The 57,671-nt window shown below is 60.1% G+C and carries 42 protein-coding genes and 2 tRNA genes (1 of these 44 running past the window's edge); 12 read left to right on the top strand and 32 right to left on the bottom strand.

Annotated elements, in window-relative coordinates; genetic code table 11:
• Together rlmB and rnr are read right to left on the bottom strand one after the other, a co-directional pair.
• Positions 1 to 139, bottom strand: the 5' portion of a protein-coding gene (gene rlmB, locus KGA82_RS15875) for a 23S rRNA (guanosine(2251)-2'-O)-methyltransferase RlmB (RefSeq protein ID WP_192226930.1). Its footprint begins 626 nt before the window's first position; 139 of the gene's 765 nt are visible here — the first part of the coding sequence; it begins with the start codon at positions 137 to 139; its stop codon lies beyond the left edge, outside the window.
• A complete protein-coding gene (gene rnr, locus KGA82_RS15870) occupies positions 136 to 2,754 on the bottom strand; it encodes a ribonuclease R (protein ID WP_223451150.1) in 2,619 nt (872 codons plus the stop codon). Before rnr ends, rlmB begins: the two co-directional genes overlap by 4 nt.
• A gap of 224 nt (positions 2,755 to 2,978) precedes the next feature.
• Here rnr and KGA82_RS15865 point away from each other — a divergent pair.
• The 4 genes from KGA82_RS15865 (at position 2,979) to KGA82_RS15850 (ending at position 6,178) form a co-directional block, all read left to right on the top strand.
• A tRNA-Leu gene (locus KGA82_RS15865) sits at positions 2,979 to 3,065 on the top strand.
• Between the two features lie 166 nt (positions 3,066 to 3,231).
• Positions 3,232 to 3,318, top strand: a tRNA-Leu gene (locus KGA82_RS15860).
• 284 nt (positions 3,319 to 3,602) lie between these two features.
• Positions 3,603 to 4,613 (top strand): extracellular solute-binding protein, encoded by a 1,011-nt coding sequence (locus tag KGA82_RS15855; RefSeq protein WP_223451149.1) that lies wholly within the window; start codon positions 3,603 to 3,605, stop codon positions 4,611 to 4,613.
• On the top strand, positions 4,613 to 6,178 hold the full coding sequence (locus KGA82_RS15850) for an ABC transporter permease (protein ID WP_223451148.1): 1,566 nt from the start codon (positions 4,613 to 4,615) through the stop codon (positions 6,176 to 6,178). The genes KGA82_RS15855 and KGA82_RS15850 overlap by 1 nt, the downstream gene beginning before the upstream one ends.
• A gap of 112 nt (positions 6,179 to 6,290) precedes the next feature.
• Here KGA82_RS15850 and KGA82_RS15845 read toward each other — a convergent pair whose 3' ends face one another.
• From KGA82_RS15845 to KGA82_RS15790, 12 genes are all read right to left on the bottom strand, one after another.
• Positions 6,291 to 8,225: a methyl-accepting chemotaxis protein gene (locus tag KGA82_RS15845; protein WP_192226926.1), complete on the bottom strand. Its 1,935-nt coding sequence runs from the start codon at positions 8,223 to 8,225 to the stop codon at positions 6,291 to 6,293.
• A 150-nt stretch (positions 8,226 to 8,375) separates the two neighbouring features.
• Complete coding sequence (locus KGA82_RS15840; RefSeq protein ID WP_008035326.1) at positions 8,376 to 9,665, bottom strand: adenylosuccinate synthase; 1,290 nt, start codon at positions 9,663 to 9,665, stop codon at positions 8,376 to 8,378.
• A 55-nt stretch (positions 9,666 to 9,720) separates the two neighbouring features.
• Positions 9,721 to 10,908, bottom strand: a complete 1,188-nt coding sequence (locus tag KGA82_RS15835; protein ID WP_008035324.1) for an ATP phosphoribosyltransferase regulatory subunit — start codon at positions 10,906 to 10,908, stop codon at positions 9,721 to 9,723.
• Between the two features lie 316 nt (positions 10,909 to 11,224).
• Complete coding sequence (gene hflC, locus KGA82_RS15830) at positions 11,225 to 12,094, bottom strand: protease modulator HflC (RefSeq protein ID WP_008035323.1); 870 nt, start codon at positions 12,092 to 12,094, stop codon at positions 11,225 to 11,227.
• On the bottom strand, positions 12,094 to 13,266 hold the full coding sequence (gene hflK / locus KGA82_RS15825) for an FtsH protease activity modulator HflK (protein WP_008035322.1): 1,173 nt from the start codon (positions 13,264 to 13,266) through the stop codon (positions 12,094 to 12,096). Before hflK ends, hflC begins: the two co-directional genes overlap by 1 nt.
• 96 nt (positions 13,267 to 13,362) lie before the next feature.
• Positions 13,363 to 14,664 carry a ribosome rescue GTPase HflX gene (hflX, locus tag KGA82_RS15820; RefSeq protein WP_008035321.1) on the bottom strand — a complete coding sequence of 434 codons (1,302 nt, stop codon included), beginning with the start codon at positions 14,662 to 14,664 and terminating at the stop codon, positions 13,363 to 13,365.
• Between the two features lie 12 nt (positions 14,665 to 14,676).
• Positions 14,677 to 14,937 carry an RNA chaperone Hfq gene (gene hfq / locus KGA82_RS15815; protein ID WP_007902656.1) on the bottom strand — a complete coding sequence of 87 codons (261 nt, stop codon included), beginning with the start codon at positions 14,935 to 14,937 and terminating at the stop codon, positions 14,677 to 14,679.
• Between the two features lie 94 nt (positions 14,938 to 15,031).
• A complete protein-coding gene (gene miaA, locus KGA82_RS15810) occupies positions 15,032 to 16,003 on the bottom strand; it encodes a tRNA (adenosine(37)-N6)-dimethylallyltransferase MiaA (protein WP_223451147.1) in 972 nt (323 codons plus the stop codon).
• Positions 16,003 to 17,913, bottom strand: coding sequence for a DNA mismatch repair endonuclease MutL (gene mutL, locus KGA82_RS15805; RefSeq protein WP_263290708.1), 1,911 nt, complete (start codon positions 17,911 to 17,913; stop codon positions 16,003 to 16,005). Before mutL ends, miaA begins: the two co-directional genes overlap by 1 nt.
• Positions 17,910 to 19,289, bottom strand: coding sequence for an N-acetylmuramoyl-L-alanine amidase (locus KGA82_RS15800; RefSeq protein WP_404943243.1), 1,380 nt, complete (start codon positions 19,287 to 19,289; stop codon positions 17,910 to 17,912). The genes mutL and KGA82_RS15800 overlap by 4 nt, the downstream gene beginning before the upstream one ends.
• 48 nt (positions 19,290 to 19,337) lie before the next feature.
• On the bottom strand, positions 19,338 to 19,808 hold the full coding sequence (gene tsaE / locus KGA82_RS15795; protein ID WP_008035315.1) for a tRNA (adenosine(37)-N6)-threonylcarbamoyltransferase complex ATPase subunit type 1 TsaE: 471 nt from the start codon (positions 19,806 to 19,808) through the stop codon (positions 19,338 to 19,340).
• The gene (locus KGA82_RS15790; protein WP_223451145.1) at positions 19,796 to 21,295 is read right to left on the bottom strand and encodes an NAD(P)H-hydrate dehydratase; all 1,500 of its coding nucleotides are present in this window, start codon (positions 21,293 to 21,295) and stop codon (positions 19,796 to 19,798) included. The genes tsaE and KGA82_RS15790 overlap by 13 nt, the downstream gene beginning before the upstream one ends.
• 63 nt (positions 21,296 to 21,358) lie before the next feature.
• Here KGA82_RS15790 and queG point away from each other — a divergent pair, with 63 nt between their 5' ends.
• Complete coding sequence (queG, locus tag KGA82_RS15785) at positions 21,359 to 22,429, top strand: tRNA epoxyqueuosine(34) reductase QueG (RefSeq protein ID WP_008043118.1); 1,071 nt, start codon at positions 21,359 to 21,361, stop codon at positions 22,427 to 22,429.
• Positions 22,430 to 22,448: 19 nt separating this feature from the next.
• Here queG and KGA82_RS15780 read toward each other — a convergent pair whose 3' ends face one another.
• From KGA82_RS15780 to orn, 5 genes are all read right to left on the bottom strand, one after another.
• Complete coding sequence (locus KGA82_RS15780; protein WP_223451144.1) at positions 22,449 to 27,218, bottom strand: RHS repeat domain-containing protein; 4,770 nt, start codon at positions 27,216 to 27,218, stop codon at positions 22,449 to 22,451.
• Positions 27,219 to 27,313: 95 nt separating this feature from the next.
• Positions 27,314 to 28,309, bottom strand: coding sequence for a hypothetical protein (locus KGA82_RS15775; protein WP_223451143.1), 996 nt, complete (start codon positions 28,307 to 28,309; stop codon positions 27,314 to 27,316).
• Between the two features lie 150 nt (positions 28,310 to 28,459).
• Positions 28,460 to 32,419 (bottom strand): dermonecrotic toxin domain-containing protein, encoded by a 3,960-nt coding sequence (locus tag KGA82_RS15770; RefSeq protein WP_223451142.1) that lies wholly within the window; start codon positions 32,417 to 32,419, stop codon positions 28,460 to 28,462.
• A 125-nt stretch (positions 32,420 to 32,544) separates the two neighbouring features.
• Positions 32,545 to 33,156: a trimeric intracellular cation channel family protein gene (locus KGA82_RS15765; RefSeq protein WP_008035291.1), complete on the bottom strand. Its 612-nt coding sequence runs from the start codon at positions 33,154 to 33,156 to the stop codon at positions 32,545 to 32,547.
• A gap of 179 nt (positions 33,157 to 33,335) precedes the next feature.
• Positions 33,336 to 33,878 (bottom strand): oligoribonuclease, encoded by a 543-nt coding sequence (orn, locus tag KGA82_RS15760; RefSeq protein ID WP_008035288.1) that lies wholly within the window; start codon positions 33,876 to 33,878, stop codon positions 33,336 to 33,338.
• A 107-nt stretch (positions 33,879 to 33,985) separates the two neighbouring features.
• On the opposite strand from orn, the gene rsgA reads away from it, so the two are divergent.
• A complete protein-coding gene (rsgA, locus tag KGA82_RS15755; protein WP_008035286.1) occupies positions 33,986 to 35,017 on the top strand; it encodes a small ribosomal subunit biogenesis GTPase RsgA in 1,032 nt (343 codons plus the stop codon).
• A gap of 358 nt (positions 35,018 to 35,375) precedes the next feature.
• Here rsgA and motB read toward each other — a convergent pair whose 3' ends face one another.
• Positions 35,376 to 36,395, bottom strand: coding sequence for a flagellar motor protein MotB (motB, locus tag KGA82_RS15750; RefSeq protein WP_223451140.1), 1,020 nt, complete (start codon positions 36,393 to 36,395; stop codon positions 35,376 to 35,378).
• 3 nt (positions 36,396 to 36,398) lie between these two features.
• Positions 36,399 to 37,250 carry a flagellar motor stator protein MotA gene (gene motA / locus KGA82_RS15745; protein ID WP_008027935.1) on the bottom strand — a complete coding sequence of 284 codons (852 nt, stop codon included), beginning with the start codon at positions 37,248 to 37,250 and terminating at the stop codon, positions 36,399 to 36,401.
• A 166-nt stretch (positions 37,251 to 37,416) separates the two neighbouring features.
• Here motA and KGA82_RS15740 point away from each other — a divergent pair, with 166 nt between their 5' ends.
• From KGA82_RS15740 to KGA82_RS15725, 4 genes are all read left to right on the top strand, one after another.
• Positions 37,417 to 38,955 carry an HDOD domain-containing protein gene (locus tag KGA82_RS15740; RefSeq protein WP_008040419.1) on the top strand — a complete coding sequence of 513 codons (1,539 nt, stop codon included), beginning with the start codon at positions 37,417 to 37,419 and terminating at the stop codon, positions 38,953 to 38,955.
• Between the two features lie 39 nt (positions 38,956 to 38,994).
• On the top strand, positions 38,995 to 39,810 hold the full coding sequence (locus tag KGA82_RS15735; protein WP_008027926.1) for a rhodanese-like domain-containing protein: 816 nt from the start codon (positions 38,995 to 38,997) through the stop codon (positions 39,808 to 39,810).
• A gap of 18 nt (positions 39,811 to 39,828) precedes the next feature.
• Positions 39,829 to 40,689: an archaetidylserine decarboxylase gene (gene asd / locus KGA82_RS15730; RefSeq protein ID WP_008040415.1), complete on the top strand. Its 861-nt coding sequence runs from the start codon at positions 39,829 to 39,831 to the stop codon at positions 40,687 to 40,689.
• Positions 40,690 to 40,911: 222 nt separating this feature from the next.
• Positions 40,912 to 42,693, top strand: a complete 1,782-nt coding sequence (locus tag KGA82_RS15725; protein ID WP_223451138.1) for a molecular chaperone — start codon at positions 40,912 to 40,914, stop codon at positions 42,691 to 42,693.
• 121 nt (positions 42,694 to 42,814) lie between these two features.
• On the opposite strand, the gene serB is transcribed toward KGA82_RS15725, so the two are convergent.
• On the bottom strand, positions 42,815 to 44,029 hold the full coding sequence (gene serB / locus KGA82_RS15720; protein ID WP_008027919.1) for a phosphoserine phosphatase SerB: 1,215 nt from the start codon (positions 44,027 to 44,029) through the stop codon (positions 42,815 to 42,817).
• A 135-nt stretch (positions 44,030 to 44,164) separates the two neighbouring features.
• Here serB and KGA82_RS15715 point away from each other — a divergent pair, with 135 nt between their 5' ends.
• Positions 44,165 to 45,685: an AhpA/YtjB family protein gene (locus tag KGA82_RS15715; RefSeq protein WP_223451136.1), complete on the top strand. Its 1,521-nt coding sequence runs from the start codon at positions 44,165 to 44,167 to the stop codon at positions 45,683 to 45,685.
• Between the two features lie 257 nt (positions 45,686 to 45,942).
• On the opposite strand, the gene KGA82_RS15710 is transcribed toward KGA82_RS15715, so the two are convergent.
• The 9 genes from KGA82_RS15710 to KGA82_RS15670 all read right to left on the bottom strand — a co-directional run bounded on the left by KGA82_RS15710 (position 45,943) and on the right by KGA82_RS15670 (position 55,345).
• Positions 45,943 to 46,656 carry a membrane integrity-associated transporter subunit PqiC gene (locus KGA82_RS15710; protein ID WP_008027916.1) on the bottom strand — a complete coding sequence of 238 codons (714 nt, stop codon included), beginning with the start codon at positions 46,654 to 46,656 and terminating at the stop codon, positions 45,943 to 45,945.
• A gap of 177 nt (positions 46,657 to 46,833) precedes the next feature.
• Entirely contained in the window at positions 46,834 to 49,101 is a 2,268-nt protein-coding gene (gene parC, locus KGA82_RS15705; protein ID WP_008027914.1) for a DNA topoisomerase IV subunit A, read from the bottom strand.
• Between the two features lie 7 nt (positions 49,102 to 49,108).
• The gene (locus KGA82_RS15700; protein WP_008027912.1) at positions 49,109 to 49,633 is read right to left on the bottom strand and encodes a TIGR02281 family clan AA aspartic protease; all 525 of its coding nucleotides are present in this window, start codon (positions 49,631 to 49,633) and stop codon (positions 49,109 to 49,111) included.
• On the bottom strand, positions 49,630 to 50,619 hold the full coding sequence (locus KGA82_RS15695) for an esterase-like activity of phytase family protein (RefSeq protein ID WP_008027910.1): 990 nt from the start codon (positions 50,617 to 50,619) through the stop codon (positions 49,630 to 49,632). Before KGA82_RS15695 ends, KGA82_RS15700 begins: the two co-directional genes overlap by 4 nt.
• A complete protein-coding gene (parE, locus tag KGA82_RS15690) occupies positions 50,619 to 52,523 on the bottom strand; it encodes a DNA topoisomerase IV subunit B (protein WP_008027908.1) in 1,905 nt (634 codons plus the stop codon). The genes KGA82_RS15695 and parE overlap by 1 nt, the downstream gene beginning before the upstream one ends.
• 42 nt (positions 52,524 to 52,565) lie before the next feature.
• Positions 52,566 to 53,174, bottom strand: a complete 609-nt coding sequence (locus tag KGA82_RS15685; RefSeq protein ID WP_223451134.1) for a YqiA/YcfP family alpha/beta fold hydrolase — start codon at positions 53,172 to 53,174, stop codon at positions 52,566 to 52,568.
• Positions 53,175 to 53,361: 187 nt separating this feature from the next.
• Complete coding sequence (gene cpdA, locus KGA82_RS15680; protein WP_008040409.1) at positions 53,362 to 54,177, bottom strand: 3',5'-cyclic-AMP phosphodiesterase; 816 nt, start codon at positions 54,175 to 54,177, stop codon at positions 53,362 to 53,364.
• Positions 54,178 to 54,284: 107 nt separating this feature from the next.
• Entirely contained in the window at positions 54,285 to 54,737 is a 453-nt protein-coding gene (locus KGA82_RS15675; protein ID WP_008027902.1) for a DUF1249 domain-containing protein, read from the bottom strand.
• The gene (locus KGA82_RS15670; RefSeq protein ID WP_223451131.1) at positions 54,728 to 55,345 is read right to left on the bottom strand and encodes an NUDIX domain-containing protein; all 618 of its coding nucleotides are present in this window, start codon (positions 55,343 to 55,345) and stop codon (positions 54,728 to 54,730) included. Before KGA82_RS15670 ends, KGA82_RS15675 begins: the two co-directional genes overlap by 10 nt.
• Before the next feature lie 229 nt (positions 55,346 to 55,574).
• Here KGA82_RS15670 and KGA82_RS15665 point away from each other — a divergent pair, with 229 nt between their 5' ends.
• Positions 55,575 to 56,321 (top strand): RsiV family protein, encoded by a 747-nt coding sequence (locus KGA82_RS15665; protein WP_008040407.1) that lies wholly within the window; start codon positions 55,575 to 55,577, stop codon positions 56,319 to 56,321.
• Here the strand turns inward: KGA82_RS15665 and cytX are convergent.
• Positions 56,290 to 57,582 carry a putative hydroxymethylpyrimidine transporter CytX gene (gene cytX / locus KGA82_RS15660; RefSeq protein ID WP_008027897.1) on the bottom strand — a complete coding sequence of 431 codons (1,293 nt, stop codon included), beginning with the start codon at positions 57,580 to 57,582 and terminating at the stop codon, positions 56,290 to 56,292. The two genes, KGA82_RS15665 and cytX, sit on opposite strands and share 32 nt — an antisense overlap.
• Between the last annotated feature and the right edge of the window lie 89 nt (positions 57,583 to 57,671).

Here is a 57,671-nt window from a genome sequence, read left to right as displayed (position 1 = left end):
CGGCCGCGAGCGCGATCAGCGTCTGAACCCGCGGATCACTGCGGCCTTCCGCCAGCCAGATCTGCTTGACGCGTTTCGGGTGGTGACGCAGCAATGCTTCTACCGCATGCACGCCGTAGATTTTTTCCAACTGACTCATGACTTGGCCTTAGGTTTACGCGCCCCGCCGCTTTTGGCTGGGGCCGAGCCCGCTTTTGGCGGGCCTTTACGGTGTTTGCTTGGCTTGCTGCCGGTGGCCTTGTCAGGCGCCGACCGTCCGGTCTTTCCCCCAGACGCCGCTTTACCACCGCTTTTCGCTTCAGACAGCAACGCCTGCTTCAGTTCACGGCTTTTGCGCAGCTCGGCGTTTTTCGCCGCGGCATCGCTCGGGCGATAGGCCTCGACAGCCTTTTCCTTAGCAGGACGACGGCCGGTTTTCGCCGGCGCCGGTTCTGCGGCGGTTTTGGCCGCAGGAGCAGCCGTTTCATGCCCGCGCTTCTTGCGGCCGATCGGCGCGCTGATGGTTTTTTCAGCCATCTCGAAGTCGATCTTGCGCTCGTCGAGGTCGACGCGCATCACGCGCACTTCAACGGTGTCGCCAAGGCGGAAGCTACGACCGGTGCGCTCACCGGCGAGGCGGTGATGCACAGGATCGAAGTGGTAGTAATCGCCCGGCAGCGCGGTGACGTGCACCAGGCCTTCGACGTAGATATCGGTCAGCTCGACGAACAGGCCAAAACCGGTCACGGCGGTGATCACACCCGGGAACGACTCGCCCACGCGGTCTTTCATGAACTCGCACTTGAGCCAGTTCACCACGTCGCGGGTCGCTTCGTCGGCACGGCGCTCGCTCATCGAGCACTGCTCGCCGAGCTGCTCCAGCGCGGCTTCGTCGTACGGATAGATGCGCGCCTTCGGAATGGTCATCGCGCCAGCACGGCGAACGTGCGGGGTGTCCATTTTCGAATGAATGACGCTGCGGATCGCCCGATGCGTGAGCAAGTCCGGGTAGCGGCGGATCGGCGAAGTGAAGTGGGTATAGGCTTCGTAATTCAGGCCGAAGTGGCCCTGGTTATCAGCGCTGTACACCGCCTGACTCAGCGAACGCAGCATGACGGTCTGGATCAGGTGGAAATCCGGACGATCCTTGATGCTTGCCAGCAAGGCCTGGTAATCCTTCGGCGACGGGCCGTCCTTGCCTTTGTGCAGGGACAGGCCGAGTTCACCAAGGAAGGCGCGCAGTTTTTCCAGACGCTCCGGTGGCGGACCATCGTGGACGCGATACAGCGCAGGAATTTCGTGCTTCTTCAGGAATTCGGCAGTGGCCACGTTGGCCGCCAGCATGCATTCCTCGATCAGCTTGTGTGCATCGTTACGCACGGTCGGACGGATTTCGGCAATCTTGCGCTCGGAACCGAAGATGATCCGGGTTTCCTGCGTTTCGAAATCGATCGCGCCACGCACATGACGGGCCGCCAACAGCACCTTGTACAGCGAATACAGCTGCTTGAGGTGTGGCAGAACGTCGGTGTATTCGCCGCGAAGCTGGCGAGCCTCGGTAACTTTCGGCGTTTCCAGCATGGTGCTGACCTTGTTATAGGTCAGACGGGCATGGGAGTGAATCACTGCTTCGTAGAAGCAGTAGTCGGTCATCTCGCCGGATTTGGAGATGGTCATCTCGCAGACCATGGCCAGACGATCGACATGTGGATTCAGCGAGCACAGGCCGTTGGACAGCTGCTCAGGCAGCATCGGCACTACGCGCTCCGGGAAGTAAACGGAGTTGCCGCGAACCTGGGATTCGTTGTCCAGCGCGGAACCGATTTTCACGTAGCTGGAAACGTCGGCAATCGCCACGTACAACTTCCAGCCACCGGAGAACAGGCGCAGCTTGCCCGGTTTGGCTTCGCAGTAGACCGCGTCATCGAAGTCGCGCGCATCTTCACCGTCGATGGTCACGAACGGCAGATGGCGCAGGTCGATGCGCTTCTCTTTGTCTTTTTCTTCAACTTCCGGCTTGAGCTTGGCGGCTTCTTTCAAGACCGCTTCAGGCCAGACGTGCGGAATATCGTAAGTGCGCAGGGCGACATCGATTTCCATGCCCGGCGCCATGTAGTTGCCCACGACTTCGACCACGTCGCCTTGCGGCTGGAAGCGTGGCGTCGGCCAGTGAGTGATCTTCACTTCGACGAACTGACCGACTTTGGCGTTGGCATTGCGGCCCGGCGTAACCAGCACTTCTTGCTGGATCTTCGGATTGTCCGCCACCACGAAGCCGATACCGCCCTCTTCGAAGTAACGACCGACGATGGTTTCGTGAGCGCGGGAGACCACTTCGACGATCATGCCTTCGCGACGACCGCGACGGTCCAGACCGGAAACACGGGCCAGCGCACGGTCGCCATCGAACACCAGACGCATTTGCGCCGGGCTCATGAACAGGTCGTCACTGCCGTCGTCCGGGACCAGGAAGCCGAAGCCGTCACGGTGACCGCTGATGCGGCCCAGGATCAGGTCGAGCTTGTCCACCGGCGCATACGTGCCACGACGGGTATAGATGAGTTGAGCGTCGCGCTCCATGGCGCGCAGGCGGCGGCGCAGGGCTTCGATCTGGTCTTCTGTGATCAGACCAAACTCTTCGACCAGTTGCTCGCGGTTAGCAGGCGAACCCCGATCAGCAAGGTGCTGAAGGATCAGTTCGCGGCTAGGAATAGGGTTTTCATATTTTTCCGCTTCACGAGCGGCCTCGGGATCGAGGGACTGCCAATCGGCCATTAGAGAGTTTTCACCTTGTCTATATGCGGGTTAGTTTGGCATAGGCGTAATGAAACGGGAAATTTCAGGCTACGAGAGCCCATCTAAAGCCCTTTATCGACAGCGCAAAGCTGATTTAAATGCCGCTGGTAAAATTTTCCAGGTTTTTTTGACGCTGGGGGTTTACAGTTAAAAAGACGCTCCGTATAGTGCGCGCCATCGACGACGGAGACGTTGCCGATACTGCCCAGATGGTGAAATTGGTAGACACGCCAGCTTCAGGTGCTGGTGACCGCAAGGTCGTGGAAGTTCGAGTCTTCTTCTGGGCACCAATTCAGAGCTTGAGATTAGATCAATTTCAAGGCTCGCACAAAAACCCGCGAAAGCGGGTTTTTTGCATTCTACGGTTCTGATTTATTAAAACCAAATCAGGGGTTTACAGATCAAACTGCTCTCCGTATAGTGCGCCACATCAACAGCGGCAACGCTGAAGATTATGCCCAGATGGTGAAATTGGTAGACACGCCAGCTTCAGGTGCTGGTGACCTTACGGTCGTGGAAGTTCGAGTCTTCTTCTGGGCACCAATTCAAATTTCAGAGCTTGCTCTGGAATTTCACAAAAACCCGCGAAAGCGGGTTTTTGCGTTTCTGGCATTCGAAAAACCACACAACCCCTGTAGGAGCGAGCCTGCTCGCGATGAACTCACAGGCGCCCCGTTTAGCCAGACAGCACGCGTCATCGTTCACGTCCATCGCGAGCAGGCTCGCTCCTACAGGAGTCAGGCCACACTCCGCAAGGCGCACTTGAGAAACAATATCGTTTATCATTGTTTCAAGTTTTTGCAATGCGACAGTGAGGAACCCTGCGAATGACGTTTCGAAATACCCTGCGCCGCGGCCTGACCATCACCCTGCTCGGCCTGGCACTCGCTACCCCCCTCACCCAGGCTGCTGATCCAGTTTCCCTGACACTCTATAACGGTCAACACAAGGAAGTCGGCGACGCCGTCGCCAAAGCTTTCGAAGCCAAGACCGGCATCCACGTCAACGTGCGCAAAGGCAGCAGCAACCAGCTTGCCAGCCAGGTCGTCGAAGAAGGCGATCGTTCCCCGGCCGACGTGATCTACACCGAAGAATCGCCACCGCTGAACAAACTCGGCGAGCAAGGCTTGCTGGCACAAACCGACGCAGCCACCCTCGCCGTGCTGCCAAAAGACTACGTCGCCGGCAATGGCACCTGGATCGGCATCACCGCACGAGTCCGCGTGGTTGCGTTCAACCCCAAACTGATCGATGAAAAAGACCTGCCCAAATCGGTGATGGAATTCTCCGACCCGAAATGGCAAGGCAAGGTTGGCTTCGTGCCCACCAGCGGCGCGTTCCAGGAACAGGCCGTGGCAATCATCAAAGTGCACGGCATGGATGCAGCTGAAGAATGGCTGACCGGCTTGCGCGCATTCGGCAAGACCTACAGCAACAACATGGTCGCCCTGAAAGCCGTGGAGAACGGCGAAGTCGCGACCGTGCTGGTGAACAACTACTACTGGTTCGCCCTGCAACGCGAAAAAGGCCAGCTCGACTCGAAACTGCATTACTTCACTGGCGGCGACGTCGGCGGGTTGATCACCGTTTCCAGTGCAGCCGTGCTGAAGTCCAGCAAACATCCAAAAGAAGCTCAGCAATTCCTCGCCTACATGGCCAGCGAAGAAGGTCAGCGCGTGATCACCCAGACCACCGCCGAATACCCGCTGCACAAAGGCATGGAATCGGATCGCGGCCTCAAGCCGTTCAGCGAGCTTGAAGCACCGAAAGTCACGCCAGCCGACCTCGGCAACGCCGAAGAAGCCCTGGACCTGGAACGCGACGTTGGCTTGAACTGATGAGCGCACCGCTATCTGCCCCAGCCGTGCGCGGAAGCTACGTGCCACGGCGCAAGCGGCCGTCGATCTGGCTGCTGCTGCCGGTTTTGCTGTTGGTACTGCTCAGCGTATTGCCGCTGGTGTATGTCGGGCTCAAGACCTGGCAGGCCGGTTGGGCCCAGGCACTGCATTTGCTGTGGCGGCCCTACGTGTTTGGCTTGCTGCGCAACACCCTGGAGCTGATGGTCGGCGTAACGGTCGCCTGTGGCGTGATCGGTTTGTCGCTGGCCTGGCTGCTGGAACGCAGCAATCTGCCAGGCCGTCGATTGTGGGGCGTGATCCTGTGCTTGCCGTTTGCGGTGCCGGCGTTTGTCAGCAGCTTTACCTGGGTCTCGCTGAGCGCGCACTTCGAGGGTTTGGGCGGGGCGATTCTGGTGATGACCCTGTCCAAGTACCCACTGATTTTTCTGCCGGTGGCAGCGACCCTGCGCAATCTCGATCCCTCGCTTGAAGAGTCCGCGCGCACGCTCGGGCAGAATCGCTGGGGCGTGTTTTTCAGGATCACCCTGCCTCTGCTGTGGCCGTCGCTGCTCGCCGGTTCGCTGCTGATCGCATTGCACATGCTCGTTGAGTTCGGCGCGCTGTCGATTATTGGCTTGCAGACGTTCACCACGGCGATCTATCAGCAATTCGAACTGGAATTCAGCAATGCCAATGCAGCGATGCTTTCCGCTGTTTTGCTCGCGCTGTGCCTGATGCTGTTGTGGCTTGAGCTGCGAGCCCGCGGCAAGGGGCGGCACGTGCGCACCGGCCAGGGCGCGGCGCGACAGGCGGAACAGGTGCAGCTGGGACCTTGGGCGACCCTTGGGCAGATTTACTGTCTGGCACTGGCGATCATCGGCAGCGGCATTCCACTGGGGATGCTGGTGTACTGGCTGGCGGTAGGTTCGTCGGCAGCGTTTCCGGTGGCGGCGATCAGCGAGGCGCTGCTGTCGTCCCTTGCGCTTTCGCTGGGTGGCGCCGCGCTGTGCCTGGTGCTGGCGGTGCCTGTGGGACTGCTGGTGGTGCGCTACAAAGGCCAACTGGCGATCTGGGCCGAGCGCTTGCCGTACTTGTTGCATGCACTGCCAGGGCTGGTGATTGCGCTGACGCTGGTGTATTTCGCCCTGCACTATGTGCCGGCGCTGTACCAAACGTCGGCGTTGCTGCTGATCGCTTATGCGCTGCTGTTTCTACCGTTGGCGCAGGCACCGATTCGCACGGCACTGAACAAGGCCGCTCCGCAGCTGGAAGAGGCGGCTCGAACGCTGGGCGCCTCGTCGTTCAGCGCGTTTTGCCGGGTGACGCTGCCGATCATCTTCCCGGCGCTGGGCGCGGCGTTTGCGCTGGTGTTTCTGGATGCGATGAAGGAGCTGACGGCGACGCTGCTACTGAGTCCGACCGGGCTCAATACGCTGGCGACAGAGGTTTGGGCGCATACCGCGAATGTGGAGTTTGCGGCGGCGGCGCCTTATGCGGCGTTGTTGATATTGGTGTCGGGGTTGCCCGTGTACCTGTTAACAACCCGGATGTATTTGAGCCGTTGAAAAGCTTCGCGGGCAAGTCGGATCGCCGCACCGCTCGCTCCTACAATGGATCGCGTAATCCAAGTAGGAGCGAGGCTTGCCCGCGAAGGCGTCAGACCCGCCAATACAAATCTTAAGCCCTGAACTGCCCCAGGCTCGCCTTCAACTGCGCCGCCAGGCCATCCAGCACTTTGCCGCTGGCCGTGGTTTCCACCACCGCCTGAGCCGCCTTCTCAGCCTGCGCATGAATGGTTTCAACCCGACCCCGCACCGCTTGCGCACCTTGCGCTTGATGAGCCGCTGCTTGCGTCGCCAGACCTATCGCAGCATGCACCTGCTCGACCGACACCTGCACCGATTGCTGCAACTGCGCACTGTCACGCAACACCAGCAAACCCTCGCTGGCCTGACGCCCGGCCTGGCCGATCACTTCCACCGCCTCACGCGCACCTTGCTGCAACGCCACGATGTGCGCCTGAATGTCGCCCGTGGAACTCTGGGTCTTGCTCGCCAGTGCCCGCACTTCGTCCGCCACTACGGCAAAGCCGCGACCTGTCTCACCGGCACGCGCCGCTTCGATGGCAGCGTTCAGTGCCAGCAGGTTGGTTTGCTCGGCGATCCCGTGAATCACGGTCAGCACCACTTCAATCTGCTCACTTTGCTGCGCCAGTCGCTCGATGACTTTCGCGCCGGTATCGACTTGCCCGGCCAACGCTTCGATCAGGCTGCCGACCTTCGCCGAGGTCCGGGTGTTTTCATCGGTGGCCGAACGGATATCCACCACTTGCTTCAAGGCTGCCTGCATGGCGTGGCTTTCAGATTGGGCCTCATCAGCCATTTGCGACAAGGCGCGCAAACTTTCGGCCACTTCGTCACGCTGCATGCCCGCCGCCGCATCGGCACCGGCGTTACGCAGGGTCATGGCGCCGATTTCCACGCCAGTACGCTGGGCCACATCGCCCGCTTCGCGCACGATCGGCTGCAACTTATCCACAAAGCGATTGACCGCCGAGGCCATGTCGCCGATTTCGTCCTTGCTGTTGATCTGCACGCGCTTGGTCAGGTCGCCCTCGCCCGCCGCCAGGTCGTCCATCGCGGCAATCAGCAGCTTCAAGCGATTGACTACACGCCGACCCAAAACGACCGCCAGCAACAGCAGCACACCGCAACCGACCAGTGCCAGGCCCATACCGATGCGCCAGCGCAAGGTCGCCGCGGCTTCCTGCACGGTGCTGGTGGTGTTGGCTTTCATTTCCGAAGCGGTGGACTGAGCAGACGTCAGACGCGCCCGCATCGCCGTGGCGCTATCAGCCGCCGCGCCCTTGAGACTGTCGCCGACCAGTTGATCACTACTGGAGATCAGTGCCGAGAAACGCTTGTCCAGCGCCACCAGATCGGTTTCAACCGAGGCGGTGGAGACACCCATCAACACTTTGCCGATTTCCACGCCATTAGGGTTGATCGAAGCTTCGACGTAGTAGACCGATGGATCGTTTTTCGCCGCATCCAGCACTTTATCCAGCGCACGCTCGCCCTGACCTTTCTCCAGAAGGGCCTTGTTGATCGGGTTTTCGCGGTTGAGGTAGCGCGTCAGGTGCTGCCCCGTTGCGTCGTCATAGATCACGAACAACACGTTGGGATTGCGCTGGGCCCGGCGGGCGAATTCGGACAGGGTGGGAACGTCACTGTCCCACATGGCGCGGGGCGCGACGGAAGCAAGAAGCTGCGCCATATCATTGGCGGAGTCCTTCAGGTCCTTTTCCAGGGTCGCACGCAGCTGCACCTGCTCGTCCTTCAGCCGCGAGGACAAACCGGCCGTGAGGCGCTGACGCGTGCTGGTGGAGAGGTTGTCGAGGCTCGACGTGACTTCGCGTCCCGCCTGCTCCAGCTCGCCGGAAAGTTTTTGACTGTCGGCACCCAGGCGCACACCTAAATCAGCTTCCAGCGCAGTCACTGTGCTCCGCGTCAGAGCAACAGCCACCAGCACCTGCACCAAAAGGGCGATACCAAGGGTAACGAACACAGGCCGCAATAGACGGCTTTGTAACAATGAGAGAACCGCCGACACTTGATATCCCTCTGCATTGACGCCATTAAATTGATGGCACGCCAGAAGACGCGCTCTTAATGAAGATCACAGCAAAGGTCATGCCGTCCAACAGGCATAAACGACAAAGGGCCCGATTAAGGGCCCTTTGTTTTTTACATCAACGACTTATTAAGCGAACGGGTGACGCAGAACGATGGTTTCGTTGCGGTCCGGGCCCGTCGAAATAATGTCGATCGGCGCACCGATCAGCTCTTCGACGCGTTTGATGTAGGCGCGTGCGTTAGCTGGCAGCTCTTCCAGGGCTTTGGCACCCACGGTCGACTCGGTCCAGCCCGGCACTTCTTCGTACACAGGCTGCAGACCCACGTAGCTATCAGCGTCAGTCGGGGCAACAGCGTTACCTTCGGCATCTTTGTAGCCGACGCAGATGTTGATGGTTTCCAGACCGTCGAGTACGTCCAGCTTGGTCAGGCAGATGCCCGAGATGCTGTTCACATCGATAGCGCGACGCAGGATAACAGCGTCAAACCAGCCACAACGACGGGCACGGCCGGTAGTCGCACCGAACTCGTGACCTTGTTTGGCCAGGTGTGCACCGACTTCGTCGAACAGTTCAGTCGGGAACGGACCCGAACCTACACGCGTGGTGTAAGCCTTGGTGATGCCCAGGATGTAGTCGAGGAACATCGGGCCAACACCCGAACCGGTAGCAACGCCGCCAGCGGTGGTGTTAGAGCTGGTCACGTACGGGTAGGTACCGTGGTCGATGTCCAGCAACGAACCTTGGGCGCCTTCAAACATGATGTCTTTGCCGGCGCGACGCAGGTCGTGCAGCTCGGCCGTCACGTCCAGCATCAGCGGCTTGAGCAGCTCAGCGTATTCTTTGCATTCGGCCAGGGTCTTTTCGAACTCGATGGCCGGCTCTTTGTAGTAACCCACCAGCATGAAGTTGTGGTAATCCACCAGTTCACGCAGCTTGTCTTCAAAGCGCGGCATGTTGAGCAGGTCGCCGACACGCAGGCCACGACGCGCAACCTTGTCTTCGTAGGCTGGGCCGATGCCGCGACCGGTCGTACCGATCTTCAGCTCGCCACGGGCCTTTTCACGGGCCTGGTCCAGCGCAACGTGGAAGGACAGGATCAGCGGGCAGGACGGGCTGATACGCAGACGCTCACGCACCGGTACGCCTTTCTCTTCCAGCTTGATGATTTCCCGCAGCAGAGCGTCAGGTGCAACCACCACGCCGTTACCGATCAGGCACTGCACGCCTTCGCGCAGCACGCCCGACGGGATCAGGTGCAAGACGGTTTTTTCGCCATCGATCACCAGGGTGTGACCAGCGTTGTGGCCACCCTGATAGCGCACTACGGCGGCAGCATGTTCGGTCAGCAGATCAACGATCTTGCCTTTGCCCTCATCACCCCATTGGGTGCCCAGGACTACGACATTCTTACCCATAACACTTGTCCTCATTCGCGCAAACTTGGTGCCGGCCAAGGGCCGGCAGGAAAACTCAAGAAGCCAGTGGCGATACTTGCCAAAGCCCGTTCTGCTGAATCAATTGCCGGTCGCAGTCCGCTTCACGGGCGGCGGCCAAAGGTTGCCCAGGCAATGCCTGAACGACACGCTGACCCTCACTGCGCAACTGGCAAACCTGCTGCCAGAGTGCTGCATCCGTACTGTCAGGCATCCAGATACCGCCAGACGGTAGCTCGATTTCAGCACGCCCCAGGGTCACCAGGGTTTTCAAATCGGTAGAGAAGCCGGTTGCCGGACGAGCGCGACCGAAGTCAGCGCCGATGTCGTCGTAACGACCGCCCTGAGCGATGGACTGACCAACGCCCGGCACGAACACCGCGAACACCACACCGGTGTGGTAGTGGTAGCCGCGCAACTCGCCCAGGTCGAAATACAGCGGCAGTTCCGGGAAACGCACGGACAAACGCTCGGCAATCGCCAGCAAATCGTCCAGTGCCGCCAAAACCGGCGCCGGCGCATTCGCCAGACGCTCGCGAGCAGCGCTCAACACTTCACGGCCGCCACACAAATCGACCAACGCACGCAGCATGCCCGACAGATCGGCAGGCAAACCTTCGGTCAAGGTAATGACCTCGTCGATGGCCTTGCGTTGCAACGCATCGAACAACTGTTGTTCAACTTCACCGGACAAACCGGCCGCGCGGGCCAGGCCACGGTAGATGCCGACATGACCGAGGTCCATGTGCACTTCCGGCACGTCGGCCAGTTGCAGCATGGCCAGCATCAGGCTGATGACTTCCACGTCGCTGCTCGGGCTGGCATCGCCGTACAACTCGGCGCCCAGTTGAATCGGGCTGCGCGAGGACGACAAGGCGCGTGGCTGAGCGTGCAGTACGCTGCCGGCATAGCACAGACGGCTCGGACCTTCGCGACGCAGGGTATGCGCATCGATGCGCGCCACTTGCGGCGTGATGTCGGCACGGAAACCCATCTGCCGGCCCGATTGCGGGTCGATGACCTTGAAGGTACGCAGATCGAGGTCCTGGCCCGCGCCGGTCAGCAAGGATTCCAGGTACTCGATATGGGGAGTCACGACAAACTCGTAACCCCAGCTCTGGAACAGATCCAACACCTGACGACGCGCGACTTCAATGCGCGCCGCTTCCGGTGGCAGTACTTCTTCGATGCCATCTGGCAGCAGCCAGCGGTCTACCGTTGCCATTACGCCATTCCCCTATGGTCCGGGCGGCAAGCCTATGGGCGAGCCTTGAGTGAAGCAGAAAATGATCGGCTTTGTTTACAAGCCACCCATAAACAACGCGGCGAAAAGCCTGAAAATAAGCTTCGCCAATCACTTTCCTCGAAAAACCTGTCGAGTCATTCAACTCGGGCGCCTGCATAAACAACAGCAATCAAACGTGCAGACGCAAAAAAGCCGGGAATTTCCCGGCTGCCGCATCATACACACGTTTTCCCAAAGGATCACCCCGCCCGAGGCTTTAGCCGCCAGGCGGGGGATGATTCAGGTCAACGTCGTATCAAGGCTTGGCTTTTTCCAGGTAACGGAAGAAGTCGCTGCTTGGGTCCAGGACCATGACGTCGGATTTGTTCGCGAAGCTTTCACGGTAGGCACGCAGGCTACGGTAGAAACCGTAGAACTCCTGATCCTGGCCGTAGGCCTTGGAGTAGATCGCAGCGGCCTGGGCATCACCATCACCGCGAACCTCTTCGGATTCACGATAGGCTTCAGCCAGCAGCACGCGGCGTTGACGATCGGCGTCGGCACGAATGCCTTCTGCCAGCTCGTTACCCTTGGCGCGGTGCTCGCGAGCTTCACGTTCACGCTCGGAGCTCATACGCTCGAACACACTGCGGTTTACTTCTTTCGGCAGATCGATGGCCTTGACGCGAACATCGACCACTTCGATGCCCAGCTCTTTTTCCGCCATCTTGTTCAGCGAAGCGGTGATATCGGTCATCAGCGCATCGCGCTCACCAGACACCACTTCGTGCAGCGTGCGCTTACCAAACTGGTCACGCAGGCCCGATTCCAGACGACGGGAAAGACGCTCGTCAGCAATCTGCTTGAGGCCGGAAGTCGCGGTGTAGTAACGCTCAGCGTCCTTCACGCGCCACTTGGCGTAGGCATCGACCATGACTGCTTTCTTTTCCAGCGTCAGGAAGCGTTGTGTCGGCGCATCCAGCGTCATCAGGCGCGAGTCGAACTTGCGCACCTGGTTAACGTAAGGCACTTTCACATGCAGGCCCGGCTGAACATCGGTCTGAACCACGCGACCGAACTGCAGCAACACCGCACGCTCGGTCTGAGCCACGATGTAGAAGCAGTTCCAGGCTGCGATCGCCACGACGACGCCGACAATAAGGGCGATCAGCGATTTATTGCTCATCAGCGACTCTCCCTGGTACGTGCAGGCTGTTGCTGCAGATCAGCTGCCGCACGTGCATTCGCTTCATTGCTGGTGGCTGCCGCACCGGTCACCGAAGTGCTGGTGTTGCGACCACTTTCGACCATCTTGTCCAGCGGCAAGTACAGCAGATTGCTCTGGCCATTCTTGTTGCCGGTCACGAGAACCTTGCTGGTGCTGCTGAAGACTTCCTGCATGGTGTCCAGGTACAGACGCTGGCGGGTGACTTCAGGTGCCTTGCGGTACTCGGCGACCAGTTTGGTGAAGCGATCGGCCTCACCCTTGGCGCGCGAGACAGTTTCGTCACGGTAGCCGTTGGCATCTTCGATGATGCGCTGGGCCTGACCACGGGCTTCCGGCACGACGCCGTTGGCATAGGTTTCAGCCTGGTTGCGCGAACGCTGCTCGTCTTCACGGGCGCGGATCACGTCATCGAAGGCTTCCTGTACTTCACGCGGTGCCGCTGCGCTCTGTACGTTGACCTGGGTGACGGTGATGCCGGTGCGATAGGTGTCCATGAAGCGTTGCAGACGCTCCTTGATCTCGCTGGCCATCAATTCACGACCTTCGGTCAGCACCTGGTCCATCGCGGTGGAACCCACCACATGGCGCAAGGCACTTTCGGTCGCGTGCTGCAGGCTGATTTCCGGCTGATCGACGCTCAGCACGAAGTCCTGCAGGTTGCTGATCTTGTACTGCACGGTCAGCGGTACTTCGACGATGTTTTCGTCTTCAGTCAGCATTTGACCCTGCTTGGTGTACGCACGCTCACGCGTGACGTTTTCCAGGTACTTGCGATCGATCGGCGGGAAATAGATGTTCAGACCCGGGCCGACGGTTTCGTAGTACTTGCCGAAGCGCAGCACCACGGCTTGCTCCTGCTCGTCGACTACATAGACCGCGCTGTACAGCCACACTGCCGCCAACACGACCAGGCCGATGCCGAGCAGGCCGCCAAAGCCGCCACTCTTGCCCGGACCACCGCCGTCATCACCGCGTTTCTTACCACCACCGAACAACCCATTCAGGCTTTCCTGCAGCTTTCGGAAGGCCTCGTCGAGATCCGGTGGTCCCTTGCGGTCGCCGTTATTGCGACGCTTGCCACCCCAAGGATCCTGATTATTCGAGTTGCCACCCGGCTCATTCCAAGCCATAGCGCTCTCCATCTGATAAAGCAAAGACGCACCCACGGCGCGCCGACCAATGCTACAGAATGCCTGTCACCGCGGCACAACCGCTTTCTCAGGCTTTTATTGCAAAGTGTGTTGTTCGATGAACTCTGTCGGCACAACGCCTTCACGGCTGACCAGCCGATTGAGCTCCGAGCGCGGCAATCGAACGGCCAGCAAGCTGACACCTTCTTCGTCGTGTTCTTCTTTCTGTACCGCCCCGAGTTCGAAGAACTGCGCACGCAGTCGAGCGAATCGTTGCGGCAAGCGCAAGGTACCGATAAACATCTCACTGCCCAGCAACTCGGCAATGGCTTGTTCGAGCAATTCCAGACCACTGCCATCACGCGCCGACAACCAGACCCGTTGAGGCTTGCCGCTTTCGTCGCGCTGGATCTGTGGCTCAACGCCTTCAAGCAAATCGAGTTTGTTATAGACCTCGAGGATCGGCAAGTCCTGGGCACCAATCTCGCCCAGCACCACCATCACCTGCTCGATCTGCAACATGCGATCCGGTTCGGCCGCATCGATCACGTGCAACAGCAGGTCGGAGTTGCTCGACTCTTCGAGCGTAGACCGAAATGCCTCGACCAGCTTGTGGGGCAAGTGACGAATGAAACCCACGGTGTCGGCCAGGACAATCGGCCCCAGGTCGGCCAGCTCCAGACGGCGCAAGGTCGGGTCCAGCGTGGCAAACAACTGGTCAGCCGCGTACACGTCGGATTTCGTCACGTTATTGAAGAGCGTGGATTTGCCGGCGTTGGTATACCCCACCAAAGACACGGTAGGGATATCCGCACGCGTACGGCCACGTCGCGACTGTTCGCGCTGGCTGCGCACTTTTTCCAGTCGGCCCTTGATCTGTCGCAGGCGAACCCGCAGCAAGCGACGGTCGGTCTCCAGCTGGGTTTCACCCGGGCCACGCATGCCGATACCGCCACCTTGACGCTCAAGGTGAGTCCAGCCACGAACCAGCCGGGTGCTCATGTGGTCAAGCTGGGCCAGTTCTACCTGGAGCTTGCCTTCATGGGTACGGGCGCGCTGGGCGAAAATATCGAGAATCAGACCGGTACGGTCGATCACGCGACACTCGAAAACACGTTCGAGGTTACGTTCCTGACTGGGCGTAAGCGTGTGATTGAAGATCACCAGATCGGCTTCTTCGGCATGGACCAGGTCGCGCAGTTCCTCGACCTTGCCGCTACCGATCAGGAATTTGGCGGTTGGCCGATGACGCGGCACGTTAAAAAACGCAACGGTCTCGGCGCCGGCCGAATTAGCCAATTCCTGAAACTCCTGCGGATCTTCGCGCGCCTCAGGGTCCTGTCCATCCAAGTGAACGAGGATCACTCGCTCACCACCACCGTGGCGCTCAAAGAACAAAGGAGACTCCTATCAGGCGTTACCTGGCTCAGCGTCGCCTGCTTCGGATTCGGTTGCGCTAGGCAGACGAATTGGACGAACCGGCACCACTGTAGAGATAGCGTGTTTGTAAACCATCTGGCTGACGGTGTTCTTCAGCAGGATAACGAACTGGTCGAAAGACTCGATCGTGCCTTGCAGTTTGATCCCGTTGACCAGGTAGATGGACACCCCAACTTTCTCTTTACGTAAAGTATTCAAGTAAGGGTCTTGTAGCGAATGCCCTTTTGACATGTGCCGCACTCCTTTAAGGATTCAATATAAAAAATAGGTAAACAGATGGCTTGTGGCCGTCACACCCCCAAGGATAGACGGCAATTGCAAGGACTCAGCTCAATATGGAGATGGTCCCCAGGTATTTCAAGGCGCGCGGCAGATTGTCGCAATTCAGGCTGTCCAACCAGTGTAAATCAGCCCAACTGCGCAGCCAGGTGAACTGACGTTTTGCCAATTGGCGCGTGGCAATGATTCCACGCTCCTGCATCTCGGCTTGCGTCAGCTTGCCATCCAGGTAGTCCCAGACTTGTCGGTAGCCTACTGCACGTATAGACGGCAACCCGGAATGCAGGTCACTTCGCTTACGCAGGGCTACGACCTCGTCGATGAATCCCTGTTCCAACATTAAAGTGAATCTTTGTTTAATTCGCTCGTGCAGTACCTGACGATTTGCCGGAGCAATGGCCAAGTTCGCGACAGTATAGGGCAATTGTTGCAGTCCCGAAGCGGCTGCTTCAGTACTTTGCGCAGATTGTCTCAGTCTAAGCTCGGTCATGCTCTGACCGCTGACACGATAAACTTCCAGCGCTCGACTGAGTCGCTGCGGATCGTTCGGGTGAATACGCGCTGCCGATTCCGGGTCGATGATCGCCAATTGGTCGTGCAGGGCTTGCCAGCCAAGGCGTGCAGCTTCTTCTTCGATCTGCGCGCGCACTTCAGGATCGGCCGCTGGCATGTCCGCCAGGCCTTCGACCAAAGCCTTGTAATAGAGCATTGTGCCGCCCACCAGCAGCGGAATTTTGCCCCGCGCGGTGATGTCGGCCATCGCTTCGAGGGCGTCACGGCGGAAATCTGCGGCGGAATAGCTCTCTGCCGGGTCAAGAATATCGATCAGACGATGGGGAAATTCGGCCAGAATCTCTTTCGAGGGCTTGGCGGTGCCGATGTCCATGCCGCGATAGACCAGCGCCGAATCAACACTGATCAGCTCGCAAGGCAGGACTTTGGTCAGCTCGATGGCCAGGTCGGTCTTGCCCGCTGCGGTCGGGCCCATCAGGAAAATCGCAGGAGGGAGCTGGCTCATCAACGACCGCGCAGGAACAGTTTGTCCAGATCGTCCAGGCCCAATTGGGTCCAGGTCGGTCGGCCATGGTTGCATTGACCGCTGCGCTCGGTGTTTTCCATGTCACGCAGCAGACCGTTCATTTCCGGCAGGGCCAGACGCCGATTCGCCCGAATCGCGCCGTGGCAGGCCATGGTGCCAAGCAATTCGTTCAGGTGCGCCTGAATCCGGTCACTGGTGCCATATTCCATCAGATCCGCCAGCACGTCGCTAACCAATCGATTGGCTTCCGCCTGCTTGAGCAAAGCCGGAATCTGTCGAATGGCCAGTGTTTCCGGGCCGAGACGCTGCAACTCAAAGCCCAGACGCTGGAACCACGCGACGTTTTCTTCGGCGCAATCGCCTTCGCGCTCGCTCACCGCCAACGATTCCGGAACCAACAGCGGTTGACCGCTCAGGCCTTCGCTGGCCATGGCGACTTTCAGGCGTTCGTACATGATCCGCTCATGAGCGGCGTGCATGTCCACCAATACCAGGCCTTGGGCGTTTTCCGAAAGGATGTAGATGCCCTTGAGTTGCGCCAATGCGTAACCCAACGGTGGAATATCGTCCTGACCGGCCGGCAGCGCGACAGCATTGGCTTCCGGCAGCGGCGCAAAAAACTCACGGTAAGCCGCCTGGGCTTCAGCCACAGGCACGCCGGACTGAGGACGCGGCGTGTATTGATACTGATAACCGGCACCAGCGCCCGAGCCCGCCGGCGTGTTGAACGACGGTTGCGCTTGAGGCTGCTCCAGCAGCGCATTGGCCGCCAGGCGCATTTCGCCTTGCGGACCGAATTCACCGGCCTCGAGGCCGCTCGGACGAACGATGGCGGTCGCCACCGGTGCCGCCAGATGATCATCCGGTCGCACATCGCCCAAGGCACGGTGCAAGGTGCCGTAGAGGAAATCGTGGACCATGCGCCCGTCACGGAAGCGCACTTCGTGTTTGGTCGGGTGCACGTTGACGTCGACACCGGCCGGATCGACTTCGAAAAACAGCACGAAAGTCGGGTGCCGACCATTGAACAGCACGTCGCGATAGGCCTGGCGCACCGCGTGGGCCACCAGTTTGTCGCGAACGGCGCGGCCGTTGACGAAGAAATACTGCAAGTCCGCCTGGCTGCGGTTGAAGGTCGGCAAGCCCACCCAGCCCCACAAATGCAGGCCGTTGCGCTCGATTTCGATCGGCAGCGCCTGCTCCAGGAACCCCGAACCGCAGATCGCCGCCACACGCCGGGCGCGGGCCGCGTCGTCATGGGCTTCATGCAGGCTGAGGATGGTTTTGCCGTTGTGGCGCAAATGGAACGCCACGTCGAAGCGCGCCAGGGCCAGACGCTTGATCACTTCTTGCAGGTGATCGAATTCGGTTTTTTCGGTTTTGAGAAACTTGCGCCGCGCCGGGGTGTTGAAGAACAGATCCCGCACTTCTACGGAGGTGCCCACCGGATGAGCGGCTGGCTGCACGCGGGGCGCCATGTCCCGGCCTTCGGTTTCGACCTGCCAGGCCTGATCGGCATCACGGGTGCGGGACGTCAGGGTCAAGCGTGCCACGGAGCTGATCGAGGCGAGTGCCTCACCACGGAACCCGAGGCTCATCACCCGCTCAAGGTCTTCCAGGTTGCGGATCTTGCTGGTGGCGTGACGGGCCAGGGCCAGCGGCAGGTCATCGGCAGAAATGCCGCTGCCATCGTCGCGCACCCGCAGCAGCTTGACGCCGCCCTGCTCGACATCGACATCAATGCGTTTGGCGCCGGAATCGAGGCTGTTTTCCAGCAACTCCTTGATCACCGAAGCCGGGCGCTCGACCACCTCGCCGGCGGCAATCTGGTTCGCCAGTCGCGGGCTGAGCAGCTCGATGCGAGCGCTGTTGATCACGGCCTGATTCATTCTTTGGATGCCAGTTCGGTGCCGGGAATGGTCAGGGTCTGACCGATTTTCAGCTCGTCGGTTTTCAGGTTGTTGGCGCTGCGCAAGGTGGCCGGGGACACCTGATAACGCACGGCGATCATCGCCAGGGTTTCACCCGGGTTCACCCGGTGATCACGCGGCCCCTGGGCGATTTTCCCGGAATCGCGCAGCCAGGCGATGTACGTGCCCGGTGGCGGATTCTGCTGGAAGAACTGACGCACGCCGCTGCTGATCGAGCGAGCCAGCGCTTGCTGGTGGCTGGACGCCGCGAGTTTCGAGGCTTCGTTGGCGTTGGAGATGAACCCGGTTTCCACCAGGATCGACGGGATGTCCGGCGACTTCAACACCATGAACCCGGCTTGTTCCACGCGCTGTTTGTGCAGCGGCGTGACGCGGCCGATGTTGCTCAGAACCTTCTGGCCGACGTTCAGGCTGGACGTCAGCGAGGCGGTCATCGACAAGTCGAGCAGCACGCCTGCGAGCATGCGGTCCTTGTCGTCGAGGCTGACGTTGCCGGCACCACCGATCAAGTCGGAGCGGTTTTCACTGTCGGCCAGCCAACGGGCAGTTTCCGACGTGGCGCCGCGATCAGACAGGGCGAACACCGAGGCACCGAACGCGGCGGCCGAAGGCGCGGCATCGGCGTGGATCGAAACGAACAGGTCAGCGCCTTTCTTGCGGGCGATTTCGGTACGGCCACGCAACGGAATGAAGTAGTCGCCGGTACGGGTCAGTTCGGCGCGGAAGCCTTTCATGCCATTGACCTGGCGCTGCAATTCGCGAGCGATGGCCAGCACCACGTCTTTTTCACGCTGGCCGCGAGAGCCAGAGGCGCCCGGGTCTTCGCCGCCGTGACCTGCGTCGATCACGACAATGATGTCGCGCTTGCCGGCCGGCGCGGGCGGCAGCTTGACCGGGGGATCGACCGGAGTGACCGGTACCGGCGCGACGGTCGCGACGTTGGTCGGCGCAGGAATCGGCGCGGCGTCGGCGGCGTTATCGAACAGATCGACCACCAGGCGGTTGCCGTACTGGGCGTTCGGCGCCAGGGTGAAGCTCTTCGGCGTGACGGCTTTTTTCAGGTCGATGACCACCCGCAGGTCGGTCGGCGTGCGTTGGGCCGAGCGCATGGCGGTGATCGGGGTGTTGGCGGTGGAGACGTTCAACGGCGCACCGAGGGTCGCGCCATTGATGTCGATCACCAGTCGGTCCGGAGCTGTCAGGGTAAAAACGCTGTGTTGCACCGGCCCGGTCAGGTCGAACACCAACCGTGTGTTGTCCGGCGCCCGCCACAGACGGACGCTGTTGACCTTCGTTTCGGCCACAGCGTCGACGGTCACCGCCAAAAACAACATCCCTACGGCAGCTACCATCGCGCGAAAGCGCATACCTGACCCCATCATTTAATTGATTTCCAATGCCAAAGCGGCACACCACGACTCGCCACGCGAGCCCTGGGACAAAATTTTCAGCGAACGCCCGCTGTCTTGCGGGCTAATGGTAATGGTCAGGTCGGGCTTTGGCAAAAAGCCTGCACCTTTATCGGGCCACTCGATCAGGCACAAGGCATCGTCTTCGAAATAGTCGCGGATGCCGAGGTACTCCAGTTCTTCAGGGTCGACCAAACGATAGAGATCGAAATGGAAGGCGCGGATGTCGCCAATCTCGTAGGGCTCGACCAGGGTGAACGTCGGACTTTTTACCGCGCCCTCATGCCCCAACCCCCGGATGATGCCGCGGGACAACGTGGTTTTCCCCGCCCCCAGATCCCCTTCCAGAAAAATCAGACCGTGCCCTTCGGTGGTTTTCGCGATGCGGGCGCCAAACGCGGTCATCGCTTCTTCATCAGCCAGGTACAGGGTTACTTCAGACACGGTGCTTGCTCCTCCAACAACTGACGAATGGCTGGAATCAGATCACTGGCCGCCAGCCCACGGCCCGATTTACCTTGTTGCGCACCGGCATTGGCGTGCAGCCAGACTCCGAGGCAGGCCGCATCGAACGCGTCCATGCCCTGGGCCAGCAACGCGCCGACCAGACCGGCCAGCACATCGCCCAGACCGGCAGCGGCCATGGCCGGATGGCCTTGATGACACACCGCCAAGCGACCGTCGGGACTGGCGATAAGACTGCCGGCGCCTTTCAGAATCACTACAGCTGTATATTTTTTGCTCAATGCGTGAGCAGCGGACGGACGGTCGGCCTGAACCTCAGCGGTACTGATCCCGAGCAACCGTGCCGCTTCCCCCGGATGCGGCGTGATCACGCAGTCCTTGGGCAGGTTCACCAGTTCGTCAGCCAGCATATTCAACGCATCGGCGTCCCAGACTTGTGGAAGCGGCGCATTGGCCGCCGCCGACAGCAGACTGCGTCCCCACGAAGCCTGCCCCAAGCCCGGACCGACCACCAGCACGGAAACCTTTTGCAGCAAACCCATCAGCTGATTCGCCGAGGAAGTGCCCAGCACCATCGCCTCGGGAATTCTGGCCAGTGCGGCCGGCACGTGCTCGCTGCGAGTGGCCACCGACACCATGCCGGCGCCACTGCGCAGCGCACTTTGTGCACTCAGCAAAATGGCACCGCCGAAACCGCGATCACCGCCGATCAGCAAGACATGGCCGAATTTGCCTTTATGGGCGGTCGGCGCACGCCCCGCCAGACGCGGCAAGTTACCGGCCGTCAGACGATGAGCACTGATGGCGATCCCGCTCAAAGACTCAGGCGAAGCTTGCAGATCATTAAAGACCCACTCGCCCACCACGTCCGCCGCCTCGCCCGTGAACAGGCCCAGTTTCAAACCAATGAAGGTCACGGTCAGGTCCGCCCGGACAGCCGCACCGAGCACGCTTCCCGTATCCGCACAAAGGCCCGACGGAATATCCACCGCCGCAACCGCCAGGCCGCTGGCATTGATCACCGCGATGACACTGGCGTAAGGCTCGCGCACCTTGCCTGTCAGGCCGGTGCCGAGCAAGGCGTCCAATACAACGCCACGCAACTCCGACTGTGCACTCCAGGCTTGAACGGCGACGCCTTCGGACAGGGCCTCGGCGTGGGCCAAGGCAGCATCGCCTTGCAAACGCTGGGGATCACCGACCGCCAGCACGCGCACATGCCAGCCGGCACGCTTGGCCAACACCGCGACCAGATAACCGTCACCGGCGTTGTTGCCGTGGCCGGCGGCCACCGTCAGTTCGTTGGCCGTCGGCCAGTGCCGGACCAACGCACGCCAGGTTGCCCGCGCCGCCCGCTGCATCAATTCGAAGCCCGGCGTACCGGCCGCAATCAGGCTCGCATCGAGCGCTCGCACTTGCGCGGCGCTGTACAGCACGTCGGGTAAATCATCTTTAGTGTGCGGCATGCGTCTTCGGGCTCCGATGTCTGGCAGAATTATACGCACCTCAGCTCCGGTTTCTCTCGCCTCATGCCCGCTATTACCACAGACCTGCCCGCCCTCGCCCAATCCATCAAGGACTGGGGCCGCGAGCTGGGCTTTCAGCAAGTCGGCATCAGCGGCCTGGATCTGGCCGAGCATGAGCAGCACCTGGCGCGCTGGCTCGAAGCCGGCTACCACGGCGAAATGGACTACATGGGCGCCCATGGCAGCAAACGCTCACACCCGGAAGAGCTGGTGCCCGGCACGCTTCGGGTGGTGTCCCTGCGCATGGATTACCTGCCGGGCGACACCCAAATGGCGCAATTGCTGGCTCAACCGGAAAAAGCCTACGTGTCGCGTTATGCCTTGGGCCGCGATTACCACAAGTTGATCCGTAAACGCGTGCAACAACTGGCAGAAAAGATTCAGGCGGTCATCGGCCCGTTCGGCTACCGCGCATTTGTCGACAGCGCACCGGTGCTGGAAAAAGCCATCGCCGAAAAGGCCGGCCTTGGATGGATCGGCAAAAACACGCTGGTCTTGAATCGCAAGGCCGGCAGTTACTTCTTTCTCAGTGAGCTCTTTGTCGATCTGCCGCTGCCGGAAGACCCTCCGCACGCCACCGAACATTGCGGCCGCTGCACCGCGTGCCTCGACATCTGCCCGACCAACGCTTTCGTCGGTCCTTATGTTCTGGACGCCCGACGCTGCATTTCCTACCTGACCATCGAACTGAAAAGCGCGATCCCGGAGGATTTGCGGCCATTGATCGGCAATCGGGTGTTCGGCTGCGATGACTGCCAGATCGTCTGCCCGTGGAACCGTTTTGCCCGTCCGTCCGGCGAAAGCGACTTCAAGCCACGGCACAACCTGGACAACGCTGAACTGGCTGAGCTGTTCATGTGGGATGAAGACCGGTTTCTGAGCAGCACCGAAGGCTCGCCGCTGCGTCGGGCGGGTTATGAGCGCTGGTTGCGGAATCTGGCGGTGGGTTTGGGGAATGCGCCTTCAACGATTCCGGTGCTGGAAGCATTGAAGGCGCGAAGGGAATACCCCTCGGAGTTGGTGAGAGAGCATGTGGAGTGGGCATTGCGTCAGCATGAACTGCGCAACGCCTGATTTTGCACCCCACCCGGCGTCAACCTCCTTTTTGCGTATGACCAAACTTGAACATGGTCGCTGTCCGAGTGTCTTTGTTCACATAGAAAAACAGACGCATTCCCTGGTTGAGCCTGATCTCGGTGTAACCGCTGTCATTGAAGTATCCGGGCTCAAGGAGTTGCTTGGGGTTGGGGGATTTGAACGGCACCATTTCGTTGTAGTAGGTTTTTCCGCCTAGCAGTTCGGCTGCCTGGCCCGGTGTCATCCCCTCATCCTTGATCGCGTCCTTGAACCGGAAAAACTTTGCCCTGCTCGCATCATCCAGTGACTCAAAACCCGGAATGTTGCGCTGCGCGTTGTAAGTCTTGTAAACCCACTTTGCGGAGGATGCCTCTGCGGACTGAGTAGATGATCCAGCCCTTGCGCTTCTTCCGCTCATCCCGCTGGTCATTGCCTTGGCCGCCCCTCGCGCATCACCGCTCAAACCCGACCGAAACGCTCCCGCGACCTTGCTGGCGCCTTGAGCGGCCGCCCCTGCCCCCGCCGCGAAAGACGCCAGCCCCAACCCCAGGCTCACGTAGCCGAGGACATCACCCAGCTCCGATTGCGGCATCACTTCGTGGGCAATCTCGCTCGCAATGCCGGCGATCCCGGAAGCCAGCGCCAACGTCAGGCTCGCGACCGCCAGCGGCGTGGTTGTGCCGAAGGTCAGGATGCTGGTCGCGATACTGAACAACGAAAGGCCAACGCCCAAGGCAGATTGCCAGGAAACATGCCCGGTCGGATCAACCCGATTGATCGGATCGCCCAGGCAGTAAGCGTATGGGTTCAATCCACCCGCGCCAAACGGGCTCAAGCTGTCCGGGCTGAGGAAACGCATCAACGTCGGGCTGTAGGCCCGGTAACCATTGCCCGGCAAATAGAGCCCGGTCAACGGATCAAGCTGCTCACCGCTGAATCCTGCCTGGCTGAATATCCCGCCTTCGGCAGGACGATATCCGTAGGGGCTGTAGGCAACTTCGTCGCGCTGTGTGCCGGACTCGGCGATCAAAACGCTTTGCTGCAGGTCTGTGCCAAACAGCGTCAATCCGGTGGCCGTGCCCTGCTGCTGTTCCCCCAGCAATAAACCGGACTGGCGCCCACAGGTACGACGGTCAGCACCGCTGATCTCGTTGATCACCCGCCCGTCATGGTAGAAGCGCTGGGCACCCGGCCCGCCGGGTTGTGACAGCTCGACCAGGCGATCGCGCGCATCGTAGTGATAGCCGCGCATCACCGCCCCGGATGCCGTAGCGATTTGCGTCAATCGCCCCAGTGCGTCGTAGCTCAGCGCACGAGCCTGATCGTCCTGGATCATCTGGCCGTTGGCGTCATATTGCAGCGTAACCGGCGCCGGATAATCCGCGTGAGAGTGCTGAACCTCGATCAGTTGCGTGGGATCGACAGCGCTGTAGGTGAAGGTCGTGGTGTTGCTGCCACCGGGAAAATCGTTTTGCAGGCTGACGATGTTATCCAGCGCATCGTAAACGTAGGTCTGCTTGATAATGTCCTTGCCGAAAGGATCGCGTGGCCGCAGCGTTCCGCTACAGGTGTAGTGGCCCAGTCGACCTCGGGCGTCGTAGTCGAAGCGTTCGTCGCGCAGCACGTCTTCACCGATGCCCAGTACCTTCTGCGTCAGCTTGCCAGCGAGGTCGTAACTCGATTTCAGGGTCTGAGTAGCAGCGCCCTTGACCTCAAAGCTGCGCGAAATTTCTCGCCCCTGATCGTCGTAGACCAGGCGGGTCGTCATGGAACGCTTGGCCTGCGTATCCTGCGAGTCGACCCGCTCCAGCAGGCCCACAGCGTTGTAGATGAAATCGGCCTTGAGCGAATTCTGCTCAAACGACTTTGCCCGCCCCCATTCGTCGTACTCCGTCTTGTGTGACTGACCGAGCACATCGACGCAAGTCAGTGGCCGGCCACCGAACGTGTACGTGTACGACGCCGTCCGGTCCACGCCAGCGTGCGCAGTGGTTTCACTTTTCAGGCGTCCGGAGGGGTGATACTCGAAACGCGTTTCCCACTCTTGCTCGACACAACTGGCTAACTGACCGTGCAGCGGATTGTAGGTAAATTCGGCGTCCAGTCCGGTCGCCTTGCGTTGCGTCACGCGCCCGCCGAAATCACGCGCATAAACGAACTCGACTTTTTCACCGCTGGCGCTTTTCTGCCAGATCGGTTGCGTGAATCCTGCCGCGTAGCCCGCAGTGACCGCGCGTCCACCCACGGTACTTTCGCTCAAGCGGCCCAAGCCATCGAAGGTCTGCCGCCCAAGGCTTTGGCCCGCCACTTTCACTTCAGTGGCAAGCGACGCCTGGCTGTGCAGCGCGTAGTCGGTCTGCACGGTGTTCCCGTCGGGCAAGACGCTGCGCCGCAACCGATTGAACACGTCGTACTCATAGGTGGTGGTGTTGCCGACAGGATCGGTCTGGCTGATGGCTCGGCCGATGCCGTCATAGCCATGAACGATTGCGCCTTGGGTTTCACCCGCAATATTGAACGACTCGATACGATCAGGCTTGCCGAAAACATTGAGGCCGATGACAGACTTGCCCATGCCCTCAAGCCAGCGAGTTTCAGTGCGGGCCACAGGGTCGATTGTGCAATGCTCCTTGCGCCCGTCAGCGTGAAGCGTGGTCTTGACCTGTCCCCAGCCATCGTAGACAAACCCGGTCTTGACCGGCCGGGCAACCCCGTCCCACCAGTCAGAGTGCGTTTGCTCCACTAACTGCCCCTGCGCATCGTGGCGCGCTGTATAGATAACGAGCAACTGGGTCCTGGCCACTTCGTCCGGGTTATCGCAATCCTGCTCTTCGACGGCGACGACGCGCCCGAGGCCGTCGTACACAACTTTTTGCTGAACGCCGAGCAGATCTGTCGTGAGCATCGTCGCCGGAGCTTTATTGCTGGCCGCCTGATAAACCATGCGGCGGGTGGCGGCGTTGGCCGTGCCCGGCGAAAACGTTTCACTCAGGGGCCGGCCAATGGCGTCGAACGTGTAGGCGACCGCTCCCTGGTCTTCGCCGCGCTCGCCCAGCTTCATGCCGTTGAGCGATGAGAGTGTCTGAGCCGCGGTTTTGACGGTGCCATCGAACCCCTTGAGGGTGCTCTGAATTTCAAGCCGGTTGTTGTCGAGCACATAGGAAAACTCGGTAACCGTCGCCAAGGCGTTCTGCGTGACGGTTTGTTTTTGCAGCAAGCCATGGCGCAGCGGGTCATCAGGCTGATTGACGTAAACCCGTTGCGTTTTCGAACGCAGAATTTCAGCGTCTGCGTTCAGCTCATAAAAGCTCTCCTCGACAGGCAGCACGGCGGTCACCGGCGAACCTTGCAACGAGGCGTGCAAGGCATAGCGATAACGCATCACCGTCGAGGCGGCGCTTGGTTTATCCGATGCTTGCGATGCCGGGATGATGGTTCTCTGCTTCTCGAACCGGACAAACCCCAATGGGTCGGCAGGGCACCCCTCCGCTCCGGCAGCGGGATAAAATTCGGACAGGATCGTTACCCCATCCGGTCCGACCTGTTTGAGCAGGTTGCCTGCCCCATCGAATTCGGTGTGGGTAAGCTCTTCGCGCGATGTACCGGCGGTGCGGTTTTCGTAGCGTAACGTCTGGACTTTGGGCAATCGAAACTGCGCAGGTTGCTCGAGAAAGCTCTTGCCAGAATCGATGTGGTACACCGTGGACCGGGTGGTGATCATCTGCTGACAGGTCGTCACCTGCGAAACCAGCAGATGATATTTGTTGTAGGTGCGCACCGTGGAGCTGTGGACCTTTGTGCCCGCCATCAGTTTTTCGGTCGAAGAATACTCATAGCCCGACGAGCTCTTGTAGAGCGTGTCACCGTCCGGGGACCATCGCCTGCCGTCGTCATCGAAGCCCTGAAAATTCTTCTGCGAGAACTCATAATTTTTTGTGATCGCGGGCTGATTCTGCCGTGGGTACACGGTGTGGGAGATCACATAAGGCATGGAGCGAATCGGCGAACCGGGCGGGAATTGATGCCCCGCTTCCTGATACCCGATTATCTCTCGCGCCCCTAACGGCGAATCGACCTGGGTCAGGCACTGGAGATTGCCGAAAGGCTCATAGGTCAGAAACCAGGACCCGCCTACGGGCAAATCAATGGAGGCCACCGCGTTGTTAGCGAGCGACAACACAAAGCTGGCTTCACATTCGGTGCCGGGGTATTGCGTCAGCGTAACCTTGCCCCTGGTACGGGAAATGCTCAGCAACGTACGTTGTGAGTCCTTCACAGCAACCAGCGCCGGATGCCCGTTCAGGGCGGTGTAGTCGAGCGTGATTGCACCGCCATTGGCGCCAACAATCCTCATCGGCACCGCGACATCGCTGCCCTCAAAGATCTTCAGCTCTTCACGCATACCATTTTTATGGATGACGTCAAAACGCCCTGGTCCAGACCGTTCGACCTTGAGCGTCTCAAGCTTCAACTCATCAAAGACCAGGTGGGTGGCTGTCTGCTTCGTCTTGAAACTTCCGCCACCGGACAAACCGAGTATTTCATTGCCCGCGTCGTAACGGGTCATTGCCATCGACCAACCGCTGCCGAAACCGCTGTCGATACTGTTGAGTGGGCTGTAGGACAAGCTGATTGGCAAAGAAGGACCGTTCAAGTCTGCGGACTTGATGTCACCCAACATCAACGAACAGGTGTAAATACCGGTACGGGGGTCGACCCCGCCGGAGAGAAACTCATCAAAATTAAACGCATTGGAATAGACGTTCGCCACTTCAGTGACTGTCATTATCAGATACCCTTTGAACTCATGAATATTGAAGAGTCACGCGACAATAAAAGCCGCGCCACACGCTTTAATCAAAGCTTCGAATCAATTGATTCTCAGCCTCTTCTCAAAATAAATTCGTCATTGGGAATATCTATTTCTATCGACAGACTGTGCGCATTACCAAACTCATCGAAAGCAGTAAAGTAAAAGGGTGAAACCCTTACATCCTCACTGCGAACATAAGCGGGAGGAATTCCTTTGATGACGGTCAACTCCCCGGCACGCTGATTGACTTCAACTTTTCGCGCCCCGGAAACATAGACATCCAGCTCCGTTGCCCGAGAAGGAGCCATTACCCCCATGAAAGACCTTGGCGCATCCCGCCCCAGAATCAATCCGGTGTCACAGAATAAAACAGGGTAGGTGCCGCCGACTTCATACTGACGACTTTCCCAACGCAACAATTTTACTTGCTTGCCGTCTGAATAAAGCCCCAAGTGGTATCGAAACAACAGATCGCCCTCAAACGAGCCGCGGAGTTCATGCGACTGCCACGTAAATTTCTCTACACCATAAACAGGGCTTTTTTCCGCATGAATCACAACGCTTCTGGAAATCTTCCGGCCATCCGGATTCAGGGTGTTATTGCTTCGGTAAACCTTGCCCTGCACCGTCACTTCAGCCGCGACTTGTGCTTGACCGTCGATTGACGATGAAACCCAGAACTCGACGGGCGTGCCGCTGCTGCTCCCTGCGCTGCCGGATTGAACGCCTCCGGGCATGTCATGGGTGTACCCGTTTTCGTAACGACTGGCATTCCAGCCAGTCAGCGGCAGATTCTGATACACCTCCCCTTCCAATGGCTGACCATTGTGGAAATGAATCAGCTTTGCGGAGAATTGAAGCGGGGAAAGGTCGATTTCAACCGCATCACCATTTTCATCTACCGCTTCGACGAATACCCAGACGCGAACTTGCATCCGCCCATTGGCATACACTTTTTTTGATTCGACACCGGGGGCTTCGAAGCGGACCTCCAGTCTTGATAATCCGGATATGGATGGTTTGTTACTTTCTACCGAAGCAGTCAAGCCTTGAACATTACTCATGACGCATTCCTTGCTGGTTATTAATCGATTCAACGGGTCGTATCACCGATTAATAACAAGAAAAAATCAGCGCCTCAATGCAGTAATTGCCACAAACTTAAACATGCAACTTTCCACCCAGACAATCACTTACAAAGCATTGCAGCAGACTCAGTCCGGATCACCCTCATCAACTCCGCTGTCGTCCGAATCAGGCGCTTCCTGCCAATCAATTTCTTCATCCAGCGCACCGTCAAATTGAATAATTATCTTTTTATCAAGACTTGAGCTCTCAATATAATTCTCAATACGCGACCTGCAGGCCTCACTCAACGGATTACCCAACAAGTTGTAATTAACCTCTCGAGCATCTGCAACTTCAAACAGCTCATCCGGCAATGTGGTGATCTGATTGAATCTCAGATCGGCAAATGCCAGTTGTTCAAGATCGAACAATCCGACAGGCACCTCCATCAAACCTGTGCTTTTCAAGTAAAGACTGTCCAGCCTGCTCATGTAACGAACATCGGGAGTCAACCCAAGCCGGTTGTTATCGAGGTGCAACAGCGTCAAACCCTCCATATGTGCAAGGCCGTCGACTGCTGCCTCATTCAGTTCGATAGCACAGTCATCAAGGGTCAGCGTCTCCAGTGCCCTCATCTGATAGATTTCCAAGGGCAAAGTCTCCAGCGCGAAGCCTGACAATGTCAGGTACCGCACACCCGGGAAGCTGGCGAGAAAGGAATGCCCGCCCAACCCGGCGCTGCTGCTCAAAGACAATTCACGAACATGGCTGAAGTCTGCCGACAACACCGGTAACTCACCGAGTATCTCCAGATCGTAATCAAGCGTGGTCGATGTGTAGCGGTTGGCCGTCGTCAGTCTGCGACTCCAATTCGCCTGCAACTCCTGCGCGAACAGGTTTCTGCCCTGGCGCTGAATAGAGATTTCATTCTCTGTGAGTATCGATCCCGTGGCCGGATGACGGGACGGCACGTCATGGCTCCACATCTCCAACTCATTGACCAACGTCACGTACTCGTTCTCCAGGCGCGCAACGGCCAACACCGGCTCCCCGATCAATCGCTCGCTGCGTAGCGTCGTCATTTCTTCCTCGGAGAGCGTCGGGTACAGCGCTTGAAGCCGCTGCCCTACGGAACGCGCCGGCTCCGGCACAAAATCGCCACCGCCCAACAGATAGCCGGAACGCCCCACGGCCAGCCCCATGGGCGAACGAGCACCCGCCTCCAATGGCGGCTGTCCCAGCAAGGCCCTGGCTTGCGAGCGAGGCATCAGTGTTTGTTGCCTGACCGCCTGCCGGAGCCCCGCGCCCTGCCCGACATGAGGCAAACCCAACGCCCGGCGCTGAGCATCGGGAAGGGCATGCTGGACGGCGCCGTAGAGATCGTCGAATGCGTGCAGCTCCTTGCCGAAGCCATCGTAGGCCTGGTACTGGCCATTCTGTCTGACCAGGATTTTGCGAATCGGGGCCTCGGGACCACCGATACTGTCCACCAATGCACCGTCAAAATCGCCGTCACGCACTTCGATGCGCACCTCTGGCGACCAGCCGTTCAGGCTTTCGAGCCTATGCAGCGCCAACCTGTCGGAGTCCGGATTTGCACTCGTCTCCAGATAAAGCCCTTCGTACGCCCTGCTGAGGCGTACTTCCCGTAGATAGAACAGCGCTTCATGCGCCATTCGCCGGGTGATTCCGAGGTTGCGCTGCATGTGCAGACGATCGGCAGCCTCTGCATGACGCCATAATTCTTCAGCGATGGTTTTGGGCAGATCAGGAAAAATCCGGCGTATCTGCCGAGTGTTTTCATCACTGCTCAGCTCAAAGTGGCGTTCACTTGCCTCGAACAAACTGGCGCGACTTTCCTGTGCCCAACCCGCGATTCCGAGTCGCAGCCGGGCAGCCCGCACATCGATTCCTGGCAATGAATCGCCAAACGCAGAGCTTTCACCCAGCAGTTTTTTCAGCTGCGCATCCTCAAGTGTTTCAACCACGCTTCGAACCACATCGCCGCTTCGCAGCTGGCTGTCCCGCAGGCTGACGCCCCGAGCTTGCAGCAGTTGCACCTGCATCTGCGGATCGGCTTTCAAATACACCCGCGAATCGGTGCTTTGCATCTGCGAGATGAACGCCTGAATCTGCTGATCGAGTTTGAAACGCCGGATGGTGTCTTCGAGCAAGGCCGGGGGGCGCCGGGTATGAACGTGCATGTCGCGCAGCACCGCCTCGTCGATGCCGCTCACCGCCAGAATGCGTCCAGCCGTGACATCCGAAAACTCGGCCACCGAATGCCCCAGGCGCCGAAACAGTTGCGCGCGCCGCCACTCCATGGGGCGCTCAACCTCATGCGCCCACGCTCCTGCGCCGTTGTGGGCAAGTTGTGGTTTGTAGGCATCCGGCCTGTCCGGGTGGCGAATGCGATAGACATCCCCGTCAGCCTCGGGCACCACTTCATAGGTTTTCCCATCAAGAGGCAGCACGCTCGCGCCCTGATGCCGATGCAAACCGAGCGCATCGGCCCGGGAGTCGGCCGGCAAGCGCACTGCACACTCATATGCACTCAGATCGGGATTCCACAATCGTTGCTGACCTGCCCCCATATCAACGACTTTCAAACGGCTGACGAAAGCGCCGGGGGCGACGGACAGCAGTTTGCCGACGGCCAGGCCGCCCAAGGCAAACGCGCCTAACTGGGCGACCGTTTCAGCAATGGACAGCAAATGCGCCGACGCTTCGATCAACTGCCCTTCGGCCCAATCAAGGATGCCGGTAAACGTGTCGTCCAGCAGTTGGTACAGGGTATAGGCCAACATCAGTTCGCCCAGAAACGGCACGAACGGGATCGCCGCCAGCGCCGCGACCTCCAGCACAACGGTGGCGACTTTTTCCAGGCGGTCCCATTGTTCCCAGCGCGACTTGCGGTCTTCGTCTGCGGTAGACACGGCCATGACGCGGGCGTCATTGAGGATCTGGTTCAACCTGGATTGGTACAGCCAGGTCCACAATTGCGGGCCCACGCGTTGTGTTTGCATCCGGAGGTTGGGGCGCACATCGGGGGCTGCGGCGTTGAGCAAACTAAGCAACGTGGCGAAAAAGGTGCCTCGTTGGTCGTGAGCGACAAACCGGGCAAAAAAACGCTGGTAATCGGTAGAGCGCAATTGCCGGGTCAGTTCGTCCACGAGTTCGCGGGAGGAGGCATAGGTTTTCAGCGGGTGCTCTGGGTCATCGGGGATGTAGGCAATCACCGGTTCAACTTCGCGAGAATGTTCTGGATCCGCCGAGAACAGCACGATGCCGGTCAACGCCGTTCCCAAGAGGCTCAGTTGATACAAGCGCAGCGCTGTTGCGCCAGGCAACGGTATTTTTTGCTCTGTGAGCAGGCCCGGCAACAGCGTCTGCTCAGCGTGCCCGATGTCCCCTTTCATTCGCGCCAGGAGTGTCGCCACCCTGAATCGATCCTGCTGACTGGCAATGACTTTGTTTGCCAGCATCGCTCTGGCCGCAGCATCCGCAGGTAATAACAGCGCCTCAAGTTGCTGGTTATAGCGCCCTCCGATATCAAGTTGTCGGCACAGCGAGGCAAATGCCGCGACAGACAAGCGACTATTAATCTGAAGAATATCGAACTGTCCGGCCGCATCGGGCTCAGTGATAAAACATGAAGCGCTGTCAAAGTAACGCGCTGCCGTCTCCTTCATTTCGAAGTTATGCAAGGCAGCATCCAGAAGTGAAATCGTCGTCACTTCATAGCGGACCGGTAAGTCTTTGGGGACATAGAGTCGCAGGTACGTTTTCCTGACATCCAGTTCTATCTCGAACTGACTTTTCAGGGCCTCAACCAGCAACGGCTCGGCAAATGCGCGAACGTCGGCAAGGCCTTCAAACAGGCGGTCCACCCGGGTTTGCGAAACCCAGCTACGTTGAGTCGCCTGCTTCAAGGCCTCATGACTGGCGGCGGATGCCGAGCGGTACCAGTCAGGAAAAACAACCCCGGCGTTTTTCAATGCCAGGCGTCTTTCGGCAGGCGCACGAATCAACCAGTCGGGAATCGACTTTATTATCAACGTTTGATGCGCGTCGGGCTGCGCGTTTGTCGAGTCTGAATCAGACATGCAAGTAACCTTTTTAAACAGTGGAAAACCACAGCTTATTTAATTACTCGCCTGACAAACGCTACATATATACCGCAACTTTATAGGTTATTCGTGCCGTTCTTGACGAATGTAAGCATTGCCGCTCATTGCTCGTCGTTATAAACGAACTTTGGCATTTCCCAGTGAAAACGAATCGCCAACAACCGCAGCAAGAAGCCACCAAACAGGGTGATGAGAATTGCCTGTTCACCGGGCAGTTGCAGATAAATGCACAGCATGTAGCACCACGCCGCCGCGAAGGAGACGCTGGCGTAGAGTTCGCGGCGGAAGATCAGCGGGATGTCGTTGCAGAAGATGTCGCGCAGGATGCCGCCGAACACCCCGGTGATCACACCGCTGACCGAGGCCACCAGCATGCCGTGGCCCATTTCCAGCGCGGTCATGCAGCCGATCAGGGTGAACGCCACCAGCCCCACGGCGTCGAGCACCAGAAACAGTGAGCGCAGGTGGCGCATCCAGCGGGCCGTGAAAACAGTGACCATGGCCGCAACCGAGGTCAGCACCAGGTATTCCGGGTGTTTGACCCAGGTCAGCGGGTAGTGACCGAGCAGCACGTCGCGCACCGAACCGCCGCCCAACGCCGTGATGCAGGCGATCAGCACCACGCCAAACCAGTCCATGCCGCGACGGCCGGCAGACAGTGCGCCGGTCATGGCTTCGGCGGTGATGGCGATCAGGTAAAGCATCAGCAACATGGTGGCGGTCCTTGCAGGAAGGCGCGCAGTCTAGCCATTTAGGTGCAGCACCAAAAGGGGGCGATCACGGAGATCGGCCGCGTCACTCCCTTCGCGGGCAAGCCTCGCTCCTACGGGCACAACGCGCCCCTGGAGGAGCGAGGCTTGCCCGCGAAGGCGCCGGAACAGGCACCGCCTGATCAGAATTTGATGAAATGCTTGCGGTAGTGCTGCAGCTCGGCGATGGATTCGCGGATGTCGTCCAGCGCCAGGTGGGTGCTACCCTTTTTGAAGCTGTCGCGCACGTCCGGCGCCCAGCGTGCGGCCAACTCTTTCAGAGTCGAGACGTCGAGGTTGCGGTAGTGGAAGAAGCTTTCCAGGGATTTCATGTGCGTATAAAGGAAGCGGCGATCCTGGCAAATGCTGTTGCCACAGATCGGCGACTTGCCCTTCGGCACCCACTTCTCCAGGAAAGCGATGGTCTCGGCTTCCGCTTCGGCCATGCTGATGCGGCTGTCGCGCACGCGCTGGGTCAGGCCCGAGCCGCCGTGTTGACGGGTGTTCCACTCGTCCATGCCGGCGAGGATTTCATCGCTGTGGTGAATCGCGATCACCGGGCCTTCGGCCAAGGTGTTCAGATCACTGTCGGTGACGATGGTGGCCATCTCGATGATGACGTCGGTATCAGGGTTCAGACCGGTCATTTCCAGGTCGATCCAGATCAGATTCTGCGGGTTTTGCATGTGTCGGCTCCTAGGCAATGCTGCGCAGTTTAGCCTAGGGAGGTGGCCGGGCGTGCTAAACTCGCGGCCGTTTTACCTAATCGCTGCATTCTTGATACGGAACACCCATGGCCAAACGCCAACTCAATCGTCGTCAAAACTGGCGCATCGAAAAGATTCAGGGCGAACGCGCTGCCCGCGCCGCCAAACGCGAGTCCTCGGCTGTCGAGGCACTTGAGGGTGGCGACCTGGGTCCGGAACAGACCGGCCTGGTGATCGCACACTTCGGTGTGCAGGTCGAAGTCGAAGCCCTCGATGGCGATTTGGCCGGCCAGGTGTTCCGCTGCCACTTGCGCGCCAACCTGCCGGCGCTGGTGACCGGCGATCAGGTAGTCTGGCGTGCCGGCAACCAGGGCATCGGGGTGATCGTGGCGCAACTGCCGCGCAAAACCGAACTCTGCCGCCCGGACAGTCGTGGCCAGCTCAAGCCTGTTGCAGCCAACGTCGACATGATCGTCATCGTCTTCGCGCCGCTGCCCGAGCCTCACGCCAATTTGATCGACCGCTATCTGGTCGCTGCGGAGCACGCCGGCATTCGGCCGTTGCTGCTGCTGAACAAATTCGACCTGATCGACGAGCAGAACGCCCCGGCGCTGAATGCCTTGCTCGCGGTTTACCGCACGCTGGGTTATCCGGTACTGGAAGTGTCGGCGCACCACGGCAATGGCATGGAGCAACTTCAGGAACAACTGGACGGACGCATCAGTGTATTCGTCGGCCAGTCCGGCGTCGGCAAGTCGTCGCTGGTCAACAGCCTGCTGCCGGAAGTCGAAACCCGCGTCGGCCCGTTGTCCGAACTGTCCGGCCAGGGCACTCACACCACCACGACCGCGCGGCTGTTCCACTTCCCCGGTGGCGGTGAGTTGATCGACTCCCCGGGTATTCGCGAATTCGGCCTGGGCCACGTCAGCCGCTCCGACGTCGAAGCCGGTTTCATCGAGTTCAACGACCTGATCGGCACCTGCCGCTTCCGCGACTGCAAGCACGACCGCGAACCGGGTTGCGCATTGCTCAAGGCACTGGAAGAAGGCCGCGTGCAGCAGCAACGGATGAACAGCTATCGCTCGATCATCGCGAGTTTGCCGGAGAGCAGTTACTAAGCCGACTCCCGCAGACACAAAAAAAGCCGCGATCATCTCGCGGCTTTTTCGTTTTCAGCGTGCGGCTTTTTCCAGCGTCCAGCCCAGCACATCCAAGGCATCACAGCCGTCCTGGATCAACATGTGTGCGGCGTTGGTTTCACGGAATCCCGGGAAACACAGACAACGCAATACCTGTAGGAGCCGGCTTGCTGGCGATGGTCGTCAACGATAACGCATGCTGTCTGAATCAACGCGGCGCACTTGCGTCCATCGCCAGCAAGCCGGCTCCTACAAGGGACCGCGCTCAAACTGAAAATGAAGTGACCTCCAAACCAAAGCAAAAAAAAGCCGACATCGCTGTCGGCTTTTTTGTGGGTCACTGCTTCGGCGGTTCAGCCGGTTTCGGTGCCGGGTCATCGAACAGATTCAAGCGCTCGCGAAGCTCATGCGCCGGCAGCGGTTCTTTATCCGCCGGCAACGCATTCGGATCGGCCGGCACTTCACCCGGGCCGCCCTGCCCTTGTGTCGGCTCCGGAGTCGGTTCCACGCCTTGCGAACCTTCGATGGCACGCTGGGCTTTTTTGGTCAGCACAATGATGTCGATGCGGCGGTTGACCGGGTTGAGCGGGTTCTCGCGATCGAACAATGCCGACGAGGCATAACCGACCACGCGTGCGATCTGCTGCTCCGGATAACTGCCCGCCACCAGCGCACGACGTGCAGCGTTGGCACGGTTGGCTGAAAGCTCCCAGTTGCCGAAATCACCCTGGCCACTGTAAGGCTTGGCGTCGGTGTGGCCGCTGATGCTGATCTTGTTCGGCACCGCTTTGATGGTGTCGGCCATGGCCAGCAGGATGTCTTCGAAGTACGGTTTCAGGCGCGCACTGCCGGAGTCGAACATCGGGCGGTTTTCGGCGTCCACAATCTGGATGCGCAAACCGTCCGGCGTGATCTCGAACAGAATCTGGTCCTTGAATTTCTTCAGTTGCGGATTCTCTTCGACCTTGTTCTGCAGTTCTTGCAGCAACAGTTCGAGGCGTTCCTTCTCCACCATCTCGGCCATGCCTTCGACCTGCTCGGCGTCGACAGTCACCTTGTCCGGCTGCGGCTGGGATTTCACCTCGGGGTTGAGGGTGTTTTCCGGCGCCAGGGTCGGCGTGCCGCCCAGATCGATGATGTACGGCGTACCGCTTTCGGAAAAGCCGATCGGGTCTTTGAAGTAACCGGCGATGGCGAGCTTCTGTTCCGGTGTCGCGGTGGACAGCAGCCACAACACCAGGAAGAACGCCATCATCGCCGTCGCGAAGTCGGCGAAGGCGATTTTCCAGGCGCCCCCGTGATGCCCGCCGGCGATGCGCTTGACGCGCTTGATAATAATCGGCTGATTATTTTCCATGACTTAGCGACCGCGAACCGCTTGTTCCAGCTCAGCGAAGCTAGGACGGTGCGCCGGGTACAGAACCTTGCGTCCGAACTCTACCGCCAGCGATGGCGGCATGCCGGAAGCCGAAGCCACCAGCGAGGCCTTGATGGCTTCGTAGACGTTCAGTTCTTCCTTGGCATCGTGGGCCAGGGAGTGGGCCAGCGGACCGAAGAAACCGTACGCCGCGAGAATACCGAAGAAGGTACCGACCAGTGCCGCACCCACGTGCAGACCGATGGATTTCTGGTCGCCTTCGCCCAGGGACGCCATGGTCACCACGATACCCAATACCGCCGCGACGATACCGAAGCCGGGCATGGCGTCGGCGATGCCGTTCACCGCGTGGGACGGGTGTTCGAGGTCTTCCTTGAGGTTGTAGAGTTCCATGTCGAACAGGCCTTCCAGCTCATGGGGAGCCATGTTGCCGGAGGACATGATGCGCAGGTAATCGCAGATGAACGCGGTCATGCGCTCGTCTTTGAGCACCGACGGGTACTTGGCGAAGATCGGGCTCGCGGCGGCATCTTCAATGTCGCCTTCGATGGCCATCATGCCTTCGCGGCGACTCTTGTTGAGGATCTCGTAGATCAGCCCCAACACTTCAAGATAGTAGCCGTGATTGAAACGCGATCCGAACATGCTCAAGGACTTCTTGAGCACGTGCAGGGTCATGTAACCGGGGTTGGCCTGGAGGAATGCACCAAGGGCCGCGCCACCGATGATCATCACCTCGAAGGGTTGAATCAGGGCGGCAATCTTGCCGTGGGAAAGCACGTATCCGCCGAGCACGCTCGCGAATACGACGATGATGCCGATTATTTTAGCCATAGGTAGGAGAGCACTTACTGAGTCGGGTTCAAGGTCATATTCGGAAGTTAAAAAATCTCTTCTTCTACTTATCGGCAAAACTGCGCCAGACTATAGCCAGTTCAGGCGAAAAGCCAATTTGGCCCACTTCGGGCATAGGTAATGCAGACGATGATCGCGTCCAACCATGGCTAACGAAACGAACGTTCCAACTCCAAAACCAAACACGCTCCAAGGCTGGGTAAAGCTTCTGGACGGCGTGCACCTGCCCGTTCCGCAAGGCAGTCATGACCGGGTCTGCAAGGCCATCGGCGACAACCGCAGCTCGTTGCGCGATATCGCCGAGCTGATGCAGGACAGCCCCGCCCTGGCCTTGAGCGTGATTCGTGAAGCCAACCGGCACACCCACGGCAGCATGACCGAGCCTGCGGAAAACCTTGAGGTGGCGATCAATCGCCTCGGTTTGAAGCGCACCGAAGAACTGCTCGCACGGCTGCCCGCGATGCCGGAATCGGACATTCCCGTGGCCCTGCGTCAGTTGCAGATGATCAGCCAGCACGCGACGCAACAGGCCAACGGCTTTTTCGCCGCTCGCCTGGCGCGGCTGTGGCAGGACATCCACTGGGGCAGCCTGCTGTTTTTATCGCCGTTGTGGCCATTGGCGTTGACCCATCCGCAATTGCTCGAAGAATGGGAGCTGCGGGTCATCCATAAGGGCGAGTCCGCACGTAAAGTCGAGAAACAATTATTCGGCGTACGCCTGCTGGAAATCGGTCAGGCCCTGGTGGAAATCTGGCACCTGCCGAACTGGGTGCAGCAGGGTTACAAGCTGTTACTCAATGAGCAACGGGAACTGGTGAAAGTCCTGCGTATCGCGCGCGACAGCGATCATCCATTGCGCCAGCAGAACCGTCTCGATGACGATCCGACGTTGCGCCGCTGGCTCAATCAGCCGGCCAACACGGTGTTGCTGGCCAACGGTCTGGCGCTGTCGGCACAGCACGCCTGGGACTGTCCGCACAGTGAACGCTGGCAGTACCTGACCAGCCTTTACCTGCAAATGCCGATGGACGAGGTGCAGCAGCAACTTCACCAGCAGGCCGCCAACAGTGCGCGCCAGCACGCCATGCCAGACCTCTGGCACCCCGCCGTCGCGCTGCTCTGGCCGCAGGGCATGAACCGTGTGCACGCCGGTTTGCTGCCAGCCCCGGCGCCGACCGCCGAGGACCTGGCCAAGTGGCGCAAACAATGCGCCGAGCTGCTGGTAGAGCCGAGTCGTTTCACCAATGCCATGCACTTGACCAACTCGGCCCGCGATGCACTGGTTGCATGTGGCATGCGCCGGGTGATGATCCTGATGGCCGACCGCACACACGCCAATCTGCGCGTGCACCAGATTGCCGGGTTGCCGAAAGAAACGGCTGGCCTGAATTTCGTGGTCAGCCAAAGCACCGTGCTGCAACGCCTGCTCTCGCAGCAAGCCCAGGTACGCCTGACCCCGGCCAACAACGCACAATTTTCGGCGCTGCTGCCGGCCAGCCTGCGCTCTCAGTTCGGTGGCGAACACCTGCTGTTGCGCTCGCTGGTCAACAACGGCCGCGTGATCATGATCGTGGTGGCGGACCAGGGCGGCGGGCCGTTCTCTGAAATTACCGTGCAAGCCTTTGGCAAAACCGCGCAGTGCATCGAGAAAGCCCTGCACACCTTTAGCCATCGCGGCCAATGACCCGCTACAATCCTCCCCTTTGTGCTCTGGAGACCTCACATGTCTGACTTCTCTGGCTTGCCGCTGGTGATCGAACCGAGCGACTTGCTCTCTCGCCTCGACGCCCGCGATCTGATTCTGGTGGACCTGACCAGCAGCGCCCGCTATGCCGAAGGGCATATTCCCGGCGCGCGCTTCGTCGATCCGAAACGCACGCAACTCGGCCAGCCACCGGCGCCGGGCCTGATGCCGCCGCAAGCGGCTCTCGAAGCGTTGTTCGGCGAGCTGGGCCACAACCCCGATGCGGTCTACGTCGTGTATGACGACGAAGGCGGCGGTTGGGCCGGGCGTTTTATCTGGCTGCTGGATGTCATCGGCCACCACAAGTATCACTATGTCGACGGCGGTCTGACGGCGTGGCTGGCGGAAGGCTCGCCCATGTCGATCCAGATCCCGCCCGCGGTCGGCGGCCCGGTTGCGTTGACCCTGCACGACGAACCCACCGCCACCCGCGAATACCTGCAAAGCCGTCTCGGCGCCGCCGACCTGGCGATCTGGGATGCGCGCGGGCCGCTGGAGTACTCCGGCGAGAAAGTCCTGGCGGCCAAGGGCGGACACATTCCCGGCGCGGTCAACTTCGAGTGGACCGCAGGCATGGACCGGGCGCGCAACCTGCGCATCCGCTCGGACATGCCGCAGATCCTCGAACAACTCGGGATCAGCAAAGACAAAGAAGTGATTACCCACTGCCAGACTCACCACCGTTCTGGCTTCACCTATCTGGTGGCCAAGTCCCTCGGTTATCCGCGGGTCAAAGGCTACGCCGGCTCCTGGGGCGAATGGGGTAACCATCCCGATACGCCTGTAGAGATTTAAGGTTTTTAAGGACAGTTAATGAATAAGCGTTTGTTTATCCTCAGCCAATACCTGCTGCCCCACCACTTGCTCTCGCGACTGGCCGGCTGCATCGCCGAATGCCGTGTGCGCTGGTTCAAGAATGCGTTCACCGCGTGGTTCGCCAAGCGTTATCAGGTGGACATGTCCCAGGCCCTGGTCGAAGACCTGACCGCCTACGAGCATTTCAACGCGTTCTTCACCCGCGCCTTGAAAGACGGCGCTCGCCCGCTGGACGAAACCCCGGGCGCCATCCTCAGCCCGGCCGACGGCGCGGTCAGCCAGCTCGGCCCGATCGAGCACGGCCGCGTGTTCCAGGCCAAGGGCCACAGCTTCAGCGTGCTGGAACTGCTGGGCGGTGACGCGGCCAACGCCGCGCCGTTCATGGGCGGTGATTTCGCGACGATTTACCTGTCGCCGAAGGACTACCACCGCGTGCACATGCCGCTGGCCGGCACCCTGCGCGAGATGGTCTACATTCCGGGGCGGATTTTCTCGGTCAACCAGACCACTGCGGAAAACGTTCCGGAGCTGTTCGCCCGCAACGAGCGTGTGGCGTGCATTTTTGACACCGAGCGCGGGCCGATGGCCGTGGTGCTGGTGGGCGCGATGATCGTGGCGTCGATCGAAACCGTGTGGGCTGGCCTGGTGACCCCACCGAAACGCGAGCTGAAAACCTTCCGCTACGACGAAGCTGCCCGTGCGCCGATCCACCTGGAGAAAGGTGCGGAACTGGGTCGTTTCAAACTGGGTTCGACGGCTGTTGTGCTGTTCGGCCCGGATCAAGTGCAGTGGGCTGAAGAACTGGCGGCCGGTTCGCCGGTGCAGATGGGCCAGGGCATGGGCCTGCCGAAAGCCTGATCCAACGCTGCTCTACTGTAGGAGCAGCCGGTCGACGCTCGATTGCTCGCGAAGGTCGTCAATGCCAACCGGGATCTGTCTGATGATCCGCGGCGTCCTCCGGCTCTTCGCGAGCAAGCTTCGCTCCTACAGAGAACAGGCATTGCAATGCGCGCGCCCTAGTCATAGCTGCTAAAGTCTGGTCATTCACTGCCCATTTCCCGGTTGGAGTTTGTCCACCGCATGAATGAGACCAGTCCCCACCTTCTGCTGCGCGCCCCTGTCCCCGCACAGTTGCGCCTGTCGTTCTGCGAAGCCACCCCGCGCGACCTCAAGCGCTGGATCGCCAACCTGCCCAAAGCCAACATCGGCGAAACCGCACGCCAGCTCTATCAGGGCTTGAGCGAACTGAACCAGTTACTGACACCCAGCGACAATCGCCTGCAATTGCTCGAACTGCTAAGGCCCGAGGTGTATTACGTCTGCAAACACCTGGAGCGGCATTTCCTGCACCAGTCGATTGCCCTCGACGAGCGTTCAAGCAAGATCGCCAACCTCTGCCAGGCGCTGCAAAGCCACTTGGCGATCGGCTACAAACAGATCGTCGTGCGCATCACGCCGCGCTTCAGCAAGGACCGTGCGCCACTGCTGGCCCAGGCGTTACAACGGGCGATGCATTGCCTCAACGGGTCGCTGATCCGCGCCACCCAACTCTATTGCCCGGTGCCGGAAGGCGTGTGGCTGGAGCTGCACCAGCTGTATCGAATCGCCTGTAGCCTTCAGCTGCAGCATCTGAACCTGCGCGATGAATTGGCGAGTCAGACGCAAAACCTGAGCATCGAACAGACGTACGTGGTCGCCCTGCTAGTGGGCGCCGCACGTTGCAATCAACTGCGCCAGAACCAGATCGCGCGGCTCGCCGAAGTGCTGGAGCCGTGGAGCAAACTGATCAAGCTGCAACCGGAAACACCGGCCGATGGATTGTTTGCCATCGCCCCGGAACTCGACATCGGGCCGCGTTACCGCTCGAAATTCCGGCCCGGGCAACAAGAGCGTTTGCTGGGGTTCGATCCGCAACCGCTGGTCGCAGCCATCGACGCCCATTTGGAAAAAAACGACGGCGAGTCGCCACTCCCGGTGCCGGCAGGCCTGAGCCTGGATACGCTGCAACACCTGAGTGCCGCGTGGGGGCAGGCGGTCGAGCGCAGTTTCCAGCGCACCGCCAGTCAAGGCACCTTGACCTTGTGCGTGGGCATGAGCGCGCTGCACTTCTATCTGGGCGGGCAGCGCCCGTTCAGCGAAATCCTGAAACACCCCGGCGCCCGCCGTGCGCAGTTCACGGCGATATCGCCCGCGCTCCGGGAAAAGGACCAATGGAGCCATGCCTTCGACGCAGCGCCCCACGGCACCACCGACACGTTGCTGCCCTACGAAGAAATCGAATACCGGCAGCTGCAGAATGACGACAGTCACGAAGCCAGCGACCGCCACTTTCCGACGTACGTCCTGCCCGTGATCAATCACAGCCCGGGGGGTTATTGCCTGGCCTGGCCTGACGCAGTGCCGGCCGAGCTACAGGCTGGCGAGATGGTCGGCATCGAGGACACGGCGGGCGCAGGCTGGAGCATTGCGGTGGTGCGCTGGATCCGCCAGGTTCGCGGCGGTGGCACGCAAATGGGCATCGAGCAAGTCGCGCCATACGCCGAACCTTGCGGCCTGCAACTGGTGCGCACCCGGGACGACCACAGCCACTACCTGCGCGGCCTGTTGCTGCCGGCCATCAGCGCGATAGATTTACCGGCCACCCTGCTCGCTCCGCGCCTGCCGTTCCAGGAAGGCCACAAGGTGCTGATCAACACCAACGGCGAGGAGCGCCGGGCCGGACTGGATCGGCGGGTGTCGAGTACCAACAGCTTCAATCAGTTTGCGTATCGGTCGTTGGAAGCGGCCAGAAACGACAACGCCGCGGGGAGCGGCGTGGTTGGTGTCGAGGAGGCGTTTGATTCGTTGTGGCAGACGCTTTGAGGGCCCGACGTTAAATCGGCGGTGACGCCTTCGCGGGCAAGCCTCGCTCCTACAGGGGGTACGCAATTACCTGTAGGAGCGAGGCTTGCCCGCGAAGAGGCCCTATCAGTCAATACAAGACTCAGAGCTGCCCATCACGATCCCGAAAGCCCAGCAGATACAGCACGCCATCCAGCCCCAACGTGGAGATCGCCTGCTTCGCCGACTGTTTGACCAGTGGCTTGGCGCGGAAAGCCACGCCCAGCCCGGCAATCGCCAGCATCGGCAAATCGTTGGCGCCGTCGCCGACCGCAATGGTCTGCTCCAGACGCAAGCCTTCCTTGTGCGCCAGCTCCTTCAGCAGATCCGCCTTGCGCTGCGCATCGACAATCGGCTCGACCGCCACGCCGGTGACCTTGCCATCGACCACTTCCAGCTCGTTGGCGAACACGTAGTCGATGCCCAGCTTGGCCTGCAATTGCTTGGCGAAGTAGGTGAAGCCGCCCGACAGAATCGCGGTCTTGTAGCCCAGGCGCTTGAGTTCGGCGAACAGGGTTTCGGCGCCTTCGGTCAGGCGCAGCGAGGCACCGATCGAATCCAGCACGCTGACATCCAGCCCTTTGAGCAACGCCAGGCGCTCCTTGAAGCTGGCACGGAAATCCAGCTCGCCGGCCATCGCCCGCTCGGTAATCTCCGAAACCTGATCGCCCACACCGGCCGCCTTGGCCAGTTCGTCGATGACTTCGGCTTCGATCAGCGTCGAGTCCATGTCAAACACCGCCAGACGACGGTTGCGGCGGAACAGCGAATCTTCCTGGAAGGCGATGTCGACGTTCAATTCCTGGGCGACGCTGAGGAATTCCGCTCGCAGCGCTTGCGGATCCGCCGCTTCGCCACGCACGGAAAACTCGATGCAGCCCTTGCCTTTATCGGCCGGGGTATCCAGCGGCATGCGCCCGGACAGGCGATCGATGTGGTCGATGTTCAGGCCATATTTGGCGGTGATCGAGCTCACAGCCTGCAATTGCCCGGCAGTCACTTTGCGGGTCAATAGCGTCACGATGTGGCGTTTTTTGCCCTGATTACCGACCCATTGCTGGTAATCCTCTTCGGACACCGGCGTGAAACGCACCTGTTGGTCCAGCTCATAGCCCTTGAACAGGATGTCCTTGAGCACCGACTTGCCTTGCTCGGTGTCAGGAATTTCAACCAGGATGCCGAACGACAATGTGTCGTGGATCACCGCCTGACCAATGTCGAGAATGTTCACACCACCCTGGGCCAGAACGCCGGTAATGGCCGCGGTCAGACCCGGACGGTCCTCACCAGTGATGTTTATCAGGACGATTTCGCGCAAGGCGCACCCCCGCAGGTGGAAAAAAACCGCATTCTACCCACTTTCAGTGACCATCGGGCACCGTGAGCGCTTTGCCGGTCTAGGGCCTGTCGCTATACTGCGCGTCAACTTCACGGACAAAAGAGCCGAGCTCAAGTGAACCGGCCCACGCCAGTTAAAACCGATAACTTCTTTCTGCTGATCTTCCGTGCACTGCGCCACCGCCGTGTACCGATTGCATTGCGCATCGCCAGCCATAACGTGATCCTGGTCGCTCTGGCCCTGGTGATCTACGCCTGCGTGATGGGTTTGCAGTTCAAGCAGGCCATGCACGAGCAGGCAGATGCGCTGGGCGAAAGCCTGACCACGCAGACCGCCACGTCCGCCACGGAGCTGTTGGTGTCCAACGACATCCTCAGCCTCAACGTGCTGCTCAACAACCTGACCAAGAACAAGCTGGTGGCCCACGCCGCCATTTATAGCGTGGACAACCGCATCCTCGCCGAAGCCGGTCAGCGCCCCAAGCACGGCCTGCTGGGCGAAGCCGAGGGCATGTACCAGAGCAAGATCACCTTTCAGGACGTGACCGCCGGGCAACTGCGCATCAGCCTGGACATGGATCAGTTCCAGCAGCCGATGACCATCAGCCTGCAAAGCATGGGCATCTTGAGTGCGATTCTGTTGGCACTGTCCCTGGCCTTGAGCCTGCGCCTGGGTCGGCACATCTCCACGCCGCTGCTGCAATTGCGCGTGTGGCTGCGCAACATCGACGAATACACCCCGGCCACCGACCGCCAGGATGAAATCGGCGACCTGGCTCGCCAGCTGCACGCCAACTTCGCGCCGGAACCGGCCGAGCCTGAGCCCGCACCGGAACCTGAGTTCGACGACGTCGATTACGACGATGACGCCGAGCCGTCCTTCGAAGTGCGCAACCTGCGCGACCCGAGTTTCGACGAGACCAAGCCTGTCGCTAGCCTCAAACCTGCGCCACGGCACATCGTCAGCACCGTCGAAGACGAAGATGACGACGATGCGTTTGCCGATTTGCGTGACGAATCGACAGCCGCGAAACCAGTAGTCAGAGCGCCAGTATCGAACGTGCCGCAACACAGCGCAGTGCTGGCCGTGCAACTGGGCGCCCAGGATCAATTGCGCCGCCTGCCACGGGCGCGCCTGGAAGAACTGCTCAAACGTTATCGCGATTGCCTCGATCAGGCGGCCTCGCTCTATGAGGGCGAACTGCACAGCCTGAACGATGGCAGCACGCTGATGGTGTTCCACACCGAGGACAGCGGCGACGACTACCTGACCAACGCCATCTGCTGCGGCGAGTTGCTGCGAGCCCTGGGCCATCAGTTGCAGATCGAAGTCGCCGACAGCGGCATCACCCTGCAATTGCAGCTGGGCGTGACCCTGGGTGATGAGCTGTTCGGCCTGAGCCAGATCGACCTGTTGCTGACCGAAACCGCCCAGGACGCCCTGGCCCTGTCGCAACACAGCCGCAATCTGCTGCTGGTGGAGCGCAAGATCAGTGACGACGCGCTGATTCGCCAGCGTGCGCGAATCCGCCCGATTGCCAGCCCTGAGGGTGCGTGCTGCGTGGAGCGGTTGATGGAGCCTTATCCGTCGATGCTGGAGCGACAGTTGGCGCGGATGCATGAACGTCGGGCGTAAGCAGCCTTAAGCCCGGATGTGAAGAAGCCCGCAGACAAGTGATTGTCTGCGGGCTTTTTTGTTGCCCGCCCTGATGCCTTCGCGGGCAAGCCTCGCTCCTACAGGTTTCGAGTGGTTCGCGCGATTTGTGTACGAAGCAATACATGTAGGAGCGAGGCTTGCCCGCGAAGAGGCCGAGACAGGCACTAAAGATTCCCAACAGGCAGAAACAACAAAGCCCGCATCTCTGCGGGCTCTGTTTGCAATCTATCCAGGCCTTAGAACCTGAACACTTCCATATCCGTACGGATCGGTGCAGCCATCGGGATCTTCGGCTGCTTCTCTTGCTCTGTCGCCGGAGCCACAGGCTTGGCTGCCGGTTTTTTTGGCGCTTCTGCAATCGGTGGCTGATTGGCCAATGGCTTGAGCGCGATCGACAGCTGTTCGGCGAGCTTCTGCAACAACACACCCTGAGCCTGAACCTGCGCCGCCGTACCGCCCGCGTGCTGTTCTTGCAGATGAACGATGCGGTTATCGCGAACCTGCCCGCGACGGTCGATCAAACGCCATTGAGCATCGAGGATCGCCGGTTGCGACTCGCCCGAGTCCAGGCGCGTGATGGTCAGCAGTACCTGAACATCCGGTGTGAAGCCCACGCTCGCCGGCGCCAGCACCACACGCTGACTGTCCAGATGACCCGCTACCTGACGCAGCAACAGTTGATCGATGTCGGAAGAAAGGCTGCCGGCCCAACGACCATCGGTCGAGGCCTGAAGGCTGCCATCCGGCTGACGCTGCAACAGCGTTTCACGCTGCAGGTAATCGGCAACCGTTACCGGGCCGAGCAATACCGCCATGCCCGCGCTTTGCGCAGGCTGAGCCGGACTTCCGCTGTCCAGCTGATACAGCGACACCGGTTGGTGAACGCTGCAACCCGCCAGGCCAAGAACGCCAGCGAGCATCAAAATAAAAGGAAGGCGCAGAGCAGTCATCGTCCCATCCAGGTGGTTGCCACAAGGCACACCACAGTGAAAATACTCAATAAATATGAAGAACGCTCGGCCACGCCGGCGCTTGGAAAGGCCATATCATCCGTGAATATGCGTTCCGACTCCAGCGGCAAAGCGTCGATCTACGCGTTAAATCGTAGATCGAGCGCTCTAGCGCGGTTAATTGAGGTTTTCGACGAGCAGCGCATCTACCCTCTGGAAGCCCCGTGGAAGTTTGTTGCCACGACGTCCACGCTCACCTTTGTAGTGTTCGAGGTCGTCCGCTTTCAGTGACAAGGTACGCTTTCCGGCCTGCAGCACCAAGGTGGCTCCATCCGGCAGCACAGCGATGTCCGTGACATATTCTTCGCGACTGGCCACACGCTCACCGGAAATCCCGATGATCTTGTTGCCTTTGCCCTTACCTAATTGTGGCAGATCGCTGATTTTGAAGATTAGCAAGCGACCTTCGGTGGTCACCGACGCCAGCCAGTTGTTCTCACGATCCGCCACTGGACGCGGCAAAATCACTTTCGAGTTGTTCGGTAAGCTCAGCAGCGCCTTGCCCGCCTTGTTCTTCGCCTGGAAGTCTTCGCCCTTGACCACGAAACCGTAACCGGCATCGGAGGCGATCACGTACAGCGAATCGTCTTCCGGCATCAGCACGCATTCGAACGTCGCGCCTGGCGGCGGTGTCAGACGACCGGTCAACGGTTCGCCCTGGCCACGGGCCGAAGGCAAGGTGTGCGAGGCCACCGAATAGCTGCGACCGGTGGAGTCGATGAACACCGCAAACTGGTTGGAGCGCCCGGCCGCCAAGGCCTTGAAACCATCCCCGGCCTTGTAGGAAAGCCCGGTGGCGTCAATTTCGTGCCCTTTGGCGGAGCGGACCCAGCCTTTTTCCGACAGCACTACGGACACTTTCTCGTTCGGCAGCAGATCGTGCTCGGTCAAGGCCTTGGCCTCGGCGCGCTCGACGATTGGCGAACGACGGTCGTCGCCGTAGGTTTCGGCATCCTTGATCAGCTCGGTGCGCACCAGCTTTTTCAGCTTGGCTTCGCTGCCCAGCAGGGCTTGCAGCTTGGCTTGTTCCTTGAGCAGTTCATCCTGCTCGGAGCGCAGCTTCATTTCTTCCAGTCGCGCCAACTGACGCAAACGGGTGTCCAGAATGTACTCGGCCTGGATTTCGCTCAGGGCGAAACGCGCGATCAGGGCGGCTTTCGGATGCTCCTCGGTGCGGATGATGTGAATCACTTCATCCAGGTTGAGGTAGGCAATCAACAAACCGTCCAACAGGTGCAGGCGACGCTCAACCTTGTCGAGGCGGAATTGCAGACGACGACGCACGGTTTGAACGCGGAACTCCAGCCATTCAACCAGCAACGCACGCAGGTTCTTCAGCTGCGGCTTGCCATCCAGGCCGATGATGTTGATGTTGACCCGGTAGCTCGACTCCAGCTCGGTGCTGGCGAACAGGTGCTGCATCAGCGCGTCGTGGTCGAAGTTTTTCCGTGCGCCGGGAATGATCACGATCCGGCACGGGTTCTCGTGGTCGGATTCGTCACGCAGGTCAGCGATCTGCGGGGCCTTGGACGGTTTGGCCTGCATCATCGCCGCGATCTGTTCCAGCACCTTGGCGCCCGATACCTGATGCGGCAGCGCGGTGACGATGATGTCGCCGTCTTCGATGTGGTACACGGCACGCATGCGCACCGAGCCCTTGCCGGTTTCGTACATTTTCAGCAGGTCGGCACGCGGCGTGATGATTTCCGCTTCGGTCGGGTAATCCGGGCCCTGAATGTGTTCGCAGAGCTGTTCGACCGTGGCTTTTGGCTCATCGAGCAAACGCACGCAGGCGGTCGCGACTTCGCGCAGGTTGTGCGGCGGAACGTCGGTGGCCATGCCCACGGCGATGCCGGTGGTGCCGTTGAGCAGGATGTTCGGCAAACGTGCCGGCAACACCAATGGCTCGTCGAGTGTGCCGTCGAAGTTCGGGCCCCAGTCCGCAGTGCCCTGGCCCAGTTCACTGAGCAGCACTTCGGAATAACGCGACAGCCGCGCTTCGGTGTATCGCATGGCGGCGAAGGACTTGGGATCATCCGGCGCACCCCAGTTACCCTGGCCGTCGACCAGCGTGTAGCGGTAGCTGAACGGCTGGGCCATCAGGACCATGGCTTCGTAGCAGGCCGAATCGCCGTGCGGGTGGAATTTACCGAGCACGTCACCGACGGTACGCGCCGACTTCTTGTGCTTGGAATCGGCGTCCAGCCCCAACTCGCTCATCGCGTAGACGATGCGTCGCTGTACCGGTTTCAGGCCGTCGCCGATATGCGGCAAGGCACGGTCCATGATCACGTACATGGAGTAGTTGAGGTAGGCATTTTCGGTGAAGTCAGCCAGTGACCGGCGCTCTACACCGTCCAGGCTGAGATCAAGGGAGTCGCTCATGCGGGCCTCATCGGTTCGTTGTCTGGCGCAGCAGCATGGTGCCACCGCGCTGGGTAAATTCAAGTTTGTTCAGCGCGCTCATACCGAGCAGCACTTGCTTGCCATCCAGGCCTGGCACGACGATGGCGCGCACATCACGCAGCACAATGTCGCCCAGTTGCAGCCGGTCGACGCGGGTTCGATAACCCTCGGTGCGACCGTTGGCGGTGCTCAGGGTCACCCCGAAGCCTTGTTCAAGTTTCAGCCGTTCGGCCATTTCTGCCGGGATCGCCACATCGGTCGCCCCGGTATCCAGCATGAAATCCACCGACTGGCCGTTGATCTGGCCGCTGGCGACGAAGTGCCCCTGAGTGTTGCTGGCCAGTTTCACTTCGATAAAACCTTCGCCCTGTTCCGAGCTGACGACGACATTGGGATTTTGCTGACGCTCCTCCCATTGGCCGAAAAACCGTGTCGCCAGAAATAGCGCTGCGCACCAGGCCAGTACCATGAACACCCGACCGGCGCGCTTCCCTGGTGTTTGCGGCGTCATGGCTTGGCACTCCAGCCACCTTCCGGCGCTGCAAAGCGCCAGACGACCGGGCGATACTCGCCGTCAGCACGGGCACCGTCGTTGTTATCAATGCCGACCCAGGCGCCATCGGCGTCGACGATCAACGCTTCCGTCAGGCCATAGCCCTGTGGATAACGACGGTTCTCCTGCAATGCCTCGTCGGCAAACGACCAGCAACGCTCGACCTTGGCCGTCACCGCGTCACGGCGACAAATCTCGAACGCGTTGCGCTCAAGGGTGAACAGCTTGCCGTTGAACAACGACAGATCGGCGAAATCCCGCGACACGGCTCTGGCCTTGGGAAATTTCGCCGGCTGCATTTCCATCCCGGCTTCGCTCAACAGCACGCAGCCGCCGTCGCAATCCCAGACCGTTTGCTGGCGCTTGATCAACAGCAGTCCTCGGCGCTCACGCTCGGCGGCCAACCACAACTGGTCGCCCTCCGGATTGATCGCCAGGCCCTCGAACAATGCATTGAAGTGCAACAACATACCGCTGGCCCGCGCCTCGCGAACCAGCATCGGCGAAATCTTCAGCCAGGACGTCGGCCCAACGGGCGGCACTTGCAGAATCGCCGCATGGGACTCGCTGACGATGTAGCGGTTGCCGGCGCTGTCGCAGGTGATGCCTTCGAAATCCAGGTCCCCGCCGCGCGCGAACGACGCCACCCAGGTTCGCGAACGCAAACCCCAGGGCAAATCGCTGTCCGGCACCGGCGGCACACCGATGCGCACGGTTTCAGCCTGCCAGACCGTGTCGCCGGTTTCGAGCCGGTAGATCTGATCGTCGTCGCGATCGGAAACGGCCCACAGATTCTTGCCACACTGGGCCAGCCCCGACAGGTTGCCGCCGCGCATGCCCTCCACGGGATGCTCGGACAACAGGCGCAACTCCGGTGCCGGCTCGGCAAACGCCGAAGCCGAGGTCAGAAGTAACGCACACGCCAGGGCAAAGCCAACCCGCATCAGCCAAGAACCTCGGCCAGGTTGCCTTTGGATTCCAGCCAGGATTTACGATCACCGGCGCGTTTCTTCGCCAGCAACATGTCCATCATTTCCGAAGTCGCTTCGAAATCTTCCAGGGTCAGTTGCACCAGACGCCGGGTGTTCGGGTCCATGGTGGTTTCGCGCAGTTGCGGCGGGTTCATTTCACCCAAACCTTTGAATCGGGTGACCTGCGGTTTGCCGCGTTTCTTCTCGGCCACCAGACGATCGAGAATGCCGTCACGCTCAGCTTCGTCGAGGGCGTAGTAGATTTCTTTGCCCAAATCGATTCGGTACAGCGGCGGCATCGCGACGTAGACGTGACCGGCATCCACCAGCGGGCGGAAATGCTGGACGAACAGCGCGCACAGCAGCGTGGCGATGTGCAGACCGTCGGAGTCGGCGTCGGCGAGGATGCAGATCTTGCCGTAACGCAGCTGGCTCATGTCCGCCGCGCCCGGATCGACACCGATGGCCACGGCAATGTTGTGCACTTCCTGGCTGGCCAGCACTTCGCTGCCGTCGACTTCCCAGGTGTTCAGGATCTTGCCGCGCAACGGCAGGATCGCTTGAAACTCTTTGTCCCGCGCTTGCTTGGCGGAACCACCGGCGGAGTCACCTTCCACCAGGAACAGTTCGGAACGCATCGGGTCCTGCCCGGCGCAGTCGGCGAGCTTGCCCGGCAGTGCCGGGCCTTGGGTAATGCGCTTGCGCTCGACCTTCTTGCTGGCCTTCAGACGACGGCCGGCGTTGTTGATCGCCAGCTCCGCCAGGAGCATGCCGGTTTCCGGGTGAGCGTTGAGCCACAGGCTGAACGCATCCTTGACCACACCGGACACGAACGCCGCCGCTTCGCGGGACGACAGACGCTCTTTGGTCTGGCCGGAGAATTGCGGCTCCTGCATTTTCATCGACAGGACGAAGGCGATGCGTTCCCAGACGTCTTCCGGCGCCAGCTTCACGCCGCGTGGCAGCAGGCTGCGGAATTCGCAGAACTCGCGCATGGCATCAAGCAAGCCCTGACGCAAACCGTTGACGTGCGTACCGCCCTGGGCCGTCGGGATCAGGTTGACGTAGCTTTCCTGCACGCTGTCGCCACCTTCCGGCAACCACAGCAGCGCCCAGTCGACCGCTTCTTTGTTACCGGCCAGGCTGCCGCAGAACGGCTCGTCCGGCAGGCGCTCGAATTCGCTGACCGCGTCCACCAGGTAGGAGCGCAGGCCGTCTTCGTAATGCCATTCGACTTTCTCGCCGGTGGCCTTGTCTTCAAAACTGACCAGCAGCCCCGGGCACAGAACGGCCTTGGCCTTGAGCACGTGCTTGAGGCGGCTGATGGAAAATTTCGGTGAGTCGAAGTACTTCGGGTCTGGCGCGAAGAACACGCTGGTGCCGGTGTTGCGCTTGCCAACGGTGCCGACCACTTCCAACTCGGTCTTCTTGTAACCGTCGGCGAAGGTCATCTGGTATTCGTTGCCGTCGCGCTTCACGCGCACCCGGACTTCGGTCGACAAGGCGTTGACCACCGAAATACCCACCCCGTGCAAACCACCGGAGAACTGGTAGTTCTTGTTGGAAAACTTGCCGCCCGCGTGGAGTTTGGTGAGGATCAGTTCGACCCCGGAAACACCCTCTTCCGGGTGAATGTCCACCGGCATGCCACGGCCGTCATCGCTGACTTCCAGGGAGTGATCGGCGTGCAGGATGACCTGCACCGATGTCGCATGCCCGGCCAAGGCTTCGTCGACGCTGTTGTCGATGACTTCCTGGGCGAGGTGGTTCGGCCGACTGGTGTCGGTGTACATGCCGGGGCGTTTGCGCACCGGGTCGAGGCCCGAGAGGACTTCGATGGCGTCTGCGTTATAAGAGCTAGCGCTGGGAGTGGCCATGGGGTCTCGTCGTCAAATGTTCTATTAAATAGAGGTGATGACTCACAGTGCAGTGAAATCTATCGCCTGATACAAATCTGCGCCGATGCCGGCAAAACTCAGCATTGCCGGCAATTGCCCGGCAAAACCCTGGAAACTATGGTCGCCGCCGGCCTGGATGCGCAAGGCACAGGCCCGGTAATACTGCTGGGCGAGACGATAATCCAGCGTTTCGTCGCCCGTCTGCAACCATACCTGATACCGCTGCGGGTCCTGGAGCGCCGGCACTTCCAGCTCGGCCAGGGCCGTCACATGGTCGTGGGTCAATTCCCAGGCCTCATCGGTATACAGGTTTTTCTGCGTCCCCAGATACCCGTCGAACATCCGGTGCGGACTGACGGCGGGGTTGATCAACAGGGCTTTCAAGCCATGGCGCTCGGCCAGGTGAGTCGCATAGTAGCCGCCGAGTGAGCTGCCGACCAGCAGTGGCCGGCCAAGCTCCGAAATTGCCTGTTCGAGCTGACCGATGGCCTCGCGCGGATGGTGATGCAGGGCCGGAACGCGCAGGTGATCGCTCAAGCCCAGACGCTCCATCACTTCGATCAACTGAGTGGCCTTTTTTGACGAAGGCGCACTGTTGAAACCGTGGATATAAAGGATCGAACCGGACATTTGAACTCCCTGTGCGTCGGGTAAAGAAGGCGGAGTTTACAGGGTGTCGGGGGAATCGGGGATATCCGTGGAATTCATGTCGTCTGAGCGGACGCCATCGCCAGCAGGCTGGCTCCCGCAGGGATTTGTGCACGACGCGGATTCATTGTGGGAGCCAGCCTGCTGGCGATGGCAGCACCGCAGATATTCAGTAGCCGTTGGAACCGTAGTCGACCTGAAAGTCGAACCCGGTCACGCGCTCTACGCCGGTTTCGAGCCGACCATCGGGCAACAGCCGCAACCACCGATACCCTGGCGCCTGCTCGCCGACCTTGAAATCCTCACTGCCCGGCTCGAACTGAATGCAGGTCGAGGGCGATGCAATCAGACGAACGTCGTTACGCACTTGATCGATTTCCTGATGCACGTGCCCCCAAAGCACCGCACGTACTTGCGGGAACCGGTCCAGCACAGCAAACAGTGCTTCGGGATTGCGCAACCCGATCGGCTCCATCCACGCACACCCGATCGACACCGGATGATGGTGGAAGCACACCAGATGATGGCGCTCCGGTGCCTCGCTCAGCGAGCGCGCCAGCAACTGCAATTGTTCATCCTGCAAATACCCGGGCACCGACCCCGGCACCGCCGAGTCGAGCAACGTGACGCGCCAGTTGCCAACATCCACCACTGGTTCCAGCAGCGCGCTGTGCACGGCGGCTGCGGCCATGATCTGTGGTTCGTCGTGATTGCCGGGAATCCAGCGCGCCGGCGCATCGAGTTGCCGGGTCAGGTCGCGAAACTGCTGATACGACTCCAGCGTCCCGTCCTGGGAAAGATCGCCGCTGGCAATGATCAGATCGATCTGCGGCTGTTGCTGCCTGACCAGCTCGATGACCTTTTGCAGGCTGTCGCGCGTATTCATGCCCAGCAACGTGCCGTCCGCTTCGGCAAACAGATGGCTGTCGGACAGTTGCACCAGCAACGCCGAATCGGCGGGGGTCAAAGTGGATACGCTCGGCAAGGCGTTCTCCCTGGGCTAAACACGGGATAAGTGGAATGCCGCGATTATGCTGGGGGACGAACGAAAGAGGAAATCCGAGAAGCTGACGCAGTTCACATCTAGCGAGCTCAACGCACAACGGCGTATTCGTGCCCACACGCCAGGCAATGACTCAGCCATTCACCCAGGAACATGTTCAGCTGCGCCTTTTCGTCCGGCTGGTGCATCGAGGCGTTCGGGTAAGGATAGATCCCGCGAAAGCGTCGCGCATGTTCGGCGCTGACCACTTCGGCCATGCAGGCGTCGTGATAGACCTGCACTTCCAGTTGTGGCACCGGCAGCCACGGCAGGCTGTGTTCCTGACGCACTTGCAGGGTCGTGGTGTATGGACAGACCTGCAGCACTTCAAGGGCCAGCACGCCGAGCATCTGCTCGCCGTGGGTCACGGCAATGCGCCGCGCCGCCGGCTCGTTGCGCATGTCCGGCAGCAGTCGCATCAGGCGCGCGTAGTTGGCCTCGCAAGAGGCTTGCAGCCCCACGAGGTCCACCCGGTAGCGATCGCGCAACTTGTTTACGACCATAACCCCCTCACTTCAGCGCGGTTCAAAGCTAACCATTGCAAGGCAATGATGCTGGCCGCGTTGGCAATTCGTCCGTCGCGTACGGCTTGCAGGGCATCCTCGAACGCCCAGACCGTGACGCGGATATCTTCTGCTTCTTCCTCCAGCCCATGCAGGCCGCCGACCCCGGTTGTCTCGCAACGCCCCAGGAACAAATGCACGAATTCATTGCTGCCACCCGGCGATGGAAAATACTTGGTCATCGGCCAGAGCGCCCCGAATACAAGCCCAGCTTCCTCCTGCGCTTCGCGGTGAGCAACTTCTTCCGGCACTTCATCCTTGTCGATCAGACCAGCGACCAGTTCAATCAGCCAGGGATTGTCGGTCTTGTCCATGGCGCCGACGCGAAACTGCTCGATCAACACCACTTCATCGCGCTGCGGATCGTAGGGCAACACGCAGACCGCATCGTGGCGAACAAACACTTCACGATTGATTTCGCGGCTCATGCCACCGGCGAACAACTCGTGGCGCAAGTGCACGCGATCGAGCTTGTAAAAGCCCTCGTAGCACTTTTCGCGCCGAACGATATCAACGGCGGTCGGAATGGCGTTGGCAAAATCAGTCATGACAATCCTCGTTTACTGCTAGTCCGATCCGAGGCTCCTTTTGGTTACTTGCAACCTCGACTTCGCGCCATCCTAACGCGCCCGCGCCGTTTGATGCAGCCCCTTTCCAGTCAGCGGGATAGACGGTGAGGGCGAAACCAACTCTAATTAGCTTAGTGGCGAACTGACTGCTTCGTTGAGAGTCGAAGCGGATAACTTTTTGCCTTTCCCTGTTTTACGAAGGACGCCCATGTCGCTTTTTAAAATCGCCTCCGTGGCCGCAATCGCCCTGACCCTGGGCGCTTGCCAAAGCCTGTTCCAGCCCAACTACCGGGCGCCGCTGGAGACTACCCGCGATGCTTCCGAACAGCTGAAACCGGGTTGCACGACACCTGACTGCCCGCTGGTGAACATCGATACGCTGCGCTTTCCCGCCGAGCCACAGTTGGACGGCATTGTCGAAAAACGTCTGCTGCAAATGACCCGCACCTCGCCCGATGCCCCGGTGGCACCGACGCTGGCGGCCTATCGCGATGAGTTTTTGCGCACCGCCGGCCCGCGCTACAGCAGCTACTTGCAAGCCAAAGTACGTGAGCAGCATGACGGCTTGGTGATCGTCGAATTTTCCAGCTACCTGGACACCGGCGGTGCACATGGCACGCCGGGCCGCAGCTTCATCAACTATTCGCGCCAGCAGCATAAAGTGCTGACCTTGTCCGACATGTTGGTGCCAGGTCAGGAAGAGGCATTCTGGAAAGCGGCGCAGGTTGCGCACAACAGCTGGTTGATCAGCACCAAGCTCGATCAGGAGCCGGAGTTCGTGAAGAGCTGGCCGTTCCAGAAAACCCAGAACATAGCGCTGACCTACGGCGGGGTGATCCTCAAGTACGACGTGAGCACCATCGCGCCTTACGCGCTGGGCCACGTCGAACTGAAGATCCCCTACCCTCGCCTGAACGGCATCATCAAGCCCGAGCTGTTTCCCGGCCGTAACTGAAGGCCCGACCCAGCACGAGTTGCAGCAGCCCTGCCAGAATCAACGACGGCAGGGTTGCGCCGATGTCCGGATACAGATTGGCCAGCAAGTGATAGGTGCTGACCCCGCCCAGCCAGGCGAGCAGCGCCGGCCAGCGCAATGCGGCTGACGCCACTTGAGCCGAGCGCTTGCGCAGGATGAAGTGATCCACCAGCACCACGCCGAACAGCGGCGCAAACACCGAACCGATCAACAGCAGGAAGTTCTGGTACTGGGCCAATGGCGCCAGCAAGGCGATCAGGGTGCAGACCACACCGATGGCCAACGCCAGGTGTTCGACTTTCAAGCGCAGCAAAATCCCGCTGGAAACGGCCGCCGAGTGAATGTCGGCAAAGGCGTTTTCCGATTCATCCAGCAGAATCAGCAACAGCGGAATCCCCAGGCCGGCACCGGCCAGCGCCAGCAGCAAGGCATTCACTTCACCGCTCGGCGCGAACGCCAGGGTGTAAGCCACGCCCAGGCTCATCAGCCAGAAATTACCGATAAAGAAGCCAATCGCCGTCCCGCCGAACACGTTTTTCGCACGCTTGCCGAAACGCGAGTAGTCAGCGATCAGCGGCAGCCACGACAGCGGCATCGCGATGGCAATGTCGAAGCCCACGGCGAACGGCATCGAACCGTCCCCGGCCTGCGCCCACAACGCCGCCAGATCGGCTTTGGCGAACAGGTTCCAGGTCAGCCAGATGCACGCGGCCAGCAGCAGCCAGATGCCCCATTTGCGCAGGATCTGGCGCACGAAGGTCAACGGACCGCTGACGGCCAGCAAGGTCGCCAAGGCACCGAAGAACAACGTCCAGAGCAGCGGACTGGAGAACAGACTGCCTTCGCTGAACGCACGCGCGCCGAGCAGGCTGGCAGCGTCGCGCATGACGATGATTTCGAACGAGCCCCAACCGATCAGTTGCAGCAGGTTCAGCACCGCTGGCAGGCTCGCGCCTTTCGCACCGAGGCTGAGTTTGAGCGCGGCCATCGACGACAGGCCAGTGTCACTGCCGATCACGCCGACAGCGGCCAGCAGCAGAACGCCGACCAGCGTGCCAAGGAAAATCGCCAGCAGCGAACCGGACAGGCCAAGACCTGGCGCGAGCAATGCGCCGGTCTGCAAAACCATCAGGCCGATGCCGAGGGAGAACCACAGGGAAAACAGATCACGACCGCCGAAGACACGTTTGTCGGTCGGCACCGCGATGTCGGGTGAATAAGTGCTGGGTTGAATGCTCAAGGGTGTTATCTCAGAGGAACATTTGTTGTTGTGTTGAACTGCACCTGTAGGAGCGAGGCTTGCCCGCGAAGGCGGTGTGTCAGGTAAAA

The sequence above is a fragment of the Pseudomonas sp. BF-RE-22 genome (assembly GCF_019956155.1).
GTDB classification, from domain to species: domain Bacteria; phylum Pseudomonadota; class Gammaproteobacteria; order Pseudomonadales; family Pseudomonadaceae; genus Aquipseudomonas; species Aquipseudomonas migulae.
This window is presented reverse-complemented; position numbering and strand designations above follow the sequence as displayed.

Bases quoted from the DNA above. Each gene is read 5' to 3' on its own strand.
- KGA82_RS15675 (WP_008027902.1), bottom strand. From the start codon at position 54,737: ATGGTCGTAAACAAGTTGCGCGATCGCTACCGGGTGGACCTCGTGGGG.
- KGA82_RS15840 (WP_008035326.1), bottom strand. From the start codon at position 9,665: ATGGGTAAGAATGTCGTAGTCCTGGGCACCCAATGGGGTGATGAGGGC.
- KGA82_RS15665 (WP_008040407.1), top strand. From the start codon at position 55,575: ATGTCGCTTTTTAAAATCGCCTCCGTGGCCGCAATCGCCCTGACCCTG.
- KGA82_RS15670 (WP_223451131.1), bottom strand. From the start codon at position 55,345: ATGACTGATTTTGCCAACGCCATTCCGACCGCCGTTGATATCGTTCGG.
- KGA82_RS15725 (WP_223451138.1), top strand. From the start codon at position 40,912: ATGAATGAGACCAGTCCCCACCTTCTGCTGCGCGCCCCTGTCCCCGCA.
- KGA82_RS15790 (WP_223451145.1), bottom strand. From the start codon at position 21,295: ATGCCGCACACTAAAGATGATTTACCCGACGTGCTGTACAGCGCCGCG.
- KGA82_RS15700 (WP_008027912.1), bottom strand. From the start codon at position 49,633: ATGACGCCGCAAACACCAGGGAAGCGCGCCGGTCGGGTGTTCATGGTA.
- motA (WP_008027935.1), bottom strand. From the start codon at position 37,250: ATGGCTAAAATAATCGGCATCATCGTCGTATTCGCGAGCGTGCTCGGC.
- miaA (WP_223451147.1), bottom strand. From the start codon at position 16,003: ATGAGCCAGCTCCCTCCTGCGATTTTCCTGATGGGCCCGACCGCAGCG.
- parE (WP_008027908.1), bottom strand. From the start codon at position 52,523: ATGGCCACTCCCAGCGCTAGCTCTTATAACGCAGACGCCATCGAAGTC.
- hflK (WP_008035322.1), bottom strand. From the start codon at position 13,266: ATGGCTTGGAATGAGCCGGGTGGCAACTCGAATAATCAGGATCCTTGG.
- KGA82_RS15770 (WP_223451142.1), bottom strand. From the start codon at position 32,419: ATGTCTGATTCAGACTCGACAAACGCGCAGCCCGACGCGCATCAAACG.
- mutL (WP_263290708.1), bottom strand. From the start codon at position 17,913: ATGAATCAGGCCGTGATCAACAGCGCTCGCATCGAGCTGCTCAGCCCG.
- KGA82_RS15775 (WP_223451143.1), bottom strand. From the start codon at position 28,309: ATGAGTAATGTTCAAGGCTTGACTGCTTCGGTAGAAAGTAACAAACCA.
- hfq (WP_007902656.1), bottom strand. From the start codon at position 14,937: ATGTCAAAAGGGCATTCGCTACAAGACCCTTACTTGAATACTTTACGT.
- KGA82_RS15765 (WP_008035291.1), bottom strand. From the start codon at position 33,156: ATGTTGCTGATGCTTTACCTGATCGCCATCACCGCCGAAGCCATGACC.
- KGA82_RS15685 (WP_223451134.1), bottom strand. From the start codon at position 53,174: ATGTCCGGTTCGATCCTTTATATCCACGGTTTCAACAGTGCGCCTTCG.
- queG (WP_008043118.1), top strand. From the start codon at position 21,359: ATGCCCGCTATTACCACAGACCTGCCCGCCCTCGCCCAATCCATCAAG.
- hflC (WP_008035323.1), bottom strand. From the start codon at position 12,094: ATGAGCAATAAATCGCTGATCGCCCTTATTGTCGGCGTCGTCGTGGCG.
- asd (WP_008040415.1), top strand. From the start codon at position 39,829: ATGAATAAGCGTTTGTTTATCCTCAGCCAATACCTGCTGCCCCACCAC.
- rnr (WP_223451150.1), bottom strand. From the start codon at position 2,754: ATGGCCGATTGGCAGTCCCTCGATCCCGAGGCCGCTCGTGAAGCGGAA.
- KGA82_RS15780 (WP_223451144.1), bottom strand. From the start codon at position 27,218: ATGACAGTCACTGAAGTGGCGAACGTCTATTCCAATGCGTTTAATTTT.
- KGA82_RS15850 (WP_223451148.1), top strand. From the start codon at position 4,613: ATGAGCGCACCGCTATCTGCCCCAGCCGTGCGCGGAAGCTACGTGCCA.
- rsgA (WP_008035286.1), top strand. From the start codon at position 33,986: ATGGCCAAACGCCAACTCAATCGTCGTCAAAACTGGCGCATCGAAAAG.
- parC (WP_008027914.1), bottom strand. From the start codon at position 49,101: ATGAGCGACTCCCTTGATCTCAGCCTGGACGGTGTAGAGCGCCGGTCA.
- KGA82_RS15735 (WP_008027926.1), top strand. From the start codon at position 38,995: ATGTCTGACTTCTCTGGCTTGCCGCTGGTGATCGAACCGAGCGACTTG.
- KGA82_RS15800 (WP_404943243.1), bottom strand. From the start codon at position 19,289: ATGTTGTTTTTGGCGGTGACCGTCGACGCTGTGGCCGAAACGAAGGTC.
- KGA82_RS15835 (WP_008035324.1), bottom strand. From the start codon at position 10,908: ATGGCAACGGTAGACCGCTGGCTGCTGCCAGATGGCATCGAAGAAGTA.
- KGA82_RS15855 (WP_223451149.1), top strand. From the start codon at position 3,603: ATGACGTTTCGAAATACCCTGCGCCGCGGCCTGACCATCACCCTGCTC.
- KGA82_RS15710 (WP_008027916.1), bottom strand. From the start codon at position 46,656: ATGACTGCTCTGCGCCTTCCTTTTATTTTGATGCTCGCTGGCGTTCTT.
- motB (WP_223451140.1), bottom strand. From the start codon at position 36,395: ATGGAAAATAATCAGCCGATTATTATCAAGCGCGTCAAGCGCATCGCC.
- KGA82_RS15695 (WP_008027910.1), bottom strand. From the start codon at position 50,619: ATGCGGGTTGGCTTTGCCCTGGCGTGTGCGTTACTTCTGACCTCGGCT.
- KGA82_RS15740 (WP_008040419.1), top strand. From the start codon at position 37,417: ATGGCTAACGAAACGAACGTTCCAACTCCAAAACCAAACACGCTCCAA.
- orn (WP_008035288.1), bottom strand. From the start codon at position 33,878: ATGCAAAACCCGCAGAATCTGATCTGGATCGACCTGGAAATGACCGGT.